General features: G+C 69.3%; 44 protein-coding genes. 24 read left to right on the forward strand and 20 right to left on the reverse strand.

The genetic code is table 11. The features are described from left to right. The coding region (locus VNE62_01325) for a transglycosylase domain-containing protein (GenBank protein ID HVE90929.1) at positions 1–2,206 on the reverse strand (2,206 nt) is incomplete at its 3' end. A gap of 44 nt (positions 2,207–2,250) precedes the next feature. Here VNE62_01325 and tyrS point away from each other — a divergent pair. Together tyrS and VNE62_01335 are read left to right on the forward strand one after the other, a co-directional pair. Beyond that, positions 2,251–3,459, forward strand: a complete 1,209-nt coding sequence (tyrS, locus tag VNE62_01330; protein ID HVE90930.1) for a tyrosine--tRNA ligase — start codon at positions 2,251–2,253, stop codon at positions 3,457–3,459. A 1-nt stretch (position 3,460) separates the two neighbouring features. After that, the gene (locus tag VNE62_01335; GenBank protein HVE90931.1) at positions 3,461–4,180 is read left to right on the forward strand and encodes a hypothetical protein; all 720 of its coding nucleotides are present in this window, start codon (positions 3,461–3,463) and stop codon (positions 4,178–4,180) included. 6 nt (positions 4,181–4,186) lie between these two features. Here the strand turns inward: VNE62_01335 and VNE62_01340 are convergent, their stop codons facing one another. The 14 genes from VNE62_01340 to VNE62_01405 all read right to left on the reverse strand — a co-directional run bounded on the left by VNE62_01340 (position 4,187) and on the right by VNE62_01405 (position 18,286). Continuing rightward, on the reverse strand, positions 4,187–5,131 hold the full coding sequence (locus VNE62_01340; GenBank protein HVE90932.1) for an MBL fold metallo-hydrolase: 945 nt from the start codon (positions 5,129–5,131) through the stop codon (positions 4,187–4,189). Between the two features lie 69 nt (positions 5,132–5,200). Next, positions 5,201–6,553 (reverse strand): hypothetical protein, encoded by a 1,353-nt coding sequence (locus VNE62_01345; GenBank protein ID HVE90933.1) that lies wholly within the window; start codon positions 6,551–6,553, stop codon positions 5,201–5,203. Between the two features lie 17 nt (positions 6,554–6,570). Then, positions 6,571–7,113: a type II secretion system protein gene (locus VNE62_01350; protein ID HVE90934.1), complete on the reverse strand. Its 543-nt coding sequence runs from the start codon at positions 7,111–7,113 to the stop codon at positions 6,571–6,573. After that, a complete protein-coding gene (locus tag VNE62_01355; protein ID HVE90935.1) occupies positions 7,104–8,903 on the reverse strand; it encodes a hypothetical protein in 1,800 nt (599 codons plus the stop codon). The genes VNE62_01350 and VNE62_01355 overlap by 10 nt, the downstream gene beginning before the upstream one ends. 255 nt (positions 8,904–9,158) lie before the next feature. Next, the gene (locus VNE62_01360) at positions 9,159–9,653 is read right to left on the reverse strand and encodes a hypothetical protein (GenBank protein HVE90936.1); all 495 of its coding nucleotides are present in this window, start codon (positions 9,651–9,653) and stop codon (positions 9,159–9,161) included. Positions 9,654–9,666: 13 nt separating this feature from the next. Next, a complete protein-coding gene (locus VNE62_01365) occupies positions 9,667–10,383 on the reverse strand; it encodes an ABC transporter ATP-binding protein (protein HVE90937.1) in 717 nt (238 codons plus the stop codon). Beyond that, on the reverse strand, positions 10,370–11,155 hold the full coding sequence (locus VNE62_01370) for an ABC transporter ATP-binding protein (protein ID HVE90938.1): 786 nt from the start codon (positions 11,153–11,155) through the stop codon (positions 10,370–10,372). The genes VNE62_01365 and VNE62_01370 overlap by 14 nt, the downstream gene beginning before the upstream one ends. Beyond that, positions 11,142–12,281, reverse strand: a complete 1,140-nt coding sequence (locus tag VNE62_01375) for a branched-chain amino acid ABC transporter permease (GenBank protein HVE90939.1) — start codon at positions 12,279–12,281, stop codon at positions 11,142–11,144. Before VNE62_01375 ends, VNE62_01370 begins: the two co-directional genes overlap by 14 nt. Continuing rightward, the gene (locus VNE62_01380) at positions 12,281–13,135 is read right to left on the reverse strand and encodes a branched-chain amino acid ABC transporter permease (protein HVE90940.1); all 855 of its coding nucleotides are present in this window, start codon (positions 13,133–13,135) and stop codon (positions 12,281–12,283) included. The genes VNE62_01375 and VNE62_01380 overlap by 1 nt, the downstream gene beginning before the upstream one ends. Before the next feature lie 71 nt (positions 13,136–13,206). Continuing rightward, on the reverse strand, positions 13,207–14,619 hold the full coding sequence (locus tag VNE62_01385) for an ABC transporter substrate-binding protein (GenBank protein HVE90941.1): 1,413 nt from the start codon (positions 14,617–14,619) through the stop codon (positions 13,207–13,209). Beyond that, positions 14,616–15,809, reverse strand: a complete 1,194-nt coding sequence (locus VNE62_01390) for a hypothetical protein (protein ID HVE90942.1) — start codon at positions 15,807–15,809, stop codon at positions 14,616–14,618. The genes VNE62_01385 and VNE62_01390 overlap by 4 nt, the downstream gene beginning before the upstream one ends. A gap of 85 nt (positions 15,810–15,894) precedes the next feature. Further along, positions 15,895–16,500, reverse strand: a complete 606-nt coding sequence (locus tag VNE62_01395; protein ID HVE90943.1) for a superoxide dismutase — start codon at positions 16,498–16,500, stop codon at positions 15,895–15,897. 81 nt (positions 16,501–16,581) lie between these two features. Next, a complete protein-coding gene (locus tag VNE62_01400; protein ID HVE90944.1) occupies positions 16,582–17,811 on the reverse strand; it encodes a DUF1015 domain-containing protein in 1,230 nt (409 codons plus the stop codon). Between the two features lie 55 nt (positions 17,812–17,866). Further along, positions 17,867–18,286 (reverse strand): hypothetical protein, encoded by a 420-nt coding sequence (locus VNE62_01405; protein ID HVE90945.1) that lies wholly within the window; start codon positions 18,284–18,286, stop codon positions 17,867–17,869. A gap of 131 nt (positions 18,287–18,417) precedes the next feature. On the opposite strand from VNE62_01405, the gene VNE62_01410 reads away from it, so the two are divergent. Continuing rightward, positions 18,418–18,930 (forward strand): tetratricopeptide repeat protein, encoded by a 513-nt coding sequence (locus tag VNE62_01410; GenBank protein HVE90946.1) that lies wholly within the window; start codon positions 18,418–18,420, stop codon positions 18,928–18,930. Further along, complete coding sequence (locus tag VNE62_01415) at positions 18,927–19,961, forward strand: HAD-IIA family hydrolase (protein HVE90947.1); 1,035 nt, start codon at positions 18,927–18,929, stop codon at positions 19,959–19,961. The genes VNE62_01410 and VNE62_01415 overlap by 4 nt, the downstream gene beginning before the upstream one ends. A gap of 1 nt (position 19,962) precedes the next feature. On the opposite strand, the gene VNE62_01420 is transcribed toward VNE62_01415, so the two are convergent. Further along, positions 19,963–20,682: a rhomboid family intramembrane serine protease gene (locus VNE62_01420; protein HVE90948.1), complete on the reverse strand. Its 720-nt coding sequence runs from the start codon at positions 20,680–20,682 to the stop codon at positions 19,963–19,965. A 57-nt stretch (positions 20,683–20,739) separates the two neighbouring features. Here VNE62_01420 and VNE62_01425 point away from each other — a divergent pair, with 57 nt between their 5' ends. From VNE62_01425 to VNE62_01435, 3 genes are read left to right on the forward strand one after another with little or no spacing between them, the layout of a single operon-like run. Beyond that, on the forward strand, positions 20,740–20,979 hold the full coding sequence (locus tag VNE62_01425) for a hypothetical protein (GenBank protein ID HVE90949.1): 240 nt from the start codon (positions 20,740–20,742) through the stop codon (positions 20,977–20,979). 11 nt (positions 20,980–20,990) lie between these two features. Continuing rightward, entirely contained in the window at positions 20,991–21,704 is a 714-nt protein-coding gene (locus VNE62_01430; protein HVE90950.1) for a TlyA family RNA methyltransferase, read from the forward strand. Continuing rightward, on the forward strand, positions 21,701–22,510 hold the full coding sequence (locus VNE62_01435) for an NAD(+)/NADH kinase (GenBank protein ID HVE90951.1): 810 nt from the start codon (positions 21,701–21,703) through the stop codon (positions 22,508–22,510). The genes VNE62_01430 and VNE62_01435 overlap by 4 nt, the downstream gene beginning before the upstream one ends. Here the strand turns inward: VNE62_01435 and VNE62_01440 are convergent. Beyond that, on the reverse strand, positions 22,507–23,877 hold the full coding sequence (locus VNE62_01440; protein ID HVE90952.1) for a metallophosphoesterase: 1,371 nt from the start codon (positions 23,875–23,877) through the stop codon (positions 22,507–22,509). The two genes, VNE62_01435 and VNE62_01440, sit on opposite strands and share 4 nt — an antisense overlap. 168 nt (positions 23,878–24,045) lie before the next feature. Between VNE62_01440 and recN the strand changes: the two genes are divergently transcribed. The 6 genes from recN to VNE62_01470 are packed head-to-tail and all read left to right on the forward strand — an operon-like array spanning position 24,046 to position 32,827. After that, a complete protein-coding gene (gene recN, locus VNE62_01445; GenBank protein HVE90953.1) occupies positions 24,046–25,722 on the forward strand; it encodes a DNA repair protein RecN in 1,677 nt (558 codons plus the stop codon). A 52-nt stretch (positions 25,723–25,774) separates the two neighbouring features. Next, the gene (steA, locus tag VNE62_01450; protein ID HVE90954.1) at positions 25,775–27,010 is read left to right on the forward strand and encodes a putative cytokinetic ring protein SteA; all 1,236 of its coding nucleotides are present in this window, start codon (positions 25,775–25,777) and stop codon (positions 27,008–27,010) included. Further along, the gene (locus VNE62_01455; protein ID HVE90955.1) at positions 27,007–27,933 is read left to right on the forward strand and encodes a copper transporter; all 927 of its coding nucleotides are present in this window, start codon (positions 27,007–27,009) and stop codon (positions 27,931–27,933) included. Before steA ends, VNE62_01455 begins: the two co-directional genes overlap by 4 nt. A gap of 3 nt (positions 27,934–27,936) precedes the next feature. Continuing rightward, complete coding sequence (locus VNE62_01460) at positions 27,937–29,553, forward strand: lipid II flippase MurJ (GenBank protein ID HVE90956.1); 1,617 nt, start codon at positions 27,937–27,939, stop codon at positions 29,551–29,553. Further along, complete coding sequence (locus tag VNE62_01465) at positions 29,550–30,536, forward strand: glycosyltransferase family 4 protein (protein HVE90957.1); 987 nt, start codon at positions 29,550–29,552, stop codon at positions 30,534–30,536. The genes VNE62_01460 and VNE62_01465 overlap by 4 nt, the downstream gene beginning before the upstream one ends. Next, positions 30,533–32,827 (forward strand): hypothetical protein, encoded by a 2,295-nt coding sequence (locus VNE62_01470; protein ID HVE90958.1) that lies wholly within the window; start codon positions 30,533–30,535, stop codon positions 32,825–32,827. The genes VNE62_01465 and VNE62_01470 overlap by 4 nt, the downstream gene beginning before the upstream one ends. A 566-nt stretch (positions 32,828–33,393) precedes the next feature. Here the strand turns inward: VNE62_01470 and VNE62_01475 are convergent. After that, positions 33,394–34,545 carry an MFS transporter permease gene (locus VNE62_01475; GenBank protein ID HVE90959.1) on the reverse strand — a complete coding sequence of 384 codons (1,152 nt, stop codon included), beginning with the start codon at positions 34,543–34,545 and terminating at the stop codon, positions 33,394–33,396. Next, positions 34,530–35,030, reverse strand: coding sequence for a hypothetical protein (locus VNE62_01480; GenBank protein HVE90960.1), 501 nt, complete (start codon positions 35,028–35,030; stop codon positions 34,530–34,532). The genes VNE62_01475 and VNE62_01480 overlap by 16 nt, the downstream gene beginning before the upstream one ends. 103 nt (positions 35,031–35,133) lie before the next feature. Here VNE62_01480 and VNE62_01485 point away from each other — a divergent pair, with 103 nt between their 5' ends. Beyond that, positions 35,134–36,738 (forward strand): CTP synthase, encoded by a 1,605-nt coding sequence (locus VNE62_01485; protein HVE90961.1) that lies wholly within the window; start codon positions 35,134–35,136, stop codon positions 36,736–36,738. Here the strand turns inward: VNE62_01485 and VNE62_01490 are convergent. Continuing rightward, positions 36,728–37,768: a methyltransferase domain-containing protein gene (locus VNE62_01490; protein ID HVE90962.1), complete on the reverse strand. Its 1,041-nt coding sequence runs from the start codon at positions 37,766–37,768 to the stop codon at positions 36,728–36,730. The two genes, VNE62_01485 and VNE62_01490, sit on opposite strands and share 11 nt — an antisense overlap. Positions 37,769–37,859: 91 nt before the next feature. Here VNE62_01490 and VNE62_01495 point away from each other — a divergent pair, with 91 nt between their 5' ends. The 10 genes from VNE62_01495 to VNE62_01540 all read left to right on the forward strand — a co-directional run. Further along, complete coding sequence (locus VNE62_01495; GenBank protein HVE90963.1) at positions 37,860–38,480, forward strand: NUDIX hydrolase N-terminal domain-containing protein; 621 nt, start codon at positions 37,860–37,862, stop codon at positions 38,478–38,480. A gap of 30 nt (positions 38,481–38,510) precedes the next feature. Beyond that, positions 38,511–39,620, forward strand: coding sequence for an alanine dehydrogenase (gene ald, locus VNE62_01500; protein HVE90964.1), 1,110 nt, complete (start codon positions 38,511–38,513; stop codon positions 39,618–39,620). Continuing rightward, entirely contained in the window at positions 39,617–40,609 is a 993-nt protein-coding gene (locus VNE62_01505) for a tyrosine recombinase (protein ID HVE90965.1), read from the forward strand. The genes ald and VNE62_01505 overlap by 4 nt, the downstream gene beginning before the upstream one ends. Positions 40,610–40,627: 18 nt before the next feature. Further along, a complete protein-coding gene (locus tag VNE62_01510; protein HVE90966.1) occupies positions 40,628–40,978 on the forward strand; it encodes a TraR/DksA family transcriptional regulator in 351 nt (116 codons plus the stop codon). Further along, positions 40,948–42,171: a phosphopentomutase gene (locus tag VNE62_01515; GenBank protein HVE90967.1), complete on the forward strand. Its 1,224-nt coding sequence runs from the start codon at positions 40,948–40,950 to the stop codon at positions 42,169–42,171. The genes VNE62_01510 and VNE62_01515 overlap by 31 nt, the downstream gene beginning before the upstream one ends. 44 nt (positions 42,172–42,215) lie before the next feature. Then, complete coding sequence (locus VNE62_01520) at positions 42,216–42,851, forward strand: site-2 protease family protein (GenBank protein ID HVE90968.1); 636 nt, start codon at positions 42,216–42,218, stop codon at positions 42,849–42,851. Between the two features lie 43 nt (positions 42,852–42,894). Continuing rightward, positions 42,895–43,641, forward strand: a complete 747-nt coding sequence (locus VNE62_01525) for a segregation/condensation protein A (protein HVE90969.1) — start codon at positions 42,895–42,897, stop codon at positions 43,639–43,641. Further along, entirely contained in the window at positions 43,638–44,282 is a 645-nt protein-coding gene (gene scpB, locus VNE62_01530) for an SMC-Scp complex subunit ScpB (GenBank protein ID HVE90970.1), read from the forward strand. Before VNE62_01525 ends, scpB begins: the two co-directional genes overlap by 4 nt. Beyond that, complete coding sequence (locus VNE62_01535) at positions 44,282–45,022, forward strand: pseudouridine synthase (protein HVE90971.1); 741 nt, start codon at positions 44,282–44,284, stop codon at positions 45,020–45,022. Before scpB ends, VNE62_01535 begins: the two co-directional genes overlap by 1 nt. A 4-nt stretch (positions 45,023–45,026) precedes the next feature. Next, the coding region (locus VNE62_01540; protein HVE90972.1) for a chorismate mutase at positions 45,027–45,251 on the forward strand (225 nt) is incomplete at its 3' end.

A 45,251-nucleotide genomic window follows, 5' to 3' on the forward strand; every position in this document is an offset into this window, starting at 1 on the left:
GGATGTTGATCGCTGCCGCCTGGGTCATTCCGACGACAGAGGGAACCCCGTCCGGCTCACTCTCCTCGGTCTCCTCCTCTTCCTCGTCCTCCGACTCGTCACTGGACTGGAAGGAGAAGACGCTTTCCGGCGGAAGAGGAAACTTCTCGGCAGGAATTCCCGTGAGAGCCTTGGTCATGTAGTACTGCCAGATCATCGCGGGGAAGCTCCCTCCGACGATCTTAAAGGGGTAGCCGTTCTTCGGGATCATCTCCTCGGTCGGCCTGTCCAGGGCGTTGCCCACCCAGACGACTGTGGTCAGCTGGGGCACGGTCCCGGCGAACCAGGCGTCGCGCCACTGCTGGGACGTCCCCGTCTTGCCCGCGGCTTCGCGCCCCAGTTTTGCCTTCACTCCGGTTCCCCGGTTGATGACCTCCTTGAGCACGTGGATGACCGCGCGCGCTACGCCGGGGGCCACGGCCTTTCGCTTCTCGGGGTCGGCCTGGTACAGCACCTTGCCCTTCGCGTCGGTGATCTTCACGACGGCCGTCGGCCGCACGTGGACGCCGTCGTTGGCGAAGGTCGCGTAAGCCGACGCCATGTCCAGTGGCGAGACCTCCTTGGCCCCCAGCGCGATGGCGGGCACCGAGTCCGGTGGTACGCAGGCGTCGCGCTTGTTGTAATCCGGCCCGCACTTCTGCCGCAGCTGGTCGGGTGTCGGGAACCCGATGCCCATACGGCGCGAGACGTCGGCCACCCGGGCGGACCCCTTCAGCACGTCACCCTCGCCGACCCCGTCGATCTCCAGGTGCGCATAGGCCGCGTTGACCGAGTCGACGGTGGCATCGATCAGGTTCACGTGCCCCGACGACCCCTCGTAGTTGCCGACCTTCCACGTCTGTCCGGCGTACTTGTGCGAAAAAGGCCGGCCGCTGTAGGACCGCTTCAGGGACACTCCGCGCTCCAGGGCCGCGGCCAGAACGAACGGCTTAAACGACGAGCCCGGCTGCCGGCCGCTTCCGCCTCCGTACTCCCCGAGCGCGATGTTCAGCTTGGCGAGCTTGCATACGTAGGTTTGGGGGTTCTGCTCGCAGTTGTCGGGGTAGTAGTCGCGGCCCCCGACGACGGCACGCACATAGCCGCTGGAAGGCTCGACAGAGACGAGCGAGGCCGACAGCTTCTCCAGCTTGTCGGGCAGCACTGTGGCCACTGCCTCCTCGGCGGCCTCCTGGGCCCTCGGGTCCAAGGTCGTGTAGACCCGCAGGCCGCCCTGGTACAGGCGCTGGGCCCGCTCCTGGAAGGTCGAGCCGAGCACGTCGAACCGTTCGTCGAGCACCGGGGTCTTCGTGCTGCGCAGGGCGCCGAGCTGGCGCAGGACCATGTCCACGAAGTAGGGGTACTTCCACTCGTCTTCGGTGCGGTCCACGATCCGAAGCGGCTGACCCGCGCCCGCGTCTCGCTGCTCCGGCGTGATGTGTTCGAGCTCGACCATCTTGTCGAGCACGACGTTTCGCCTGGTCTGGGCGATCTCGCGGCGCTGCTCGCGCCGGTCGGGCGGGTCGGTGTTGCTGAAGTCGTAACGCCCGGGCTCGTGGATCAGGCCGGCCAGGAACGCCCCCTCCTCCAGCGTGAGCTGGGACGCGGCCTTGCGGAAGTAGGACTCGGCCGCGGTCTGGATCCCGTAGACGCCGCGTCCGAAGTAGATCGTATTGAGGTACATCTCCAGAATCCGCTCCTTGGAGTACGTCTCCTCCAGCTTCATGGTGACCCTGGCCTCGGCCATCTTGCGCTGGATGGTGCGCTGCGCCTCGGGGAAGTACAGGTTCTTGACCAGCTGCTGGGAGATGGTGGAGCCACCCTGGACGCTCGACCCCTCGGCGCTCGCGGAGCTGACATTGGACACCAGCGCGCGGCTGATGGACTTGGCATCCAGACCGCGGTGCAGCCAGAAGCGCTCGTCCTCGATGGAGATGACGGCGTTGCGGACGTGCTCGGGGATCGCGTCCAAAGTGATGATGTTGCGGTCGATTTCACCGTGCAGGTTGGCGATCAGCGTGGAGCCATCGGCCGCGTAGATCTTGGTGGACGCGATGTCGAGCCGGCTCAAGGCCTCTTTGGTCGTGAGAGGCTGGAGCTTTGCGCAGGACGAAGCCAGCATCGCCAGGGAAACGACGGCGCAGGCGGTCACGAGCGGCCGCCCCGGCCGCCTGATTCTGGGGAACGTCACCCTATACTGCTAGCACACAACCGGCCCCCACAAAGGACTTCCGCGTGTCGTTCCTGCCCGCCGAGCAGCAGCTTCAGGCGCTTTCACGCCACGCGAGGGTCGCCCCGGAGGAAGAATTCCGCGAGAAGCTCGCTCTGGGACGGCCCCTGCGGGTAAAGCTCGGGCTGGATCCTACGGCGGGTGACGTCCACCTGGGGTGGACGGTGGTGCTGCGCAGACTGAGGGCTTTTCAGGATCTCGGACACACGGCAGTCCTGATCCTCGGGGACTTCACCGCCCGCATCGGCGACCCCAGCGGGCAGAACAAGACGCGGCCGATGCTGTCCGCCTCGGAGGTCCGGGAGTTCGCGGGCGTCCTGGTGGGCCAGGTCCGCCGCATCCTGTCCGACGAGCGCCTCGAGGTTCGTTACAACTCCGAGTGGCTGGAGAAGCTGGGGGTCGGCGGGGTACTGGCGCTGACGAGCCACCAGACCGTCGCCCGGATGCTGGAGCGCGACGACTTCTCGCAGCGCTACGCGGCTCAGTCACCGATCACGATCACGGAGTTCCTGTACCCGCTGCTGCAGGGGTACGACTCGGTGGCGGTTCAGGCCGACGTGGAGATGGGAGGAAACGACCAGACGTTCAACCTGCTGGTGGGCAGGCACATCCAGCCCGCATACGCCCAGCCGCCCCAGGTGATCCTGACCATGCCGCTGCTTGAGGGCACCGACGGCGTTGGCAAGATGTCGCAGAGTAAGGGCAACTACATCGGGATCGAGGAACCGCCGGACGAGATGTTCGGCAAGCTCATGCGCGTCCCGGACCCGTTGATGATCAAGTACCTGGAGCTCGTGACGGACCTGCCGGGGCAGGAGGTCGAGCAGGTGTCCAGTGGTGTCGCGTCCGGGGAGGTGCGTCCCGAGGCGGCGAAGCGGCGGCTCGCGCACTCGGTCGTCCGGATGTACCACGGCGCGGAAGCCGCCGATGCCGCGCTGGAACGCTTCGACACCGTGTTCCGCCACCACGCGATGCCGCAGGACATCCCCGAGCGCCCCCTTCCGGACGACTGCGTGCAGGACGGTGAGGTGTTCGTCCCCAGGCTGCTGCGAGAGGTCGGCTTCGCCGAGTCCACGGCGGCGGGCAGGCGCCTGATCGCACAGGGCGGCGTCCGGGTCGACGACAAGCCGCTGGAGGCCGAGTCCGTGCCCGCCGACAGCCTGCGGGGCCGGGTCCTGCAGAAGGGCCGCCGGCAGTTCGTCCGCCTGGTGTAGCGTGCCGACCCCCAGGCCCCCGCAGCGGCCGATGCGCCCCCCGCACCACCGGCCCCCGCCCTCGCGCAAGGAGGTTGAGCTGCCGCCGGAGGTCGCCCTGGAGCTGGACCAGGTGGCGCGGTTCGGAAAGTCGGGCGAGGCCAAGGACCTGCTCGTCGAGGGCAGCCGGTTCTACGAGGAGGAGTCGTTCTCCCACGCGCTGGGACCGGCGCTGCGCGCAAAGGGCCTGGCGCCCAGGTCGGCTTCGGTCAGGGAGCTGCTCGGGCTCGTGTACTACAGGCTCGGCCGCTGGAGGGAGGCCGCGCGGGAGCTCTCGGCCTACAAACGCATGAGTGACCGGCGCGACGAGGACCACATCTACGCCGACTGCGAGCGGGCACTCGGCAAGCCGGAGCGCGCGCTGGAAATCCTGGAGGGCATCGGCCAGTGGGACCTCGGCGAGGAGCTGTCGGTAGAGGGACTGCTGGTCGCCGCGGGGGCCCTTTCGGACCTCGAGCGCCACGGCGAGGCCGTGATCACTCTCATGCGCGGACCCACGGACCCGCATCCGGTCCGGGAGTACCACTTGCGCCTGTGGTACGCGCTGGGCGACGCGCTGGAGCGGGCGGGACGCCGTCCGGAGGCCCGGCAGTGGTGGGACCTGGTCTACGCGGAGGACCCGGACTTCTTCGACGTCGCGTCCCGGAGGCTCGGGTCGAGGCAGCCGACAGACGGCGGCTGAGGCCGTTCAGTTGTCCTTCTGCGGGTCCGTCAGGACGTGCTTGCGGTAGTAGCGCATGTAGCCCTGCACGCTGTTGGACATCGACGACAGATCGTCCGCTGCCTCGGCGTAGGCGCCGCCCTTCGGAAAGTCACCGACGACCCCGGACAGAGCCTCGGTCATCTCGTCGAGGCCCGCGCCTCGCAGCGCCAGCGGGCGCAGGACCCCGTCCCACGTGCGCAGGTCCTGCGCGGCCCGATCCAGGGACGGCTCGGCCGCCGGGCCGAAGTGCGTAAAGCAGATTGTCGTCGCGCGCAATGCCGCGATCCTGTTGATCGAGTCCAGTGCCGCCTCCAGGTCGAACTCGGGCGGGGGAGTGGCCGGCTTCTGGAACGACTCCCCAAGGCAGACCCCCGCAGAGTCGCCGATGAACGCGGCGCCGGAGTCCGGCTCGTAGAGCGTGATCTCGTGGCTGGCGTGTCCGGGGGTGTACAGCACTCTCAGCTCCCGGTCGCCCAGCGGGATGACGTCGCCGTCGCCGATGGCGCGGATGCGCTCCTCCGGGACGGGGTCGGGAAGCCCGTAGAGGGTTTCAAGCGAGTCACCGAACAACCTGCGGGCGCTGGACACCAGCCTCGACGGGTCGGCTACGTGCCGGGCCCCCACGTCGTGGACCCAGATCGTGGCTCCGGGGTACAGGCGCGCGACGTGGCCGACACCTCCGCCGTGATCCAGGTGGATGTGGGTGAGGACGATGTGGCGCGGCTCGAACCTGCGCTCCTGGAGCCGCCTGCGCACCGTCTCGAAGACGGTGGTGGGCCCCGTCTCGACCAGGACCGGCTCCGCCGCGTGGACGAGGTAGCTGCAGGACAGGTTGGGCGCCCCGAACAGGTCTACGTCCAGGACCTCGATGCCCTCCGGCGGCGGGAGCCGCACGGACGCCGACCGTCCCGCGTCCAGTGACTCGCTCACAAACCCACTGTACGCAAAGGCTCCGTCAGGTCGCGAAGGGCTGCCGGCGTTGAGGACGGAAGGAAAGCCCTAGGCAGGAGGGGCCGGTGGCAGCTCGCGCCACACCAGCGGGATGACGCTGAAGTGAGCGGCCGACCCCTGGGTGAAGTTGAAGCCTGCGGGCGGGGCCGAGGCCAATGTGGGAGCCCGCATGATGGTCAGCTTGTTCTTCAGCGAGATCGAGTCGGCGTAGATGCTTCCGGTCATCGTCGTGTAGTTCTTCACGTCCACCCCGCCCCCGGTGAACAGCAGCATCTCTACGCCCGGTCCGAAGGTGGAAGGGGTCGAGACGGAAATCGCATCGCCGGCATTCGACTGCGACACCACGATCATCTGCCAGGGCCCTCCCGAAGCCGTGATGGTGCCGCCGAGATCCACTTTGCCGCTAGTCACTATCGTCAGCGGCCCGGTGACGGTGGCGCCCTTGGTAAGGGCGACGACCCCGCCCGAGTCTGGGACGTAGATGGTCCCCTTCAGGTTGGTCCGGTTCAGGTCGAGATAGGCGGATGCGAGAGCCGCGCTGGCGAACGTCATGGGTGCGGGTGAGTAGTTCGCGGCGTTCCAGGTGAACACCGGCTTGTCCAGCACGGGCGGCGGAAGGACCGAGGGGTTGTTCGCGGAGACGGCGCCTCCGACGGTGTAGTTGGTGGGCAGCGAGATGCTCCCCTTGGCCCTGACGTCGCGCCCGACCGACACTCCATTCTCCAGCAGCACATTACCTTGCGCGCTCGATCCTGCCGCCAGGACAGACCCCGAGACCTTTCCGTTCTGGCGGATCGACACATTACCGCCGGCCCACACCACGCCCGAGTACACCGACCCGTCTTTCGTATCGATCGAACCGGTCGAGATCACGTTCTCGGCGTTGATGTTGTTCTGAGTCTGGTCGAGGTTCTCTGCGTAGATGTCGCCCTGGACGGTGCCCGTGTTCCTCACCGTCACGATGCCCTGCGACCCGGACGCGAACAGCGTGAAGTTGAAGCCGCTCCGAGGCACCAGCTTCACGGATACTTCGACATTGCGGACGATTCGCCCGCTGGCGGCTGGCGCGAAACCCCATGACCGAATGACCCGCTGGTTGTTTGTGCAGGGGTCACCGGCCGCCGGGTCGATGCGGGTCTGGTAGCGAGCAACTGCCCTGGTGCCGTCCTGGAGCACTTGCGGAGCCGACACCGAAGAGTCGCAGCCCGTCTGCTGCTCGAGCCGGCGCATCGCGGCGTTGGCGCCAGCCTCGGCCGCCTGGATGGCCTGGACGCGCAGGCGGTCGTCAGTGGTCACCCGGTTGGTGTGGTCCGCGTTGCGCAGCACGACGAAAGCAAGCCCGGACACAACCATCATGATGAGGATGACGGCGACCAGCGCGATCCCGTCCTCGCCGCGCACGCGGCTGAAGCTCCTGCTCATGGGCAGTTGGACTTGGACGGGAAGTTTCGCGGCCGGATCGACGTGTACATGTTCAGTGGGGTGCCTGACTGCGGGGCCGCAAGTACCTGCAGGTCCACGTTCACCCGGAGCAGCGTGCTCTGGGTGTCGCAGGCGAACACACGCCGCGTGGTGCTGTTGGCCACCCGTTGCAGGATCGTCCTCGGCGTTGCCCAGGTCGCGGCGACGGGGTCGTAGACGGAGCGCGTGAGCTCAGTTCCGGAGTGCGAGTACCGGACGGTGTGGAAGGTGCCGGTCGGCGTCTGGGCCCCCACCTCCAGGCAGCTTCCGGAGGGCGCGCACCAGTTGATGTGGTCGGCGCCGCGGATGTCCCGCGTGAGCTGCTGGAATGCCAGACGGGCGTCGTCCAGGGACTGGCTCTGCGATGACACGAAGCGCTCTCCCTTTGTCATGGACATCAGGCCGGCGCCGGCCAGGACGGAGACGGCGAGGCCGATGGCCGCCGCAACCAGCAGCTCCACCAGCGTTATGCCGCGGTCGTCGCTGAGGTTCAGGCGCATGTCACTCCCGCGCATCCAGTGGCCGAGATCGACCCCATGGTCATGTCCACGATCGAGTCGGTGACTGTGACGCCGGGGAGGCCGAGGCCGGGGGAGACGTCGATGCTCAGCCGCGCCCGGATGCTCATCGCCGTGTACTGAGCGGTCCACCTGCGCTCGCCGTTGGGTCCGACGACCCCGTTGAGGGAGTCCTTCGCGGGCGTGAAGGCGTCGACGGTGTACTCGAAGCGCAGGGTCGTGAGACCGCTGACGATGCTGCCGGACAGAGTCTGGGAGTAGCCGGCGAAACCCGCGGCCGACGGCGAGATCGTCTTGTTGCAGGTGGCCCCGACGCGTGAGTCGCAAGCACCGGCGGGCAAGGCGGCCAGGGGGTCGTGCAGGCGCAGGACGATGCCGCTGGGGACCGAGACCGACGGAGCAGCTGAGGGCGTGCCTTCCCCGGCGGTGGTGGCCGCGGAGTAGGAGAAGGCGTCGGCGGAGACGAGCCCGCCGGGCAGCACGCCGGCGATCCGCATGAACGTGGTGGCACCCGCGGTACCCGAGGCTCTCGAGAGGATCTCGCGTGACGCAGAGACCGTGTTGGAGTCGATGCTCTGAGAGACCGACGGTGACCCCAGCGCCAGGACGTCCATCGACTGGGCCGTCAGTCCGGCGGCGCCGATGTTCTGGACCGCGGTCAGGTTGCTCGGGCCGCCACCGGTGCCCGACTCGTACGGCAGTGCGTCGTCCGGAGCAGGCGAACCGTCGCCGACGGCGTTGCTGGCGTCCGCCAGGCACGACACGGGAGACGAGATCGACGACTGCGCGATCATCAGGTCGACGTCGTCGAGCTGGGTTATCTGAGTGGCCGGAAGCCCGGACCAGGAGTCCGTCTTCTCGTCCGGGACCTGGCTGGTCGAGCTGGGGTCGTCGTCGGCCGAGGCAACAACGGGGCGCTCCTCCCCGTACGTGTTGCCGGACCCCTGCAGATAGGAGGACTTGCCCGCGCACGAAACGTTGGAGGTGACGCGGTGCTTGATCGCTCCGTTGGTTTCAGGCATCCCGATGATGACGGGACCCGCGCTCGTCGCGTTGGCGTTCAAAGCCTGAGCAAGGCTCCCGCTGGCCAGCCGGACTGACGCCGAACCTCCGAGGGCTGCGGCCGTGGCGGACATCGGGACGGTGATGGAACCGGCCGGAACCAGTCCGCTTTCGGAGACGAGGGTCTGCGCTCGAACTTGATTCTCAGCGGCGCCCTGGGTCCCGCGGGGGTCCCAGGAGACGCGACCGAGGACTCTCTTGTAATCGGTGACCCCGTCGGCATTGTCGTCGACGGCCGTGACGTAGATGTACCGCGTCAAGGTGCTGGCTCCCCGGTTGATCGTCGCCTGGTGGGGGTTGAACGGGTGTCCTGCGCCCTGGGTGGCCCAGACGATGGGCTCCGTGCGGTTGGCGGCGGTATCGACCAGGTACCGGTACGAGCCGGACTGGTTGACGATCAACGGGTCCGTGGCGATCGTGGGGTCCTGTCCCGCGGGGGCAAGGCCGAGGTTGTCATAGGACAGGCTGCGGGCGAACTCCAGGACCCGCGTCAGCTCCTGGGTGGCAACCTCCCGCTGCTTGCCGCGAAGGACGCCCTTCATCCCGCTAGCCAGCGAGGACATGAGCAGGACCATGACCGCCGAAAGGATCATCATCGCCACGACGACCTCGACAATCGACAGCCCCGCTTCCGGGTGGCGGTCCCGGAGCCGGGCGCCCAGGCGTGCGCACAGGCCGGTGCGTCTCCTTGTTTCATGCGGTCTATGCATCAATGGGAGTTCCTCCTACTGTTAACAACGCCCCAGCCAAGCACGACGAGACCGCCTAGGTGTGCTGGGAGAGTGACGAATAAGAACTAGTTCGTTCCGGTCCAGCGTCGATCTCCGGACCTCGCCCTAGGCGAAGCGGCGCAGCCCATCATGGCCCGGAAGGCGTCACCGCGCCGTTACGAGACCACCCGCGCCGGCGTGAACGGCGCAGGTCAGAGCCGCGGCGCGGGGCGGGGAGCCCGGAAAGGCGGGGCCTCAGGGTTTGCAGATGCGGCAGGGGGCCAGCCCGCGGTCCCTCGCCTCGCCGGACGAAACCACGTCGGCCCCCTCACGTCCGGAGGCGAGCCTGCAGTCCGGTCGGTGGTAGCTGGAGGAGCCGGCCACCACCAGTCCGTTTCGAGACGCTTTGGGTGCTGCCCGGCCCGCGGGCGTGACGGCCACCGGGGCGGCGGCCTGGACCCGCTCCAGGACCTCCCCCAACTCCCGAAGGCGCTCCTCGAGGGCCACCCGGTCGCGCTTGGTGCTCTGGATGAAGATGATGCTCAGGCCGACCAGGATCAGGGACAGGCCCCCGACACCCCCGGAGATCAGGTACGGGATCTGCCCGGGAGTGTGGTCCAGGTTCGCGGCCCCGTTCCAGGCGACGAAGATGAACAAAAAGCCGAGCCCGATCAGTGCCATGGCCAGATAGGTCGTGATCTTGAAAGCGTCCCGGGCCACGCCGGACGAAAGATCCTGAAGTCGCCGCATCAGCCCTCCGAGGTCATGCCGGCGCGCCCATGTACGCCTCGCGCAGGGCCGTCCCTTCCCGGACCTCCTGCCCACGGGCCTGGTACACCAGCGTGCCCTTCTCTATGACGAAAGCGCGGTCGGCAATCTTCAGTGCTCCGATGTTCTGCTCCACGAGGATGACCGTCACGCCCGACTCGTTGATCTGCTTGATGATGTCGAAGACCAGCTTGACGATGACGGGGGCAAGCCCCAGGGAGGCCTCGTCGATCAGCAGCAGGCGGGGGTCTCCCATCATCGCCCGCGCGATCGCCAGCATCTGCTGCTCGCCTCCTGACAGGGTTCCCGCCATCTGCTCGCGCCGTTCGCGCAGCCGCGGGAAGTAGTCGTAGGCCATGTCCGTCTGCCGCTGGACGAAGGCCTTGTCGCGCCGCTTGGTCCAGCCGCCGATCATCATGTTTTTGTCCACGGTCAGCCCCGGGAATACACGGCGTCCCTCGGGTGACAGAACGACCCGCCGGCCCACCATGTGCTTGGCGTCCTTGCCCGTGACCTCCTCGCCGTCGAAGACGACTTTGCCCCCCGTGGGCTTGAGCAGGCCCGCGAGGCACATCATCGTCGTCGTCTTCCCGGCGCCGTTCAGACCCAGCAGGACCCCCGTCTCGCCCTCCTCGACCTCGAAGTCCAGCCCGTAGAGGACGGCAAGGTCGCCGTAGCCGGCGGTGAGGCCGGACACCTCAAGCAGCGCCATGTGAGTCCTCCACGTCGCCCCCCAGGTACGCCGCGACCACCTCTGGGTGCGAACGGACCGCCTCGGGTTCGCCGTCCACTAGAAGCTGGCCGAAGTTCAGCACGTAGATGTAGTCACACACGCGGACGACCAGCGGCACGTGGTGCTCGATCATCACGATCGTCAGGCCGAGCTCGCGACGCATCTCCAGGAGCCTGTCGCCGAACGCATAAGACTCCTCGGGACCGACCCCCGCCGACGGCTCGTCGAGCAGCAGCAGGTCGGGGTCCGTGGCCAGGACCGCCGCCACCTCCACCATCTTCAGCGTCCCGTAGGGCATCCCGGGCAGCAGGGCGTCGCGAAGATGGGCCAGAGACATGAAATCCAGCACCTGCATGGCCCGGTCCACCAGGGCCCTTTCCTGCGCGAACGAAAGGGGGGCCCCGACGATGCCCGGAATGGCTCCGTACTCGATGGCCATGTGCTGGGCCAAAAGCATGTTCTCTAGGACCGTCATCGACTTCACGAGTCCAACGGTCTGGAAGGTCCGTCCGATTCCGAGCGCGGCACGCTTGTGGGGGGGCAGCTCGGAGACGTCCTCCCCGCGATAGCTGATCCGTCCCGAGGTCTGCTTGTAAAACCCGGTGATGCAGTTGAACAGCGTCGTCTTGCCCGCGCCGTTGGGGCCGATCAGCCCCACGATCTCCCATTCGTTGACGGTGAGGTTGACGCTGTCCAGCGCCTGGACGCCCCCGAACCGGATGGAGACCTCGTTGACCTCAAGGACGGACATCGGCCCCCCCGGCGAAAGTCGGCTTGCCCTCGTGCATGGCGGCCAGGCGGAACCGGTCGCCCTGGAACCACCGAACGATGGGACGGATCTGCTGTCCGATCCCGCCCGGGAACTGAATGAGCGTGAGGATCAGAAGAAGGGACCCGACTGCCGGAACGAGCAGTGCCGGCTCCTTCGCCACGTCCAGAATCCACCTGAACGCGCCGCCGATGAGGGGCTTGGTCGCCAGCCAGTCCAGGGCCGTCACCAGGTACTTGTCCAGCAGGGCGAAGAACACCGAGCCGAAGATCACGCCCAGCCGTGAGCCGAGTCCCCCGACCACCGTCATGAGAACGAACTCCAGCGCGAGGAAAAAGCTGAACGGCGTCGCTGTGACGTCCTTGACCAGGTGGCCCAGCAATCCGCCGGCAAGTCCCGCCACCATCCCCGAAAGCACGAAGGCCAGGAGCTTGTAGGCCATGACGTTGATGCCCATCGATGCAGCCACCCTCTCGGAATCCCGGACCGCCTGCACCGCGCGTCCCGCCTTTGTCTGGATGAACCGCCAGTCCAGATAAGCGATCACTGCCAGGAAGGCGAGGCAAAGGTACGCATACGTGTTGTCGGACTCGAGCCAAGTCGGGCGCGGTGCCGCCAGCCCCGCCCCGCCTCCGGTGAAGGGGCGGAACAGGAAGATGGTCCTTTCGGCAACGGCTCCGTATGCCAGCGTCACCAGCGCGAGGTACAGCCCCCTGACGCGCAGCGCAGCGCCCCCCAGGACGAGAGCGGCAAGCCCGCCGGAAAGTGCGGCCGCGGGAAGAGCCATGGCGAAGTCCAGCTTCAGCGTGGTCACGACGAAAGCGGTTGTAAAGGCCCCGATCCCGACAAAGGCCTGGTGCCCGAGGGAGATCTGCCCGGCGTGGCCAAGCAGCAGGTTCATGGACAACCCGACCATGGCGAAGATCGCCGCGTACGAGATGTGGCTCGCGTTGAAGTCCGGAACAACGGCGGTCAGGACAAGTAGGCCTGCCACGAGGGCGGCGAGCAGAGCCCGTCGGACGATCCATCCGGTGCGGCTCGGCCGCCACGTCCGGCCCGCGGGCTCGATGACATGGATCTCGGCCGTCTGATCGACGTCCACAGCCATCAGGCCTCCTTCCCCAGAAGCCCTTGGGGCCTGATGAAAAGGACCACCATCAGGGCGATGAACACCCCGAGCAGGTCCGCGCCCGCGATCTCGGGGAACAGGTATCCGAAGAACGACTCGACGAGCCCGACCACGAAACCTCCGGCCACCGCCCCCGGGATGCTGGTGATCCCACCCAGGACGGCCGCCGTGAACCCCGGGATCAGTCGCCGCGACGTCATGAATCCCGGAGTGAACGCGTCGATCGGAGCGAACAGCATGCCTGCGATCGCGCCGAACAGTGCCGCCATGCCCCACGTGAGCATCGACATCCTGCGCGTGTCCAGGCCGGCTATCCGCGCGGCGAACGGCTCCTGGGACGTAGCGAGAAGAGCCGTGCCGATCGGGCGCGTGAAGAAGAAGCCCAGCAGCGCAAGGACGACCACCAGACCGATCACGATGAGGATCTCCTGGCGGGCCACGTTGGTCCCGAAAGAGAATGCGGGGCCCTTCCACATAGGCGCAATCGACCTGGCCTTCGCCTCACCGAGAATGATCTGGACGGCGATCGAGAACAGGGCGACGCCGGCGGTGGCCACGAGCAGCGTCACGGGCGGGCCGCCCGACAGCGGCCGGACCACGAGAAACTCCGTACCGAGCCCGAAGAGAACCCCGACGATGACGCCTGCCAGGGCCGCGAGAAGCCACCCGTGCCCTCGTTCGAGCACCGCCCAGGCCGCGAAGGTGGCGACGGTGCCGAATTCTCCCTGCGCGAAGTTGAACTGCCTGCTTGCCTTGTAGACGATCACGATGCCGAGCGCCATCAGGCCGTAGCCAGCGCCGACGATCAGACCTATGACCAGTGAGGAGAACATCCAGCAGACCTCGCCTCGAACCGCCCCGGAAGGCGCAATCCTACAGCGTCACCCGCTGCCCACGGCCCGGCTCAAAACCCGCTTGCGAAGGCCTTCTCGGTCTTGTAGGTCCTCGAGGTGCAGTCCGCCCTCAGGAGGTGGACCTGGCTCGAGCCGAAGTGGTTGGTCGGCGAGTTCTGGATGGGCGGAAAGACACCGGACTGCACCGCCGCCTTCTCGCTGGACAGGATGAACGACCCCCTCGACACATCCGGGCCTGCCGCCTCGAACAACTTGTGCAGGGTCTTGTTGAGCCCCCAGAGAGCGATGCCGAGGTCATCGCCGGCGGATCCGTTCTTTTCGCGATACGCCTTGTTGTAGGACGGGTCCAAAGAGTCGATCACGTCGGTGCCGGGGAACGGGGAGAAGAACCTCCCCTTTTCCATGGCGTTTCCGCTGGTGGGACAGCCGGTGCCCAGCACGTCGTTGAGTCCCTTGCTGATGCCGACGCCGACCCACCACGGTCGGTAGCCTCCGGTCCGCGCGGTCAGCTGGATGTAGTGGAGGGGCGCGGTGAGGATATAAACCACCTCGGCCCCCGAACTCTGCAGGGCCGTAGCCGTCTGCTGATACTCAGAGGCGGAGGGGTTCTTGGACATCTTTCGCTCAAGCACCAGCTTCTTGGACCCCATCGCCTTGACGAACGAGTCGCGCGCGTCCTGGAAGTTCGGCGTGTTGGTGTAGACCATCGCGACCTTGTCCTGGAAGCCGGACAGGTCCGGGTGCCGCTGGACCAACTGCCAGAGCAGCGGGCCCTGCTGGGCGTAGGACATCGACACGGCGAAGTAGTTCTTGAGGTTGCGCAGCCCGATCTCGGTCGTGCCAGCGGACAGGTACGGAATGCCCTTGCTCGCGGCATAGCGGGCGCATGCCTGGATCTGGTCGGTGCCTCCGGCTCCGACCAGCAAAAAGACCTTGTCCTGCTCCGCGAGCTTGCGGCACCGGTCTACGGCCGTCGTGGGGTTGTAGTCGTCGTTTTCAAAGAAGATCTTCACGGTCCGGCCGTGCACTTTGGGCGCCCCGGACCATGTCCAGTAGATGTCGCGGCCCTTGGCAAACGCCGAGGCCGGGAACGGAGCGGCACCGGTGACGGGCGCGTGGATCCCGATGCGGATCTCTGTCTCGCTGATACCGGTCTTGTCGCCGGCCTTCACGTTGCCCGCAGCCGGACCGCCTCCGCCTGCGGCTCCGCCCGCACGACCTGCCGCGGCCCCGGCTGCGCCGGCTGCGCCTCCGGCGGCCCCGCCGGCGGCTCCCGCGGCCGCACCGGCATCGCCCGCAGCGCCGGCCCCGGCTTCCCCGGAGGCCTCCTCTCCTGCGGCGCCCGCGGCCAGCCCCGACTCGCCCGACGTCAGCCCCTGGTGCACGCCCGGCTTCTGGCCGCAAGCGGCGAGCACCATCAGCACCGCAAACGCCAGGGCCTGGACCCGCAGGTTCTTCTTCAAGGTCTCGGGACCCCTCGGGTCGGTCGTCTTTCCATCAGCTTGCTGACGGGGCCCGCGCGCCGGGCTGAGGCCTCCACCGGGGCAGCGGCGGTGACCCCCAGCGCGAGCATGTAAAGCGTGCCCAGACCGAGCGGAAGAGCCAGCCACACCCACCAGGGAGTGCGGCCGATCGACCTGGCGACCCTGACCCCCGACAGCCCTCGCGGCTCCTCCTTGGGCGCGGCAACGGAGAAGGTGGGAGCGGAGTCCCCCGCGCTTCCCAGGGACACCGCGTCTCCGGCCAACGAGGAGTCACCGAACGCCGTGCCTGAATCGCCGGCGGCCAGTTCGGCCTCGGCGGCGGCAATGAGCTCGTCGAGAGGGCTGGACCCGCCCTCGAAGGTGATCGCGGCCGTCATCGCGTCGGGGGCAACCCCCGGTCCCCGGATCGCGGCCTGGAAGTTCGCGGGAGCTCCGGGAGCGGGCAGGAAAGCGACCCCGTAGTTCTCGCGGCCCTTGGCCCACTCTGCCGCCATCGGCAGCAGGTCGGCGCGGTAGATGAGGATGTCCCTGGTCCGCTCGCGGTTCTGCGAAGGATCGAACTCGGTTCGGGTTCCGTGTCCGATCTTTTTGATCCCAGCCGTAGCCGCGCAGTCGGTGCTCGGCCTGGAGTCGAACGGGCCCGCGTCGGCGCCGGCCCAATCTGACGTCACGAGGCACAGACGGATCCCCGGTTCCTCAGCGTTGAAGCCCACCGTCCCGGTCTCGGCGCTTGCCTCGACCTGAAACTCGAATCCCACGTCCTTGACCACCGCGTCGAACGGGATGGAGGTGAGATCGATCTTGGCGAAGCCGTACGCGTCGTCGGCCCCGTTAAAGCGCGCGACGTAGACGTAGTTGTCCTTTCGGGGGTAGCCGGGAGTGCCGCCGGTGATCTGCCCGGGGTTCAGGCACGTCCGGGGGTCGGGAGACGGCACCTGGCAGGCGACGCCCGCAGCGGCCGCCCCGCCTGTTCGCGTGGGGTCCTCAGTGCGGGTGTAGTAGCCGGCTTCGGAGATGGATGCCGAGGCGACCTCGGCCGTGGCTCGGGAGGCCGGCAGGAGCAGGATCAGCATCGGGGCTAGGAGCACCAGGACGAAACCACGACGCCCTCGCGGCGAACTCAGCCTCAATGCCACTGTCCACCTCTTCCCGGGGTCTTTGCGGCTCATGTCTTCATGGTCTCAACGCGCCCCGAGGCTTCCGGGTTCTGGCCAGGGGCCCAGTCTACTCCCGACATGCTCCCGTCCCGGCAGGTCACCGCGCCTGCGCGAGCCTGCGGCCGACCTCCTGCCAGTTGACGGTGTTCCACCAGGCCGCGATGTAGTCCGGGCGCTTGTTCTGGTACTTGAGGTAGTAGGCGTGCTCCCACACGTCCAGGCCCAGCAGGGGCGTCAGCCCCTCCATGAGCGGCGAGTCCTGGTTCGGCCTCGCGACGACCTCCAGGCCCCCGTTGCGGACGACCAGCCAGGCCCAGCCGCTGCCGAACTGGTTGGTGGCCGCCTCCGTGAACTTCTCCTTGAACGTGTCAAACGATCCGAAGGCCGAGTCGATCGCGGAGGACACGTCGCCTGAGGGGTTGCCGCCGCCCCCTGGGCCGATGACCGTCCAGAAAAGAGAGTGGTTGGCGTGGCCACCTCCGTGGTTGCGCACGGGGCCCTTGATGTTGTCGGGGACCGACTCGAACTCGCGCAAAAGCGCCTCTACGTCCTTGTTCTCCAGGTCCGTCCCCTTGATCGCCGCGTTCAGCTTGTCCACGTAGGTCTGGTGGTGCTTGGTGTGGTGGATCTTCATCGTCTCGGCGTCGATGTGCGGCTCGAGGGCCTCATACGGGTAGGGCAGGTCGGGCAGGGTGTGTGCCACGTCGTCTCCTCCTGTCGGTCGTGACCGGGTTGGAGTGAAAGGATAGTCACGCCACCGAGGCGCGCGTCCCGGAACCCGGGATCAAGCCGGGGGAGCGGGATCCTCCTGGCGGAGAGACCGCATGACGATCCCGTCCTTGGGCTTCGGGTGGAAGTAGGTGGACTTCTCCGGCATCTGGGCCCCCGTTTCGGCCAGGCGCCATACGCGGTCCACCGACACGGGCTGTATCAGAAACCCACACACGGCCCGCCCCGACCGGACCTCCTCCGCGACCTCTGGCGGCCGCGGCGTGAACGAAAGGTGGTCCTGGGCCGATGTGGCCCCGAGCGGGTGCAGGGCGAGGCGGCGCAGGATCGAGGCGGGTATCTCGTCGGGCTCGGGCTCCCGTGAAACGAGCCTGAAGGCACCGGCGCTGGTGAAGGCGATAAAGACGCCGGGGCGATCGTCGTCCCACAGCTCAAGGCCGATCCGGTCCGGGTCGGGGTCGTCGAGCTTCTCGACATCGAACGCCCGCTCCAGGACCGGGAGCACGTCGGACGTGCCGGCCGAGCGGACGATGCGGTGGTAGGGCAGGATGCACACCGCCTCCTCCGCCGCGTCCACCAGCAGGGCCATGATCTGGTCGGCTGGACCGCCCGCACCGTGCCCGTCCCGGTAGTCCCTGGCGGTCTGAAAGCGGTGGTGGCCGTCGGCGATCATCACAGGGCAGTCCCTCAGCGCGGCAGCCACCTCGCGATGGAATCCGGGGTCCCGGGCGGGCCAGACGGTGTGACGCGTGCCCTCATCGTCGGTGAAGTCGGCCGCCGGAGACTCACCCGCCCAGTGCCGGAGGCGGTGCGAGATCCCGCCGCGGGAGTAGAGCGCGTAGATGGGGGAGATGTTCACCGGCAGGGCCTCCATCAGCGCCAGGCGGTCCGCCTTGGGCCCGGCCATGGTGTTCTCGTGGGCCAGCACAGGGTCGTCCAGACGGATCGTCGCGACCAGGCCCCACACGCGACGAAACCGCCGGGACGGGTCTTGGAAAGCCTGGCGGTACACGTACAGGGCCGGCTCGGCGTCCTGCCTGAGGACTCCTTCCCACAGCCACGAGTCGAAAAAGGCGGCCGCCCGGCTGTAGGCGTTCTCGCCCGGCCCGTCCCCGGGCTCCCGGCGTCCCGAGATGATGCGAACGACGTTGTAGGGGTGGCGGTCGTAGAGCGCGACCCGGTCGGCGTCCGATATCACGTCGTAGGGGGGACACGTCACCGCCCCGGCGTCGGGGACGCGAGTCGGGTCGAACAGAATCCCGCGGAAGGGAAGCACGGTCGCCATGCGGGGCGATCTTACGCCAGGGCCCCCGGGGGCCCGGGCCGGGGGCGCCTGAAGCTCAGACGGTGACGGTGGTCAGGTTCAGCTCCTCCAGGACGCGAGTCGCCCGCTCGTCGCCCTCGGCAGCCGCGGATCGCATCTCGTCGTGCAGCTTCACGAGCGCCGCGAGGTAGTCGGCGTAGCGCATCCCCCGGGCCCCCGAAGCGGTCTTGAACTTCTGTGCCGCAGCCGGGTCCAGACCCCGGATCAGCAACTCCGTTGTCGGTCCGTCGTCGATGCGGTGGACCTCGACGTCCCGAAGCCGGCCCGCGCCGCGGACCACACGCCTCAGATGCTCGTTCGGGATCCTTCCGACGGCCTCCTCCAGATCCTCCTCCGGGACGTCGTGGGCGGCGTCGATCAGCTCCCTGACGATGCCCTCGTCGCCGGCCTTGATGACAAAGCGGGTGACCTTCTTCCTGCGCTCTTGTTCCGGCATGGTACCTCCTTGGTCGTTCTCTGAGATCATGATTACAGAACCAATGCTGGATGTCAAGGTCCGGTCGGTCCGACGAGCGTTAGCCCTGCTCGGGCTGATCGGGCAGGCGTCGGCCATACACTGGACCGGCCATGGCCGAACCCGTCTACGAGTGGTTCCAGCAGGGGATGGCTCTGCTGCGCAGCGGAGACTCCCACGCAGCGGCAACGGTGCTGGAGCGCGCGGTTGCCGCCGAGCCGGACAAGACGTCCGTTCGTGAGGCCCTGGCCCGGGCTTACTACGGCGCCGAACGGTTTGACGACGCGCTCGAGCAGTTTTTGACCGTCCTGGAGATGTCGCCCGTCAACGATTACGCGATCTTCGGCACGGGGCTTTGCCTGGGCCGGCTCGGGCGCCTGGACGAGGCGGTCGGGCACCTGAAGATGGCCGCGGTGATGCGACCGGACAACGACGACTACGTGTCCGCCGTCCGTCGCTGGGAGACCCGCCGGTCCTACCGCGCCGACGTCAGGCAGCGGATGGACGCCGCCCGGCAGCGGCGCGACCAGATGCGCGAGCAGTCCGGGGAACAGGAACCCGCCGAGCCGGACTTCGGTCCGGACCCCGGCGACGAGCTGGGCGAGCGGGCCGGCGGGGCCGATTGATCCTCGCCGACGCCTACGAAGCGTTTCTCCTGGACCTGGACGGGGTCGTCTGGCGGGGGGAGACGCCGATCCCGGGGGCCGCACGCGTGGTGGCGGAGCTGCGCGACAGGGGCCGCCGGGTGGTGTTCGTCACGAACAACTCCTCGCGCACCGCCCGCGACTTCGCCATGAAGCTGTTCCGCATGCAGATCCCGATGGAGAGCGGGGACGTCGTCACGTCCGGGCACGCCGTCGTCGCCGAGCTGCGCAGGCTCGGCCTGGAGCGCGGAGAAAGGGTGCACGTGTGCGGCGGCGACGGGCTGATCAGGCAACTGGCCCACGACGGATTTTCGCCGGTTAAAGAGACCGACGACGTCGCTGCGGTCGTGGTCGGATGGAACCCCGAAGGGGTGTTCGACGACATCCGCAAGGCGGCGGACCTAGTGCGGGCGGGCCTGCCGTTCATTGCCTCCAATGCGGACCCGACCTACCCGGCAGAGGGGCAGTTGCTCCCGGGGACGGGCGCCATAGTCGCCGCGATCGAAGTGGCGTCCGGCAAAAAGGCGACCGTGGTCGGCAAGCCGCGTCCGGAGCTGTTCCGGCTTGCGCTGGCCCGCGCCGCCGTCCCCGCCTCGAAAGCGCTTTTCTGCGGAGACCGTGCCTCCACCGACGTCGAGGGGGCCCGGGCCGCGGGCATTCCCGCCGCGCTCGTGCTGACGGGCGTCACGACCGAGGGGGAGCTTGCGGGCCTGCCGCACCTGCCGCAGCACGTCCTGGACGGCCTGCCGGACCTGCTGCTGGACCTGCCGGAGACGGGGGAGGGGCAGGACCGCCTTCGGCTCGACGTCGGCCGCGAGGGCAAGAGGGTAATCGTCCGGGGCGCCCACGTCCCGGCCGCGTCAGACCGGCAGGCAGCACGGATCGTGCTCCGCAAGCTGCTGCTCGAGGCCGTCCAAGGAGCGACGGCCGTGGAGTCGTCCGAGCCCCTGCGTCCCTACTTGGAGAGGCTCGGAGCCCGGGTCGAAGCTCAGCTGCGCCTGCCGGCGGTGTAGGTCACCAGGGCAGACGGTCCAGCTGGGGCTCGACGACTACAGGCTTCGGCGGGTTCATCGCCTTCACGATGAGGTAGCCGGCGACGAAGCCGCCGACGTGCGCGAAGAAGGCCACTCCGCCGCCCTGCTGGGCCCCCAGCCCCGCGACGCCCGAGAAGACCTGCAGGACGAACCACATGACGAGCAGGAACTTCGCCGACACCTGCACGGGCCAGAAAAGGAAGATCGGGACGAGCGACGTGACGCGGGCCCGCGGAAACATCACCAGATAGCCCCCGAGCACCCCGGCCACGGCTCCGGACGCACCCACGATCGGGATTACCGAAGCGCTGTCGACCAGGATGTGGGAGGCGGCCGCGGCGACACCGGTCACGAGGTAGAAGACCAGGTACCGCACGTGCCCGAGCCTGTCCTCGACGTTGTTGCCGAAGACCCACAGGTAGAGCATGTTCCCGCCCAGGTGCAGGAGGCTTCCGTGCATGAACATGGACGTGACGATGCTCGTCAGCGACGTCCGCTGCGGGAATCGCTGCTCCAGCTGCGTTGACAGGAAGTCGCATCGGCTCGCGACGTCGCAGGGGATCGCGCCGAACTGGTGGACGGTCTCCTCGCTCACGCCGAACTTGAGGAACGCCCAGATGTTCACGGCGATGAGCCCCCAGGTGACGAGCGGCGTCCGCCGGGTCGGGTTGTGGTCGCGGATCGGGATCAGCATCGTCATGTCGGGGGGCCAAGTATCCTCGATCTCCCGGAAACCGCCACAAAGGATCGTCCGGAAATGCAAGACGAAACAGCCAGGACACAGCGTGCCAGTCCCCGCCGGGCCGCCCAGCGGCTGGTCCGGGAGTTGGAAGGCCGTGGAGAGGTCAGGGCGCGGGACGTCGCCGGGTCGGTGCGCAGCCGGGTGTCGCGGTCCGTGCGGGCAAGGTCCGAACTCGTGCAGCTCGTGCGCAAGGAGGTCCGCAGCCGAATGAGGTCCAGGCGGACCGGCGGGGGTCCGGGGGCCGAAAGCCACTGACCCGCAGGCGGCTGGACTCCGAGCTCGTCCGGCGCGGCATGGCCGGGTCGCGGGAGCGGGCGCGTGAGGCCGTGCTCTCCGGGCGCGTGCTGGTCTCCGGCTCGGTGGCGGAGAAGCCTGCACGTCTGGTCGATGACTCCGAGCCGATCCATGTCACCGGCGACCTTCCGCGCTACGTTTCGCGCGGAGGGCTGAAGCTTGAGGGGGCATTGGACGCGTTCGTGATCGATGTGTCCGGCATGCGGTGCCTGGACCTAGGGGCATCCACCGGCGGGTTCACGGACTGTCTTCTGAAGGCGGGCGCCTCAGAGGTGGTAGCCGTGGACGTCGGCCGCGGCCAGCTCGCGTGGGAGCTGAGAAACCACCCGAGCGTGAAGTCCATGGAACGCACCGATGTCCGCGACCTGGATGACCTGGGCGAGTTCGGGCTGGTGACGGTGGACCTGTCGTTCATCTCGCTGCGCACCGTCATGCCGGCGGTTTCCCGTCTCGCGGGACGGGCGCCGGTGCTCGCCCTGGTGAAGCCGCAGTTCGAGGTCGGCAGGGCGCGCGTCGGGTCCGGCGGCGTGGTGCGGGACCGCTCGCTGCACGACGAGGCGGTCCGGGCGGTCGTGGAAGCAGCCGCCGCCACGGGACTGCACCACCACGGGACGAAGGAGTCCGTGCTGCCAGGGGCCGAGGGCAACTTGGAGTACTTCGTCCTGCTGCGCAGGAGCGGATCGTGAAGCGGGTGGGGATCCTTCACCATCACGCCCGGCCGCGCTCCGCCGAGCTTTCGGCCGAGGTGGCGGCGTGGCTGGAGCAGCGGGGGCACGAGGCGGTGGCCGGGCCGCAGACGGCCGACGGCCTGGACCTGCTCGTGGTTCTCGGAGGAGACGGCACGATGCTTCACGGGATCAGGCTGGTCGGCAGCTCCGGCGTCCCGGTGCTGGGGGTGAACCTGGGGCGCCTGGGTTTTCTGACGGAGGCCGCGGCCGACGAGGCCGTGGACGCGGTGGAGCGCACTCTCAACGGCGACTGCTTTATCGACGAACGCTCGACGGTGGAGGCGTGGATCGAGCGCGGTTCCGGCGCCCGGGAGCTGCTGGGCGAGGCGATCAACGAGGTGTCGGTGGAAAGGGCGGTGGGCGGAAAGCTGATCTACATGGCCTTGACCATCGCGGGCCAGCCGTTCACGAGGTTCGGCGCCGACGGGCTGATAGTGGCCACACCGACCGGGTCCACCGCGTACGCGTTCTCGATGCGGGGGCCCGTGGTCGCCACGGGATTGAGGTCACTGGTCGTCGTGGCAGTGGGGGCGCACAACCTGTTCGACCGCCCGCTGGTGCTGTCCCCGGACCAGGACGTCGAGGTGGCCCTGGAGGCCCGGGGGACCGGCGTCGTGGTCACCGACGGAAGGCCGGGGGCCGAGATCGGGGAGGGCGACGTCCTGCACGCGCGGGTCGGACCGTCGGTGGTGAGGCTCGTCCGGCTGAGCCCCGACAGTTTCTTCACGAGGGTCGCCAGGCGCTTCGGCCTCCCCCAGGCCTAGCGCGGCAGCGACTGGGGCTCGATCAGGGTCCGCTCCACCACGAAGTTGCCGCCGAGGCCCCGCAGCGTGACGTAATCGATCGAGGCGAGGGTCGAGCCGGAGAACGTCAGGATCTGGGCTTCGTACGGGCGGTCCGCTTCGACGGCGAACGACCCCAGTCCGGTCGCGCCGGTCGACCCGACGGTCAGGGTCCTGACGGTCCCTTTCCGAGCGGAGCTTCTGCGGTGGACGTGTCCGGCCACCACCAGGGGCACGTCGTCCACCCGCGACGCCAGGAGGCGGTCGTGCACGGCCACCACGTCGGGGAGCTGTCCTGCGACTACTTCCGCGACCTCGCGAGCCTTGGCGGTCTTGGCGGCCCTGGCTTCGGATGAGGAGACGTCGTTGCGGGCGGTGAACGTGGGGTCGGCGAAGCCCATCACCCGCACCTCGCCGACCTGCGCGACGGTTCCGTCCAGCACCTGGACCCCCGGCACCGCCGCGAGGGAAGCGCGGTTGTCAGGAGAGTCGTGATTGCCGGGGACGAACAGGTACGGCTTGCCGACCCGTGCTATGAGGTCGCCGATCCGCGCCTCGACGGGAGACCCGAACGACGTCAGATCGCCGGTGTCCAGCACGGCCTCCACGCGGAAGCCCGCGGCGAGCCTTTCCACCATCTCCAGGGCCACGGGGTTGGAGTGGACGTCGCTCACGTGCAGGATCCTGGTCTGGCCGACGGTGGTGGACTCGTCGGTGGACGTCGCCTCGTACAGCTGCGCGACCCGGTCCCCGAGAACGCGCAGCCGCTTCCTCACGTCGCCGATGCCTTCAAAGTGACGGCGCGCGGCCTCCAGGACCCGCGGCGCCTCCTCGATGGGGCCCTCGAAAGTCGCCCTGGCGAAAGCAGACTCGTCAAAGGTCCTCCAGGACCCCCCGAGGACGAGGGCCGCCGCGAGGACCCCTCCCGCCGCGCCGGCGGCCATCATCCACGGGCGGCGGCCCGGCACGAGGGCGCCGAGCAGGATCCCGGCGGCCAGCGAGGCGAGCACAGCCCGGACGGCGAAGTCACGAAGAAGCAAACCGAGATCGCGGGTCACCTGCTCCCGAAGGCGTCGCTGCCGGGAGGAGTCGCGGAGGACCTCCTGCAGGTCCTCCAGGTCCACCCGCTCCACCAGGAGGGACAGCCGCAGGGGCGGACGGTGCGTGGGGGCCGAGATCCTGCCCAGCGGGGGCAGGCGCAGGTCGGTCCTCGGGGAGCCGAGGCGCCCCCGCACCTCCACCGTGCCCGGGCCGACCGGACCTCTTGCGGCGGGGGCGACTCCGACCGCGACGAGTCCCGCGGCCGCACCGAGAACCACCACGACCGCAACACGGACGACAGGATGCATCCGGCGGGCCGGGGACGCCGGTGGCTCTTGCCCGGCCGGAGCGTGCGGCGTCGGCCCTTCCACGTTCGGACCCTGAGGCGGCGGCTGTTCCACCCGCCGAGATTGCCGCACCAATGCGGTCCGTGTCTCGAGGCCTCCGCCGTCGGCCCCCGTCCTTACCATCGGCGGATGCTGCAGGAGCTTCACGTCCGCGACCTGGGAGTGATCGCCGAGGCGTCCGTCTCGTTCGGTCCTGGACTCAACGTGATCACCGGCGAGACGGGGGCCGGCAAGACGCTGCTGATGACCTGCCTCGGGCTGCTGGCCGGCGCCCGTGCCGATCCGCGACTCGTCGCCGCCGGGGCCGACCAGGCGCTGGTTCAGGCGGTGATGTCGGCTGCCGCCGGGGGACCCGACACCGAGGGCGGCGAGCTGATCGTGGCGCGCCGGATATCCCCCGACGGCAAGTCCCGCGCCTGGCTGGACGGCCGGCTGGTACCGGCATCCGTGCTTGCGGATGCAGTGGGCGAGCTGGTGGAGGTGCACTCGCAGGGATCGGGGTTCGCGCTCGCTCGTCCGGCAGTCCAGATGCAGGCGCTGGACTCCCTGGCCGGGACGGGTGACCTGTTGCGTGAGTACCGGGCGGTGCTGTCGCGCCTGCGGGAGTCCATGGACGAGCTGCGCGACATACGCGAGGGGGAGCGGCTGCGCGCCCGCGAGCAGGAGTTCCTGTCGTTCCAAGTCCGCGAGATCGACGCGGCCGCCCTCGACGACGGTGAGGACGAGGCGGTGCGCATAGAGCTGGGACGGCTGGAGAACGCCGAGAGGTTGACCCTGGACGGCCAGCGCGTCGTGTCGCTGACGGGCTCGGACGGGGCCGCGGCACATCTGACGGAGGCGGCGAAGGTCCTGCGCGACGCGTCGGCCCTCGACCCGTCCGTTCAGGACGTGGCGGAGCGGATGTCCGCGCTCGGTGACGAGGTGTCGGAGGCCGCGAGGGAAGTCCGGGCGTGGGCCGAGGGCATCGAGCCGGACCCCGCCCGTCTGGAGTCGCTGCGCGACAGGGCCGCGCTGATCTCGAGCCTGGGACGCAAGTACGGGGCGACCGTGGCCGACATCAAGGCGGCGGCCGAGTCCGCGCGGCGGGAGCTCGCGTCGCTGGAGTCCGCGGATGCCAGGACGGCCGGCCTGGACGAGTCGGTGGTCCGGCTGGAGTCGGAACTCGGTGCGCTGGGGGCCGAGCTGTCAAAGAGGCGTGCCGCAGCGGCTGCCGACCTGACGGCCATGGTCAACGGCGAGCTGGGCGCCCTGGCGCTGGGGGGATGTTCGTTCGAGGCGTCCTGCGAGGCGTCTGGCACCCACTCCGACAGGGGAGCCGACCGGGTGGAGTTCCGATTCTCCTCCGACTCGCGCAGGCCGCCCGAGCCCATCGGAAAGGTGGCGTCCGGAGGCGAGCTGTCGAGGGCGATGATCGCGGTGACCCTGGCGCTGGCTTCCGCCCACCACGTTCCCGTGCTGGTGTTCGACGAGGCCGACCAGGGGGTCGGGGGAGCGGCAGCTCTGGAGGTGGCGCGGAGGCTGGCGCGCCTGGGGCGCACGCATCAGGTCCTGGTCGTCTCGCACCTGCCGCAGATCGCGGCCTACGCCGACTGCCACGTCGCGGTCCGCAGGCACGAATCGGGGGTTCGCGTGGAGACGCTGCAGGACGACGGCCGCATCGCGGAGATCTCCCGGATGCTCGCGGGCCTGGACTCATCGGACAGGGCGCGCGCCCACGCCGAAGAACTGGTCTCCATGGCGCGGCGGGAGCGCGACGGGCGGCCGGCGGCCAAGCCCCGTTCGCGACGGGCGGCCGCGACCGCCTGACCTCCGCAGCCCCCAGGCTTGATACCGTGGACGGGCCCTCCGGGGCGCGCACATGGGAATCCGCCTGCTCAGCCGCCGGTCCTCCGCCGCCCGGCGACCCTTGAACGGGTCCGGGACGGGCACCGGCCTGTCCGGAACCGCGCGAATGGACCGCAGGACCAAGGATCTCGTCCGGCGGGTGAAGCCCGGCAACATCGCGATCATCGACCATGACGACCTGGACCGGGTGGCGGCTGAAAGCCTCCTGGACCACGGGGTCGCCGCTGTGGTCAACGCGCGGCCCTCGATCTCCGGACGCTACCCCAACCTCGGCCCCCTGATCCTGGTGCACGCGCACATCCCGGTCCTGGACGCGGTCGGTCCGGGAGTGTTCGACGAGGTGTCGGAGGGCGACGTCGTCCGCCTCGAAGGCGACAAGCTGCTGGTGGACGACCGGGTCGTCGCGCAGGGAGTGCTGCTGGACGAGGCGTCTGTCCTTCAGAAGATGGAGGCGGCGAAGGCCCAGTTGTCGGCCACCGTCGAGAGGTTCGCCGAGAACACTCTGGACTACGTCCGGCGCGAGCAGGACATCCTTGTCGAGGGGGTCCGGATTCCGCTGCGCACGCGGTTCAAGGGCCGCCACGCGCTGGTGGTCACGCGCGGCCACCACTACAAGGAGGACCTGCGCGCCCTGCGCGGCTATATCAAGGAAATGCGTCCGGTCATCGTGGCCGTCGACGGGGCCGCCGACGCCTGCCTCGCCGAGGGAATCAAGCCGGACGTGATCGTCGGCGACGTCGACTCGGCGTCGGCCGCGGCCCTTCGCAGCGGTGCCGAGCTGCTCGTCCACCCGCAGGGCGAGTGGCGCAGGCGCCACGCCGAGGGGCAGGCCTCCGACGAGCCCGAAGAGGTGAAGACGGTCCGGAACCTCGGACTGAGCTGCCACGTCATCACGGCCCCCGGAACAAGCGAGGACGTCGCGCTTCTGCTGGCACACGAGCAGGGGGCCGAGCTTGTCGTGGCGGTGGGATCCCACACGTCCACGATCGAGTTTCTGGACAAAGGACGCGCGGGCATGGCCTCGACATTCCTGGCCAGGCTCCGGCTCGGGCCGTCGCTGGTGGACGCCAAGGGGGTGTCGCTTCTGTACCGCACCCGTGTGCGGCGGCAGGACCTCCTGCTGCTGGTTGTCGCCGCGGTCGTGACGATGGCGATAGTCAACTACTTCTCCCCCCCGGCCAGGCTGTTCTGGGGGATCGTCTGGGAGCAGCTGATCGACTTCGTGTTCCGGCTGCGCGGGCTGTTTTGATCGACTTCCGCTACCACATCGTCTCGATCGTCGCCGTCTTCCTGGCCCTGGGTCTGGGCATCCTGATGGGGACAACCGTCCTGGACCGCGTGGCCGTCGACGCGCTCCGCGCGCAGGTCGACAACCTGCGGTCGGACGCCCGGGAGTCCAGACGGGACATAACGGCCCTGCGGACAGAAGTGGATCGCCAGCGCACGTTCGCCGACCAGGTGAGCCCCTGGGTGCGCCACGACCAGCTCGCCGGCAAGCCCGTGGTGTTTGTGTCCGACAACGGCGGGGCGCGCTGGGACGACTCGGTCAGGGACGCCATCGCCCAGACCGGGGCACGGCCCGTCGGAGCCATGACCCTCACCGCCAAGTGGAAGTTGGACGCTGCGTCGGCCAGGCAGCTGCAGTCGGCGACGGCGCCGCTCGGAGCCGCCATGCCTCGCGACAAGCCGGACGAGTCGCCGGACGAGCGCCGGCAGGCGGAGGACGCGCTGACGACGCTCGGCTCCCAAATCTTCGCCCCGGAAGGGCAGGCCCTTCTGCGGGAGCTCGTACAGAGCGGGTTCGTGGAGGTCGCCGATGCCGACCTCCAGCAGGCCTGGCCTCCCGCCGGTGCATTGGTGGTGGCCTTCACCGGACCGGACCCGGGGCGGGGCACGGCCTCCTCCAGCCCCGGGTGGGTAGCTTCGCTGGCGCGGGCCACGGCCACGGCAACGCCGACCCTCGTGGTCTCACCTGGCGCGGATGCCGGCACCGGCGACGTGACTATCCTGCGCAACCTCCCGGAAACGCCGGCAACGCTGGTCACCTTCGACGCGGGTTCGCTTTCGTTCGGCCGCCTCGGCTCGGTGCTGGCGCTGGAGTCGGCCGCCGCCGGGCGCGGTGGTCACTTCGGCGTCGAGCGAGGCAGGCGGCTGCTCCCCGAGCGTCGCTGACCAGTGGGCCCCGGTCTCCCCGGACAGCCGGTCGCGGCAGAGGAGTCCGAAGCCGGGCTGCTGCGGTCCTCGGCGTCCATCTCGCTGATCACCGCCGCGGCACGTGTGGCCGGCTTCGCGCGGTGGATCGTGCTCGGGGCGACGGTCGGAGCCACTTACCTCGGCAACACCTACCAGACGGCCAACTGGGTGCCGAACATCCTGTTCGAGCTGGCCGCGGGAGGGGTCCTGACGGCGGTGTTCGTCCCGACGTTCGTCGCGGAACTTGAGCATGGACGGGAGCGGGGGACCGAGGTCGCGGCCAGCATCGCCAACGGACTGCTGTTGCTGTCGCTTCCCCTCGTGGCCGGGGCGATCATCTTCGGACGTCCGATCATGCGCGGGCTCACCGTCGGGGTTGCCGACCCGGCCGTGCGTGCCGCGGAAATCGAGCTGGGAGCCTGGTTTCTGCGCTTTTTCGCCCCGCAGATCCCGCTCTACCTCCTCGGGATGGTCATGACTGGGATCCTGCACGCCCACCGGAAGTTCGTGGCCCCGGCGGCAGCTCCGTTGTTCTCAAGCCTCGTCGTGATCGCCACGTACCTCGTCTTCCACTCGATGGGACCGCGAGCCGACATCGGCACCGCGACGCGGGAGCAGTTGTACGTCCTGGCCGGCGGAACGACCGCCGGCGTGGTGGCACTGACCTTCTCGCAGCTCCCGTCGGTTCTCCGGCTGGGTATCAGGTGGCGGCCGGTGCTGAGACTGCGGGACCCTTCCGTGCGCAGGGCGATGAGAGCCGGAGGATGGGGAATGGCCTTCTTCGCGGTCACCCAGGCCGGTCTGCTGGTCACCCTGATCCTGGCCAACCGGGTCCGCGGGGGCGTGGTGGCGTACCAGGTCGGCTACGCGCTGTTCATGCTGCCTGTCGCCCTGATTGGGCTGCCGGTGGCGATCTCGCTGTACCCGTCGATGTCCCGCAGCATTGTCCGACGTGACGAGCAGGGATACGCCAGGGTGCTGTCGCTCGGATGGAGGACCACGGCCCTGCTGGCCGCTCCCGCCGCGGCCGGGCTGGCGGTGCTCGCTCGTCCGCTGGCGCAGGCACTCGAGACCGCGGGGGCCGCCCGCACCGGGTCCGCTCTTGTCGCCGCTGCGTCGGGAGCGCTGGCTCTGGGACTGCCGGCGTACGCACTCAACGAGATCCTCGCCCGCGCCTTTTACGCCCGGCGGCAGACGGCTCCGCCCGTCGCCGTCAACGCGGTCGCCATCGGCCTTTACGCATTCGCCGCCTGCACAATCACGGCTGTTGCGCGCCCCCGTGGAGCCGACGCCGTCGCCGTGATGGGCTGGGCTCACTCGGCCGGGCAGTGGGCCGGCGTGGCGGTCGGCGTTCTGCTCCTTGCGCGGTCCGCGAGGGTGTGGCGTCCTGCGGGCGACCTCGTGTCGACCGCTGCGAGCGCGGCGCGGGCGGCGGTGATGGCGGCCTGCGTGTGGTTGGTGGTCCACGCCCTGCGCGCGGTTCCTCCGGCCCCGAGGGTGGCGGCTGGAGTGCTGGCCGGTGCGGCGGTGTTCGGCGTGGCCTGCCTGTTCTCGCGGGACGCCCGTCTGGCGATGAGCGGGATCCGCAACCGCCGGTGAGCGCGCGATCAGTGGTCCACGTGCTGGGGCCGTCGACCGGGGGCATCCGACGCCACGTCCGCTACCTCGCGCACAACCCGCCCCCGGGCTTCACGACACTGCGGGTCTGCGGGCCGGGGTCTTTGGAGCAGTACTTCGATGGCCTGCCTTTCGCGCCACTCACGGCCGATGGCATCGCAGATGCCGACGTCGTCCACGCCCACGGCGTGACCGCCGGCAGAGTCGCCCTGCGTCGCCGGCGCCCCCCGGTGGTTCTGACGCTTCACGTCTACGACGTCGCGGGGGGCCGTCCGGCGCCGGCGCGTGCCGCGCTGCGCATGCTGGCGCCGGCGATTGTCCGGCGGGCCGATGCGGTCATAGCCGTCAGTGTCGAGATAGCGGCGCGTGTCCCGGGGGCCGTGGTCATTCCGCCCGCCGCCGAGCCGCGCGGAGCCCCCCGCCGCGACAGACGTGAAGTGCGGGCGGAGCTGGGAGCCGCCGATGACGAGGTCGTGGTGATGTCCATAGCCCGGCTGCATCGCGACAAGTCGCTTCATGTGCTGATCGAGGCAGCCCGGCTCGCGGGGCTCACGTGCTGGGTCGCCGGCGACGGTCCTCTTCGCGCGGAGCTGGAGCGGCTTGCGCAGGGGACGCGCGTCCGGTTGCTCGGCTACCGCGACGACGTGTCGGACCTGCTGGGCGCGGCGGACCTGTTCGCCCTGACCTCGCTGGGAGAGGGCTACCCTGTCGTCGTCGTGGAGGCACTGCAGGCAGGGCTTCCCGTCGTGGCCACTGACGTGGGGGCCGTCCGGGAGATGGTCGGGGACGCCGGCGAGATCGTCGACCCCGGAGATGCGACGGCTCTGGCTTCGTCGCTAAGCAGGATCGCGGGTAACGATGAGGTCCGGGCCGGACTGATGCGGCGCGCCGGGGCGAGGTCGCTGCCGCAGCCGGAGGAGCTGGTGCGTCGCGTGGGTGAGGTCTACCAAAGGGTGATGTCGTGAACAGGCCCGTTTCCGGGAGAGCCCGGCGGCGGTCGATCGTCGTGCGGGTGGCGGCCGTGTCCGTCGCAGCCGCTCTCGGCCTCGTGCCCGATGCCGCCGTCGCGTCGGGGACGGAACCCGAGCGCATAGTCCTTTTTGCCATGCCCGCCGTCACGTGGGACGACATCCGTCCCGCCCGGATGCCCGCGCTCCAGAGCGTCATCTCCCGGGGCGCGGTGGCCGCCATCTCGGTGCGCAGCGCCGCCAGCCGTACCGACCCGGTGAGGGGTTACATGACTCTGGGGTCCGGCAACCGCGCCTACTCCGACGACGCCGAGCCGCAGGCCCACTTGGCGTTTTCGGCCGATGCGCCGTTCGAGTCGGGGACGGCCGAACATGCGCTCCGGCGACGGATCGGCCCGACCGGCGCCGAGGCGCCGGAGCCGGCGGACGCCTCGTCCCCCGGACTCGTCCACCTGGGCCTGCCGTGGCTGGACAAGCAGGCCGCGAGGAGCAACTACGGTACGGCCGTCGGCTCGCTCGGCGAGACCCTTCGTCATGCGGGCGTCCGGAGAGCGGTGGTGAGCGCCGCCGACACGGCCGTCGACCCCCGCGCGTCCGCCTCACGCCGTCGCGAGGCCGTGCTGGGAATGGTGGACCGGACGGGGCGGGTCGAGGACGGCACGGTCTCGGGGCTGTTGCGGACCGATCCGGACGCTCCGTTCGGCGTCTCCACCGACGCGGCGGCCTTTGAAGCCGCCGCCCGAACCGCACTGTCCAGGTCAAGGGTGGTGCTGCTCGAGCCCGGGGAGACCCTGCGCGCCGACCAGTTCCTGGCCTACGCGAACCCGGACCGCAGGCAGCAACTCGTGACGGGGGCGCTTGAACGGTCCGACGTGATCCTGTCGAAGATCCTGCCGGCGCTGACCCCGCGCGACCGGCTCTACATCGTGGTTCCGTCCGGGCCCTCGCTGGCCGCGACCGAGCACCTGACACCGCTCGTCGCCGCCGGCGCCGGTGTCCGACGTGGCTGGCTGACGTCCGCGACCACCCGGCAGCCCGGCATGGCGACGCTGTCGGACGTCGCCCCCACGGTCCTGGATGCGTTCGGGCTTCGCGCACCAGGCTCCATGACCGGCACCGTCATCTCCTCGATCCGCACCCAGCGGGGAGGCCGGGTGGCGGACCTGGCGGCGCTGGACCGCGAATCGGTGTTCCGGGAGCACTTCGCCGCGCAGGCGGTGTACGCGTTTATCACGATGCTGACGCTCCTGTCCCTTCTGTCGTTTGTCGTCTTTCTGTCGAGATCGCGTGCCTGGAGCAGGCTGCTGACGCCCCTCGCCCTGGCGGTGCTGGCGGTGCCGCCGGCTGCGCTGGTCTGGCGAGCCGTGGACGCCGACCGTCTGGGCATGACGGGGGCGCACCTGGTGCTGTGGGGCCTGGTAGCCGTGCTCGCTGCGGCCGCGGCTGCCGTCCCCGGCCCCAGGTGGGCCGGGGGAGTGGCACTGCTGCTGCTGTCGGCCGTCATGCTGTCCGTGGACCTGGCGGCAGGGTCGCCGCTGCAGCTCAACGGGATATTCGGCTTCTCGCCGATCGTCGCCGGACGCTTTTACGGGATCGGCAACCTGGGCTACGCGATCTTGATGGCCAGCGGGATCCTCGGCCTCACCGGCCTGGTGGAGCTTCGCGGACTGCCCAGGGCGCCCGCGATCATCGCGGTGGGGCTTGCCGTCCTGGTCCTCGTAGACGGCCTGCCACAGCTGGGGGCAGACTTCGGGGGAGTCCTCGGGGGAGTCCCCGCCGTGCTTCTGACCTACATGCTCGCGAGGGGCCACCGGGTGAGATGGCCGGTGCTGCTCGCGGCCGGCGCCGCAGCCGTCGCCGTGGCGTCCGGACTGGCGCTGCTGGACCTGTCCCGGCCCCCGGAGGTGCGGACGCACCTGGGCCGCTTCGCCGCGCGGGTCGCGTCCGGGGGCCTTCCGGCGCTGGTGACGGTTGTGCGCAGGAAAGCGCAGGCGAACCTGGGAGTCCTCGGCGTCAGTTCATGGACCTACACGATCCCCCTGACGCTGGGCGTCCTGGCACTGATGCTCGCGCGGCCGGTCGGGGTGCTGCGAGACGTTCTGCCACGGCACCCGGTCCTGAGGGCCGGGCTCATCGGCGCGATGGCCGCGGGAGTCGGAGGGTACGCAGTGAACGACTCGGGCATCGCAATCCCGGCGATGGTCCTCGGGCACGTCGTCCCGCTGCTTGTTTTGCTTGCCGTGCAGACTCTTGCACCGAGGCCCGCCGCCGCTGCGAAAGCCGCGTGACGGCGGCAGTCGCGGTAGCCGCCGCCGCTGCGTCCTGGATCGCCTGCCGGCTGCTGTTTTCCCGTCCACCGGCTGCTCTGACGGGGGCCAGGCATCTGCGAGTCAACTACCGGGGCAGTGCCATTCCGGGTTCGCTGGGCGTCCTGCTCATCGCCGCTCTGGGCGTGGGCGCCGCGGGGGCCGCGGTTCTTGATGCGGCGGGTGTCACGGCCACGGGCGCGGCGACCACCGCGGCCGCAGGCGTCGCACTGGGGCTACTGGGCTACGTGGACGACGTGTGGGGGAACCGCCGCGCCGGCGGCTTCGGCGGGCACCTGCGCGCGCTGGCCCGCGGCGAGCTGACCACCGGGATGCTCAAGGCGGCCGGAGGAGGAGTCGTGGGACTGGGTTGCGCGTGGGCCTCCGGTCTGCGCGGCGCCCACCTTCTGGCGGGAGGAGCGATCGTGGCGCTGTCCGCGAACCTGGTCAACCTGCTGGATCTGCGGCCCGGACGCGCGTGCAAGTTCTGGCTGGTGTCGTGGGCGGCGCTTCTGCTCGCTGGAGTGGCCCCCGGGGCTTTGACCGTCTCAGCCGCCCTGGCCGGTGGGGTCGGGGCCTTTCTGCCCGTGGACCTGCGGGAGCGCGGAATGCTCGGCGACTCCGGCGCCAACCTCGCGGGGGCTGCCTGGGGGGCCGCTGCCGTTGCCTCCATCGGCTCCCGCGGGCGCCTGCTGTGCCTGTTCGTGCTCGTCGGGTTGACGGCCGCGTCGGAGGTGGTCTCCTTTAGCCGGCTCATCGAGCGCATTCCCCTTTTGCGCGGCTTCGACGCACTGGGGAGGAGGAACCCTCAGGGCCCGGGACACCCGGAGGCCGAAGCCCCGTCCGCCGAAGCGGAGCCGTTCCAGGGGAGCGAACGAGATCAGGCAGATCATGTGAGCCCTGAAGTAGATCGTGATGCCGACGAAAGTCACCGTATGGAACAGCGCCGCCATCCACACGTACAGCCTCCCGACGCGGCCGCGTACGAGCATCAGCAGGGCGGTCAGTTCGAACACGATGATCCCCAACTGCATCAGATGAAGCAGCCGGGGGAACTGCAGGAGCGGGTCGGCGAACATCGTCCCTCGCCGGGTGATGGCGGAGATGAGGATGGAACTGGTTATCCATGAGGGCCCCGACACGAGCATCTTGGTCACGCCGGCCAGGAAGTACGTGAGGGCGACCGCCACCTGCACCATCCGCATTGCCCATCCGGCGGCTGCCGAGGTCCCGTCTTCAGCCGTCCACGCCACGGTGGGCAGGACCGCTAGAGCGACCAGCAGGGCGACGCGGTCGTGGTCCACCTTGCCGTACGAAAAGCCGATCAGGCACCAGTAGCCGTAGAGCAGGGCCACGGCGGGGCCGGCCAGCCGGCGCGCCCGGCCGGCGGCGGCAACCAGCGGAATCGATAGCAGGGACACCAGTACCAGCGCCATCCCCACGCGGGTGGGAGCCGGGATTCCAAGCGCCCTGCCGATCCACAGAGGCGCGTACCACGAGGCAGGAAGAAGTCCGTGGTCGGCCGGAAACCGCGTGAGCACCACGTCCAGTGGCACGTACAGGTAGATCAGGACGCGGAACAGCTGCAGGCGCCGCAGGGGGACGGGGTCGTACCAGAACCGGATCCACGCGGAGGTCCCGGCGGAACCGCCCGCCGGTGGGGCCTCTGGGTCGCGCGCCGCGGTCACCGGGGCGGCCAATGCGCCACCTCCGTCACGACCCACCTGATCCCCGGCGGAGGCGCCGCCCTGGCCCGACGCCCGGCGGCCCGGGGGCCCGGCTGCAGCCGCCCCTCCGACAGCGGCGCCTTTCTGCTGAGCAGATACAGGCGGACGATGCGCCTGTCCGCGGGCGCCCCGCGGTTGTAGACCCGGATCAGGTCGCCGAGAAGCTCCGGGTGCGCCTGGACCCGCGCCACCTGTCCCTCGACCTCGGCCCGCCGCAGATGAAAGTTCTCAAAGCCCAGCCGCACGCCACGGCGTCCGTCGCTGAAGTCGGCATTCAGGGCGAGGACCCAGACCGCTCCCCGGGTCCCCTTCGGGAACATGCGCATCTGCGCGAACGGCCAGGCGTCGTCGGACCAGAAAAGGGTCCCGGCGATCAGTCCGACGGACATGAACACGGCGGCGGCGTCCCGTGCCAGGCGGGACATGGTCTTTCGCGGGAGGGTGGCTGCGTCAGTCACTGCTCCGCAATCTTACGGGGCGCGGAAGTACGTCCCGGATGCTGTCGGCGCCGCTGGATAGGCTCCCGCCGCGTGTTAGGGTGATCCGACCTGGGAGGTTCCTTTGGCCAGACACATCTTCGTTACCGGGGGTGTGGCCTCCTCTCTCGGAAAGGGCATCACCGCCGCCTCCATAGGCCGCCTGCTGGTCTCCCGTGGGTTGAACGTGGTCCTGCAGAAGCTCGACCCCTACATCAACGTCGACCCGGGGACGATGAACCCCTTCCAGCACGGCGAGGTCTTTGTCACACAGGACGGCGCCGAGACCGACCTGGACCTCGGGCACTATGAGAGGTTCGTCGACACCAACCTGGCGCGAGAGTCCAACGTGACGACCGGGCAGATCTACTGGTCAGTGCTCCAGCGCGAGCGCCGCGGGGAGTTCCTGGGCGAGACGGTCCAGGTGATCCCCCACATCACCAACGAGATCAAGGAGCGCATCCTCGCCCTCGGCCGTGACTCGTCCGTCGACGTGGTCATCACCGAGGTCGGGGGCACCGTCGGCGACATCGAATCCCTGCCGTTCATAGAGGCGATCCGGCAGGTCCGGCGCGACCTCGGCCGCGACAACTGCTTTTTCGTGCACGTGACGCTCATCCCGTTCATCGAGGCGTCCGGCGAACAGAAGACGAAGCCGACGCAGCACTCGGTCATGGCCCTTCGGTCCATCGGAGTCCAGCCGGACGCAATCGTGTGCCGCTCGGACCGTCCCATCGGAACCTCGCTAAAGCAGAAGATCTCGCTTCTGTGCGACGTGGACGTCGAAGCCGTCGTATCGGCCACCGACACGTCCAACCTCTACGAGGTTCCGCTCGTGCTGTACCGGGAGGGCCTGGACCGGCGTATTGCCAGGCACCTGGGACTGGCCAAGGGCGAACCCGATCTGCAGTCGTGGCAGGACCTGGTCGAACGCATCGGCTCCCCGCGCGGCTCCGTCAGGATCGCGCTCGTCGGCAAGTACGTGAACCTTCCGGACGCCTACCTGTCCGTCACCGAGGCACTGCGTCACGGCGGCATCCACCACCAGGTCCGGGTCGAGATCGAGTGGATCGCGTCCGACGGGATGATCGACGACGGACAGCACCTCCAGGGCTGCCACGGCCTGTTGGTCCCGGGCGGTTTCGGCGTCCGGGGCATAGAGGGCAAGATCGAGGCGACCAGGAGCGCGCGCGAGTCGGGCCTGCCGTTTTTGGGCATCTGCCTCGGCCTGCAGTGCGCCGTCACGGAGTTCGCGCGCAACGTCGCGGGGATGCGCGACGCCAACTCCACGGAGTTCGACGAGCAGACGCCGTACCCGGTCATCGATCTGATGGCGTCGCAACAGGGCGTCACCGACAAGGGCGGCACGATGCGGCTCGGCACTTACCCCTGCGTTTTGAAGGAGGGCACCCGGGCCGCCGCGGCCTACGGCGCGAGGGTGGTGGAGGAGCGGCATCGCCACCGCTACGAGGTCAACCCCGACCTTCTTCCGAAGCTGGAGGCCGAGGGGCTGGTTGCTTCCGGGTCCTCTCCGGACGGAAGCCTCGTCGAGATCATCGAGGTCCCGGACCACCCCTGGTTCGTGGCGTCGCAATTCCATCCGGAGTTTCTGTCGAGGCCGACGAGGCCGCACCCGTTGTTCAGGGACTTCATCGGGGCCGCCGCAGCGGGGGCCGGCATCAGCGTCTGAGGCCCGGTCCGAGGACGAATATCCTCGCCGGCTCGCCCAGCACCGTCACGTCGAACCGCTCCAGCTCCTCCACTCTTCGGCTTTGAGCGACTGCCGCTTCCAGGCCTCGGCCCCGGGGCCCCAGGAGCACGATCTTCGCTCCCGGCACGGTGACGCGGCACAGCTCCTCCATCACCCCCCCGAACCAGCGTCCGGGATTGGGCGGAAGCGGAAATCTCTTTCCAAAGGGGAGGTTGGACACTGCCGCCGAGAAACGCCCGCCGGCGAGCGGCAGCTTCAAAGCGTCGGCCCGCAGAAGCCGGGGACGTGGGCCCAGGTTCCCGGCCGCGGCGAGGAGGGCGGCCGGGTCCAGGTCGCACCCGGCTATCTCCCATTCGGCATCGGCGCCTGCGGCCAGGATGGTTCCGGACCCGCAAAAGGCGTCCAGCATCCAGCCCTTCGGGCGGCCGGCGAGCAGCACCATGGCGGCGGCGACCGATGGACGCAGCGCGCCCACCCGCTCGAGGTCGCGCGCGGGACCCGTCCGGGAGAGCTTGTCCAGCCGCAGGCCGAGTCGGAACCGTCCCGGTGAGGACTCGACCACCCACAGCTCCAGCGCGGCGGGGTCCTCGAGTCCCCACCGCGGGTACGTGGACCCCACGACCTGCGCCACGGCGCGTCTGAGGTCGGTGCGGCGGAAGTTGGTTTCCGACAGCACTCTCACCGCCACCCTGAACCCCATCCGTGGACGCAGGGCGCCCCCCAGTCCGGCGAACACGGACAGCGCGTTGGCCGCACGGCGCGGCTCCCACATGGTGGCCGCCACCTTCGCGGCGGCTCCCGGGCCGGACGTCCCCACCTGCACGAGCACAGCCTCGGCGGTCCGGAGGCCGAGCAGCGCAGGACCCGTGCGACCGCAGAAAGCGACCACGTCGGCACGCCCGTCGAACCCGACGTCTGCGTCCACCGAGAGGTCACGCAGCGGCAGGGACTCCGCCTCGCGGCGGAGCACCGGTCCGATCCCGGGCTGGGTCAGGGCGAAGAAGTCCACGCAGCGAGGCTATTCTCGCCCCACGCCGGCCGGCACACGCGTCCGGGGCCGAGGGGAGGGTCATGAAGCTCGAGCGGGCACAGAAGGCGGCGTGACAGACCTTCTACGCCTGGCCCGTGAGCTTCAGTCCCTGGCTCAGACCGGCTTGCGCTACGCCGCCGACCACTACGCCACCGAGCGGTACGAGGCCGTCCGTCGGATAGCGGCGCAGCTGCTGGCCGGGGCCACCGGTCCGGACGTGCAGCGCCTGCAGGACCTGTACGAGTCCCAGACGGGCGACGCCACCCCCAAGGTCGACGTGCGCGCGGCGGTGTTCGACGACCTGGGACGCATTCTTCTCGTCCGCGAGACCTCCGACGCCGGACGCTGGACCCTGCCGGGAGGCTGGGCGAACGTCAACGACACGCCGTCGGAGTCGGTGGTGCGGGAGGTCGTGGAGGAGACGGGTTTCGTGGTCGAGGCGGCCAAGCTGCTGATGGTGCAGGACCGCGACCGCCACAACCCACCCGGCGTGTTCCACAGCTACAAGCTCTTCTTCTCGTGCACCCTCACCGGTGGATCTGCCCGCGGCAGCCACGAGACGAGCGATCCTGCATTCTTCGCACGCGACTCCATCCCGCATGACCTGTCGCTCGGCCGGACGACCCCAACCCAGATCCGCAGGTGCTTTGAGCATCTCGATGACCCGGACCTGCCGACGGACTTCGACTGATCTGCCGGGCCGGCGCGTTAGGCTCGGACGATGCGCATCGGCGTTCCTACCGAGGTCATGGAAAGCGAGTACCGCGTCGCGCTGACGCCGGCGGGGGCCAGAGAGCTGTCCGGAGCCGGGCACGAGGTGCTGATACAGCAGGGGGCCGGCACCGGCTCGGTGCTCCCGGACTCCGCATACGAGCGTGCGGGGGGCAGGATCGTGCCCACGGCCGCGGACGCCTGGTCGGCAGACCTGGTCCTCAAGGTGAAAGAGCCGCTGCAGTCGGAGTTCGATCACCTGCGCTCCGGGCAGATCGTTTTCACCTACCTGCACCTGGCGGCCCACCGGGAGCTCACCCAGCGGCTGGTGGACAGCCGCGCGATCGGGATCGCCTACGAGACCGTGGCCGTGGACGGCCGCCTGCCCCTGCTGGCCCCGATGAGCGAGATCGCCGGCAGGATGGCCCCCCACGTGGGCGCGCACTACCTGGAGAAGGAGCATGGAGCCGGGATCCTGCTCGGCGGCGTGTCCGGGGTGCGTCCGGCGCGCGTGGTCGTCCTCGGCGCGGGCACGGCCGGCCGCAACGCCGCCTTTTTGGCGGCCGGGATGGAGGCCGAGGTCCTGCTGTTCGACAAGAACATCGACCGGCTGCGCGAGGTCGACTTCATCCACCGCGGGCGCATCATGACCCTGTACTCTAACCGCGAGTCGGTGGAGCAGGCCCTTCGCGAAGCGGACCTGGTGATTGGAGCAGTGCTCGTCCCGGGGGCCAAGGCGCCGGTGGTCGTCCCCGAGTCGTCGGTAAAGGAGATGAAGCCGGGCAGCGTGCTGGTCGACCTGTCGATCGACCAGGGCGGGTGCATCGAAACGGCCCATGTCACCACCCACACCGACCCGATCTACGAACTCCACGGGGTGGTCCACTACTGCGTCGGCAACGTACCGGGAGCCGTCCCGAACACGTCCACCTACGCCTTGACCAACGCAACGCTGCCGTTCGTCGAAGCCATAGCCAACTCAGGGCTTCTCGAAGCGATCAGGGCGAGCGATCCGCTGATGCAGGGCGTCAACGTCTATGACGGCGCGATCACGAATGCGGGCGTCGCTGAGGCCCACGACCTGCCTTACGCGCGCGTGGACGAGGTCCTCCGCGGGTGACGCGAAGCGCTGCGGCGCAACCACAGTCTCCGAAGCAGGCGGTTCCGCCGGCCCTGGCCGCCGCCGCAAGCGACTTCGAGGACTACCTCCGCATCGAAAGGGGAGCGGCGGTTGCGACCGTCAAGGCCTACCGGCGGGTGGTCCGGGCATACGTCGCGCGGCTGGCCGCAGCCGGGATCAACACGCCCTCGCAGGTGCGGCCGCGCGACGTGACCGACGCCCTGCAGGCGGTGTCAGACTCCGGCGTGGGGGCGTCCACATTGCATCGGGCGCTGGCCGCCATCCGCCACTTCCACCGTTTCTGCCTGCGCGAGAAGCTGGCGCCCTCCAATCCCGCGACCCTGGTGGACGGCCCCCGCAGGGGCCTTGCCCTGCCCAGGGCACTGCCGGCCGAATTCGTGACCGCGCTGATCGAGTCGGCCTCCGGCGGTTCGCCGGCGCAGCTGCGCGACCGGGCGATCCTTGAGCTGCTGTACTCGTCCGGGTTGCGCGTTTCCGAGCTCGTCGGGCTCGATCTGGACGACGTGGACCTGGAAGACCGGATCGTGCGGTGCCTGGGCAAGGGCGGCAAGGAGCGCCTGGTCCCGCTGGGCCGTCCGGCCGCCGAAGCCGTCGCTCGCTGGGTCCGGGAGGGACGTCCGGCGATGGTGCGGCGCGGACGGGGGAGCGCGGCCGTGTTTGTGTCCGCCCGCGGGCAGCGGCTGTCCCGTCAGAGCGCGTGGAAGACGGTGAAGACCCATGCCGCGAAGGTCGACCCCGAGGCCCGGGTCTTCCCCCACGCCCTGCGACACTCGTTCGCCACCCATCTGGTGGCCGGGGGAGCCGATCTGCGCGTCGTCCAGGAAGCTCTGGGTCACGCTAGGCTGTCCACGACCCAGGTCTACACACTCGTCAGCAGGGAGACCCTCAAGGACGTGTACGAGTCCGCACACCCTCGCGGCCGGAGGTCCGGCCCCCGAGCCCGCGCCGAGCGGCCGCCCGCAGACTGACCTCAGCAGGAGAAACACGTGAACCCGGACACAACGCAGGATCTTCGCCGCCGCCTCGAACAGGAGCGGTTGGACCTTCTCCACCAGCTCGAGGAGTACGGCGTGGACCCCGAAACGGGGGCCCCGCGAGAAGTGGAGTTCGAGCACGGGTTCGCCGACAGCGGTCAGTCCACGGCCGAGAAGGCCAACCTGCTGTCTCTGGCGGAGAGCAGCCTCGAGACGCTCCACGAGGTGGACGCGGCCCTCAAGCGGATAGAGGCGGGAACGTTCGGCACGTGTGAGTCGTGCGGAAACCAAATCCCCCCCGAGCGCATGGAGGCCAGGCCGCACGCGCGGCTGTGCATGAGCTGCATGCAGAAGCGCGGGTAGGACGGGGGAGCGGCATCCACACCGCGCGCCGCGTTGTCCTTTTCGTGATCGACGGCCTCGGGGTCGGCGAGCTTCCCGATGCGCCCGCCTACGGGGACCAGGGCTCCAACACTCTGCTGCACGCGGCGCAGCAGGGGCGGCTGAGGGCTCGCAATCTCGACCGGCTTGGCCTCGGCCGCGTCCAGCCGGCCCCCGGACTTGGAGAGGAGCCGTCCGGCGCCTACGGCCGGATGACGGAGGTCTCTGCCGGCAAGGACAGCATGACCGGACACTGGGAACTGGCAGGGATCATCACCCAGACCCCATACGAGACATTCCCCAACGGGTTCGGCTCCGGCGTCCTCCAGGAGCTGTCGCGGTCAATCGGCGTGCCCGTCATCGGCAACGTCGTGTCGCCCGGCATCGAAGCCATGAACCGGTTCGGCGAGGAGTCCTGGCGCACGGGGTCGCCGATCGTCTACACCTCCGCCGACAGCGTGTTCCAGATGGCGGCCCACATAGACCTGGTCCCCGCAGACCTGCTGTACGGGTGGTGCGAGATCGCACGGGTCATCCTCGGCGACCGGGTCGGCAGGGTGATCGCCCGCCCGTTCACCGGGGAGCCGGGTTCGTTCCGGCGCATCGAGACCGGCCGGCGTGACTTCCCGGTCCATCTGCCGCCGGGCTCGCTTCTTCACATCCTGTGCGACGCCGGCATCCCCACCGTCGGTATCGGCAAGGTTTGCGACATGTTCCCCGGCCATCCGTTCGACGCGGTGGAAGGTCCGGGATCAAACGACACGATCGTGCTGGAGGCGACTGAGTGGCTCAAGCGGGAGAGTCGCGGCCTCGTGTTCGCAAACGCAGGCGAGCTGGACTCCAAGTACGCCCACCGCAACGACCCGCAGGGATGGTGCTCGGCCTTTGAGCACCTCGACGACCGGCTGGGGCTGCTGCTTGCGTGCCTGGAGGACGACGACGCGGTGTTCATCACCGGCGACCACGGCAACGACCCGACGACACCGTCCACCGACCACTCCCGGGAGTACGTCCCGATCCTGGCCACGTCCGGGGCCGGCTGGCGCAGAGGCGGCCCACCTGCCGACCTGGGGGTGCGGTCCTCCTTTGCCGACGTCGGGGCGACCATCGCCGAGCTGCTTCTCGGGACCCCCACCTCCCTGCCCGGCGAGTCGTTCTCGTCGCTCGTGCCCTGATCAACTCCTACTGGCGACCTGGGGACGGAGGCTAGGCTCAACCGATGTTCGGCCGGATCTCGCTCATCGAAACCGCCCTCGTCATCAGCGTGCTGCTGATCAGCCTGGTCATCCACGAGTTCGCCCACGCGTGGACGGCGCTGAAGCTCGGGGACCCGACGGCGAAGCTGGCGGGAAGGCTGACGCTCAACCCGATCCGGCATCTGGACCCCGTGGGGTCGGTGATCCTGCCGGCGGCCATGATCCTGTCGGGGGCCGGCTACTTCGGATACGCCCGTCCGGTTCCGGTGAACAGATTCATGCTCCGAGGCGAGGACCGGGGGTTCGCGCTGGTGGCGCTCGCCGGCCCCGCCTCCAACGTCGTCCTCGCGACGCTGGCGGTCCTGGCCATCAGGCTGGTGAACCCCAACCGGGCAGGGGGTCTTGCTCAGTTCCTGTTCGTCTTCATTCAGGTGAACCTGTTCCTGGCGGCGTTTAACCTGGTCCCCATCCCGCCCCTGGACGGATCGCGGCTGCTGCGCGTCGTGCTCCCGTCCGGCGGGGTCCAGTTTTTGGACCGAATCGAGCCCTACGGGTTCGTGATACTTCTCGGTCTCCTGTTCCTGCTGCCGAACCAGTTCTTCAAGCTCGTCAACGCGATCCAGTCGCTTTTGGTCGTCCTTATCCCCGGTTTCGGCTGACCAGGTCGTTGAGCGGGTCGGCTCCGCCGCCTATGCTTCGCCGATGGACGAACCCCTGATCGGGCCCCAACCCGCCGGCTTTCAGGTCTCGCTCGAAGTGTTCGAGGGGCCCTTTCAGCTGCTGCTGGCCCTCATAGGCGAGCGCCGGGTGGACGTCTGCGACGTCCCGATCGCACAGCTCACCGAGGACTATCTCGCCCACCTGTCCCGCATGGAGCACATGGACCTGGAGGTGACGACCGAGTTTTTGGTCGTGGCGGCGACGCTGCTGCAGCTCAAGGCGCGCGCGCTCATCCCGGTGCCGGCGGAGCAGGCTCAGATTCGAGTGGACGACGACGCGGAGCGGGACCTGCTCATCGCACGGCTTCTGGAGATCAGGACCTTCCAGGGTGCGGGAGAGGTTCTGCGGGACCTGCTGGCTCACGGCGACCGCCGCCACCCGGCGGCCCCCGCGCCGGACGACCCGTCCCTGCGCCAGCTCCCGGTCCTGTCCGGGATGCAGGCGGCGGACCTGGCCCGGACGCTGGTGGGGATCATCCGCGACGCCGTCCGCGAGGTGGACGTGTCACTTTTGGTGTCCGACGAGGTGTCGGCTCAGCAGGCAGCAGCGGAGCTGGAGGCGAGGCTCGAGCGGGGGCCATTCACCTTCGCCGACGTCGCGCGCGGCCGCAGCCTCGCCTGGGCGGTGGCGCTGTTTCTGGCCATGCTGGAACTCGGGATGCGCGGCGAGGTCGTCCTCGGCCAGCAGGACAGGCTGGGCGACATCGAGATCAGGCCGGTGGCGGCGTGAACGGCGCCGGCTCCAACGGCGGCATCGCAGCCGTGGGCCCGGGACTGGTCGAGGCCATCCTGTTTGCGGCGGGGGAGCCGGTCCGGCCGGTGGACATCGCGGCCGCATTCGGGGTGGACGTCCAAGTGGTGCTCGACGCGGTCGACGAGCTTCGCCGGTCCTACGAGTGCGGCCCCCGGGGCCTTGAGGTGCGGGCGGTGGGCGACGCGCTGCGCGTCTACACCCGGGCGGAGCTGGCGGAGCCGGTCGGCCATTTCGCCAACAGGTCCCGCGTCGGACGGCTGTCCAAGGCCGCGCTCGAGACCCTTTCCATCGTCGCGTACCGGCAGCCCGTCACCCGCGGAGAGCTCGCCCGGATCAGGGGCGTCAACGTGGACTCCGCACTGCGCACCCTCCAGGAAAGGGGGCTGGTCGACGAGGTCGGACGCGACCCCGGTCCTGGCCGTCCCCCCGTGTACGGCACGACCCCGTTGTTCCTCGAGAAGATCGGCCTGTCATCGCTGGCCGACCTTCCGCCGCTCGCGTCGTTCGCGCCCGATCCGTCCGTGGCCGCCGATATCGAGAAGGCGCTCGCTCCGCGTCCGCTGGACTTCGCGGCGCGTCTGGACCTCGACGGGGGAGACGAATCGGACCCCCGGTGATGTCCGGGGCCTCAGCGGGGGAGCGGCTTCAGAAGGTCCTGGCCCAGGCGGGCCTGGGCTCCCGCCGCCACTGCGAGCAGCTCATCGCCGAAGGCCGCGTCCGCGTCAACGGGCGCCCGGCCGAGCTGGGGGCCAGGGCCGACCCGCTCACCGACCTCGTCGAGGTCGACGGAGTCCCCGTCGCAGTGTCGCCGAAGATAGTCCACTACGCGCTGCACAAGCCGGCCGGCTGCCTGACCACCGCGAGCGACCCCCAAGGGCGTCCGACGATCATGCCGCTGCTCCCGTCCGAACCGCGCGTGTTCGCGGTCGGAAGGCTGGACATGGACACCTCCGGGCTGCTGCTGGTCACCAACGACGGCGACTTCGCACAGAAGGTGTCCCACCCGCGGTTCGGGGTGCCGAAGACGTACCTGGCCGAGGTCTCCGGACACGCCGGGTCCGGCCACGTCGCGAAGCTGCGGGCGGGAGTCGAGCTCGAAGACGGCAGGGCGACGGCGGAGCGCGTCCGCTTGTCCGGCATCAAAGGCGGTCACAGCCTCGTGGAGCTCACGGTGCGGGAGGGACGAAACCGCCTGGTCCGCCGTCTGCTGGAAGCAGTGGGCCTGCCGGTGGTGTCGCTGGTGAGGACGTCCATCGGGCCGTGCCGGCTCGGCCGCCTCAAGGCCGGCACCTACAGGCCTCTGTCGGCGGCGGAGGTACACGAGCTGCTGTCGTCGGCGCCGGCGTCCGTAGACTGACCCGATGCCCCGGCTGTACGCGGTTCGCGGCGCCACGTCCCTGGACGAGGACAGCAGAGCGCAGGTCCTGTCCCGGACCCAGGAGCTTCTGTCCGAGCTGATGTCCTCCAACGGGATCCGGCCGCCCGACCTGGTCAGCATCCTTTTCACCGCGACCGGCGACCTGCACTCCGAGTTCCCGGCCGCAGCGGCCAGGGTGATGGGCTTGGACGGAGTCCCGCTGCTGTGC

The organism is Actinomycetota bacterium, from assembly GCA_035536535.1.
GTDB lineage: Bacteria > Actinomycetota > JAICYB01 > JAICYB01 > JAICYB01 > DATLNZ01.

Excerpts from the sequence above, each read along its gene's own strand:
- VNE62_01350 (HVE90934.1), bottom strand. The coding sequence starts at position 7,113 with ATGCGCCTGAACCTCAGCGACGACCGCGGCATAACGCTGGTGGAGCTG.
- VNE62_01355 (HVE90935.1), bottom strand. The coding sequence starts at position 8,903 with ATGCATAGACCGCATGAAACAAGGAGACGCACCGGCCTGTGCGCACGC.
- VNE62_01360 (HVE90936.1), bottom strand. The coding sequence starts at position 9,653 with ATGCGGCGACTTCAGGATCTTTCGTCCGGCGTGGCCCGGGACGCTTTC.
- VNE62_01365 (HVE90937.1), bottom strand. The coding sequence starts at position 10,383 with ATGGCGCTGCTTGAGGTGTCCGGCCTCACCGCCGGCTACGGCGACCTT.
- VNE62_01370 (HVE90938.1), bottom strand. The coding sequence starts at position 11,155 with ATGTCCGTCCTTGAGGTCAACGAGGTCTCCATCCGGTTCGGGGGCGTC.
- VNE62_01375 (HVE90939.1), bottom strand. The coding sequence starts at position 12,281 with ATGGCTGTGGACGTCGATCAGACGGCCGAGATCCATGTCATCGAGCCC.
- VNE62_01380 (HVE90940.1), bottom strand. The coding sequence starts at position 13,135 with ATGTTCTCCTCACTGGTCATAGGTCTGATCGTCGGCGCTGGCTACGGC.
- VNE62_01390 (HVE90942.1), bottom strand. The coding sequence starts at position 15,809 with ATGAGCCGCAAAGACCCCGGGAAGAGGTGGACAGTGGCATTGAGGCTG.
- VNE62_01400 (HVE90944.1), bottom strand. The coding sequence starts at position 17,811 with ATGGCGACCGTGCTTCCCTTCCGCGGGATTCTGTTCGACCCGACTCGC.
- VNE62_01405 (HVE90945.1), bottom strand. The coding sequence starts at position 18,286 with ATGCCGGAACAAGAGCGCAGGAAGAAGGTCACCCGCTTTGTCATCAAG.
- VNE62_01410 (HVE90946.1), top strand. The coding sequence starts at position 18,418 with ATGGCCGAACCCGTCTACGAGTGGTTCCAGCAGGGGATGGCTCTGCTG.
- VNE62_01420 (HVE90948.1), bottom strand. The coding sequence starts at position 20,682 with ATGACGATGCTGATCCCGATCCGCGACCACAACCCGACCCGGCGGACG.
- VNE62_01425 (HVE90949.1), top strand. The coding sequence starts at position 20,740 with ATGCAAGACGAAACAGCCAGGACACAGCGTGCCAGTCCCCGCCGGGCC.
- VNE62_01440 (HVE90952.1), bottom strand. The coding sequence starts at position 23,877 with ATGCATCCTGTCGTCCGTGTTGCGGTCGTGGTGGTTCTCGGTGCGGCC.
- recN (HVE90953.1), top strand. The coding sequence starts at position 24,046 with ATGCTGCAGGAGCTTCACGTCCGCGACCTGGGAGTGATCGCCGAGGCG.
- steA (HVE90954.1), top strand. The coding sequence starts at position 25,775 with ATGGGAATCCGCCTGCTCAGCCGCCGGTCCTCCGCCGCCCGGCGACCC.
- ald (HVE90964.1), top strand. The coding sequence starts at position 38,511 with ATGCGCATCGGCGTTCCTACCGAGGTCATGGAAAGCGAGTACCGCGTC.
- VNE62_01520 (HVE90968.1), top strand. The coding sequence starts at position 42,216 with ATGTTCGGCCGGATCTCGCTCATCGAAACCGCCCTCGTCATCAGCGTG.
- VNE62_01525 (HVE90969.1), top strand. The coding sequence starts at position 42,895 with ATGGACGAACCCCTGATCGGGCCCCAACCCGCCGGCTTTCAGGTCTCG.
- VNE62_01535 (HVE90971.1), top strand. The coding sequence starts at position 44,282 with ATGTCCGGGGCCTCAGCGGGGGAGCGGCTTCAGAAGGTCCTGGCCCAG.